This is a genomic window from Silanimonas sp. (assembly GCF_027530345.1).
In the GTDB taxonomy this organism is placed as follows: domain Bacteria; phylum Pseudomonadota; class Gammaproteobacteria; order Xanthomonadales; family Xanthomonadaceae; genus Silanimonas.
In genome coordinates, this window is sequence record NZ_JAPZQK010000012.1 from 52,493 (window position 1) to 110,163 (window position 57,671).

At 65.4% G+C, this 57,671-nt stretch carries 46 protein-coding genes (2 of these 46 running past the window's edge); 25 read left to right on the forward strand and 21 right to left on the reverse strand.

Translation table 11 applies throughout. The annotated features are described in order from the left end of the window. Positions 1-104, forward strand: partial view of a DUF5916 domain-containing protein gene (locus O9255_RS07110; protein WP_297866162.1) — the 3' portion only. The gene continues 2,173 nt to the left of window position 1, outside the view; the window shows 104 of its 2,277 coding nt (coding positions 2,174-2,277); the start codon falls outside the window, past its left edge; it ends in the stop codon at positions 102-104. Positions 105-111: 7 nt separating this feature from the next. Here the strand turns inward: O9255_RS07110 and O9255_RS07115 are convergent, their stop codons facing one another. Both O9255_RS07115 and O9255_RS07120 read right to left on the reverse strand, forming a co-directional pair. Next, on the reverse strand, positions 112-540 hold the full coding sequence (locus O9255_RS07115) for a DUF2784 family protein (RefSeq protein WP_297866163.1): 429 nt from the start codon (positions 538-540) through the stop codon (positions 112-114). Positions 541-543: 3 nt separating this feature from the next. Then, positions 544-1,917, reverse strand: a complete 1,374-nt coding sequence (locus O9255_RS07120) for an amidohydrolase family protein (protein WP_297866164.1) — start codon at positions 1,915-1,917, stop codon at positions 544-546. A 65-nt stretch (positions 1,918-1,982) separates the two neighbouring features. Between O9255_RS07120 and O9255_RS07125 the strand changes: the two genes are divergently transcribed. After that, complete coding sequence (locus O9255_RS07125) at positions 1,983-3,461, forward strand: rhomboid family intramembrane serine protease (protein ID WP_297866165.1); 1,479 nt, start codon at positions 1,983-1,985, stop codon at positions 3,459-3,461. Positions 3,462-3,471: 10 nt separating this feature from the next. On the opposite strand, the gene O9255_RS07130 is transcribed toward O9255_RS07125, so the two are convergent. Next, entirely contained in the window at positions 3,472-4,710 is a 1,239-nt protein-coding gene (locus tag O9255_RS07130) for a hypothetical protein (protein WP_297866166.1), read from the reverse strand. 110 nt (positions 4,711-4,820) lie between these two features. Continuing rightward, positions 4,821-6,869, reverse strand: coding sequence for an elongation factor G (gene fusA / locus O9255_RS07135; RefSeq protein WP_297866167.1), 2,049 nt, complete (start codon positions 6,867-6,869; stop codon positions 4,821-4,823). Positions 6,870-7,037: 168 nt separating this feature from the next. Here fusA and O9255_RS07140 point away from each other — a divergent pair, with 168 nt between their 5' ends. From O9255_RS07140 to O9255_RS07150, 3 genes are all read left to right on the forward strand, one after another. Continuing rightward, complete coding sequence (locus O9255_RS07140) at positions 7,038-7,475, forward strand: OsmC family protein (RefSeq protein ID WP_297866168.1); 438 nt, start codon at positions 7,038-7,040, stop codon at positions 7,473-7,475. Then, positions 7,472-8,176, forward strand: coding sequence for an alpha/beta fold hydrolase (locus tag O9255_RS07145; protein ID WP_297866169.1), 705 nt, complete (start codon positions 7,472-7,474; stop codon positions 8,174-8,176). The genes O9255_RS07140 and O9255_RS07145 overlap by 4 nt, the downstream gene beginning before the upstream one ends. A 116-nt stretch (positions 8,177-8,292) precedes the next feature. Next, positions 8,293-8,910, forward strand: a complete 618-nt coding sequence (locus O9255_RS07150) for a glycine zipper 2TM domain-containing protein (RefSeq protein WP_297866170.1) — start codon at positions 8,293-8,295, stop codon at positions 8,908-8,910. 1 nt (position 8,911) lies between these two features. Here the strand turns inward: O9255_RS07150 and O9255_RS07155 are convergent, their stop codons facing one another. Next, a complete protein-coding gene (locus tag O9255_RS07155; protein WP_345781364.1) occupies positions 8,912-9,793 on the reverse strand; it encodes a PhzF family phenazine biosynthesis protein in 882 nt (293 codons plus the stop codon). Next, positions 9,790-10,662: a PhzF family phenazine biosynthesis protein gene (locus O9255_RS07160; RefSeq protein ID WP_297866172.1), complete on the reverse strand. Its 873-nt coding sequence runs from the start codon at positions 10,660-10,662 to the stop codon at positions 9,790-9,792. Before O9255_RS07160 ends, O9255_RS07155 begins: the two co-directional genes overlap by 4 nt. A 184-nt stretch (positions 10,663-10,846) precedes the next feature. Between O9255_RS07160 and O9255_RS07165 the strand changes: the two genes are divergently transcribed. From O9255_RS07165 to O9255_RS07180, 4 genes are all read left to right on the forward strand, one after another. Then, on the forward strand, positions 10,847-13,450 hold the full coding sequence (locus tag O9255_RS07165) for a bifunctional aspartate kinase/diaminopimelate decarboxylase (RefSeq protein WP_297866173.1): 2,604 nt from the start codon (positions 10,847-10,849) through the stop codon (positions 13,448-13,450). After that, positions 13,447-14,862, forward strand: a complete 1,416-nt coding sequence (murL, locus tag O9255_RS07170) for a UDP-N-acetyl-alpha-D-muramoyl-L-alanyl-L-glutamate epimerase (protein ID WP_297866174.1) — start codon at positions 13,447-13,449, stop codon at positions 14,860-14,862. The genes O9255_RS07165 and murL overlap by 4 nt, the downstream gene beginning before the upstream one ends. Continuing rightward, positions 14,843-16,231 (forward strand): UDP-N-acetylmuramoyl-L-alanine--D-glutamate ligase, encoded by a 1,389-nt coding sequence (murD, locus tag O9255_RS07175; RefSeq protein ID WP_297866175.1) that lies wholly within the window; start codon positions 14,843-14,845, stop codon positions 16,229-16,231. The genes murL and murD overlap by 20 nt, the downstream gene beginning before the upstream one ends. 96 nt (positions 16,232-16,327) lie before the next feature. Further along, positions 16,328-17,131 carry a dienelactone hydrolase family protein gene (locus tag O9255_RS07180; RefSeq protein ID WP_297866176.1) on the forward strand — a complete coding sequence of 268 codons (804 nt, stop codon included), beginning with the start codon at positions 16,328-16,330 and terminating at the stop codon, positions 17,129-17,131. A gap of 21 nt (positions 17,132-17,152) precedes the next feature. Here the strand turns inward: O9255_RS07180 and O9255_RS07185 are convergent, their stop codons facing one another. Then, positions 17,153-18,082: a polyprenyl synthetase family protein gene (locus tag O9255_RS07185; RefSeq protein WP_345781366.1), complete on the reverse strand. Its 930-nt coding sequence runs from the start codon at positions 18,080-18,082 to the stop codon at positions 17,153-17,155. Between the two features lie 219 nt (positions 18,083-18,301). Here O9255_RS07185 and ssb point away from each other — a divergent pair, with 219 nt between their 5' ends. The 3 genes from ssb (at position 18,302) to O9255_RS07200 (ending at position 23,914) form a co-directional block, all read left to right on the forward strand. Beyond that, the gene (gene ssb, locus O9255_RS07190) at positions 18,302-18,874 is read left to right on the forward strand and encodes a single-stranded DNA-binding protein (RefSeq protein ID WP_297866178.1); all 573 of its coding nucleotides are present in this window, start codon (positions 18,302-18,304) and stop codon (positions 18,872-18,874) included. 1,393 nt (positions 18,875-20,267) lie between these two features. Beyond that, complete coding sequence (locus tag O9255_RS07195; RefSeq protein ID WP_297866179.1) at positions 20,268-21,860, forward strand: tyrosine-type recombinase/integrase; 1,593 nt, start codon at positions 20,268-20,270, stop codon at positions 21,858-21,860. Continuing rightward, the gene (locus tag O9255_RS07200; protein ID WP_297866180.1) at positions 21,857-23,914 is read left to right on the forward strand and encodes a hypothetical protein; all 2,058 of its coding nucleotides are present in this window, start codon (positions 21,857-21,859) and stop codon (positions 23,912-23,914) included. The genes O9255_RS07195 and O9255_RS07200 overlap by 4 nt, the downstream gene beginning before the upstream one ends. A 581-nt stretch (positions 23,915-24,495) precedes the next feature. Here the strand turns inward: O9255_RS07200 and O9255_RS07205 are convergent. From O9255_RS07205 to O9255_RS07235, 7 genes are all read right to left on the reverse strand, one after another. Beyond that, the gene (locus O9255_RS07205; RefSeq protein WP_297866181.1) at positions 24,496-27,603 is read right to left on the reverse strand and encodes a type I restriction endonuclease subunit R; all 3,108 of its coding nucleotides are present in this window, start codon (positions 27,601-27,603) and stop codon (positions 24,496-24,498) included. Further along, complete coding sequence (locus O9255_RS07210; protein ID WP_297866182.1) at positions 27,600-28,547, reverse strand: DUF4268 domain-containing protein; 948 nt, start codon at positions 28,545-28,547, stop codon at positions 27,600-27,602. The genes O9255_RS07205 and O9255_RS07210 overlap by 4 nt, the downstream gene beginning before the upstream one ends. Next, a complete protein-coding gene (locus O9255_RS07215) occupies positions 28,544-29,845 on the reverse strand; it encodes a restriction endonuclease subunit S (protein ID WP_297866183.1) in 1,302 nt (433 codons plus the stop codon). The genes O9255_RS07210 and O9255_RS07215 overlap by 4 nt, the downstream gene beginning before the upstream one ends. Then, positions 29,835-31,436, reverse strand: coding sequence for a class I SAM-dependent DNA methyltransferase (locus O9255_RS07220; RefSeq protein WP_297866184.1), 1,602 nt, complete (start codon positions 31,434-31,436; stop codon positions 29,835-29,837). The genes O9255_RS07215 and O9255_RS07220 overlap by 11 nt, the downstream gene beginning before the upstream one ends. A 30-nt stretch (positions 31,437-31,466) precedes the next feature. Next, positions 31,467-32,108, reverse strand: a complete 642-nt coding sequence (locus O9255_RS07225) for an HD domain-containing protein (protein WP_297866185.1) — start codon at positions 32,106-32,108, stop codon at positions 31,467-31,469. A gap of 64 nt (positions 32,109-32,172) precedes the next feature. Beyond that, complete coding sequence (locus tag O9255_RS07230; protein ID WP_297866186.1) at positions 32,173-32,514, reverse strand: hypothetical protein; 342 nt, start codon at positions 32,512-32,514, stop codon at positions 32,173-32,175. Between the two features lie 100 nt (positions 32,515-32,614). Then, positions 32,615-32,839, reverse strand: a complete 225-nt coding sequence (locus O9255_RS07235) for a helix-turn-helix transcriptional regulator (protein ID WP_297866187.1) — start codon at positions 32,837-32,839, stop codon at positions 32,615-32,617. Positions 32,840-33,107: 268 nt separating this feature from the next. Here O9255_RS07235 and O9255_RS07240 point away from each other — a divergent pair, with 268 nt between their 5' ends. Continuing rightward, positions 33,108-33,452: a hypothetical protein gene (locus tag O9255_RS07240; RefSeq protein ID WP_297866188.1), complete on the forward strand. Its 345-nt coding sequence runs from the start codon at positions 33,108-33,110 to the stop codon at positions 33,450-33,452. 99 nt (positions 33,453-33,551) lie between these two features. After that, entirely contained in the window at positions 33,552-34,328 is a 777-nt protein-coding gene (locus tag O9255_RS07245; protein WP_297866189.1) for an SseB family protein, read from the forward strand. A gap of 305 nt (positions 34,329-34,633) precedes the next feature. On the opposite strand, the gene O9255_RS07250 is transcribed toward O9255_RS07245, so the two are convergent. Then, positions 34,634-35,068, reverse strand: a complete 435-nt coding sequence (locus tag O9255_RS07250) for a helix-turn-helix domain-containing protein (RefSeq protein ID WP_297866190.1) — start codon at positions 35,066-35,068, stop codon at positions 34,634-34,636. 59 nt (positions 35,069-35,127) lie between these two features. On the opposite strand from O9255_RS07250, the gene O9255_RS07255 reads away from it, so the two are divergent. The 7 genes from O9255_RS07255 to O9255_RS07285 all read left to right on the forward strand — a co-directional run bounded on the left by O9255_RS07255 (position 35,128) and on the right by O9255_RS07285 (position 42,795). Further along, the gene (locus tag O9255_RS07255) at positions 35,128-35,787 is read left to right on the forward strand and encodes a cation diffusion facilitator family transporter (RefSeq protein ID WP_297866191.1); all 660 of its coding nucleotides are present in this window, start codon (positions 35,128-35,130) and stop codon (positions 35,785-35,787) included. 62 nt (positions 35,788-35,849) lie between these two features. Beyond that, on the forward strand, positions 35,850-36,587 hold the full coding sequence (locus tag O9255_RS07260; RefSeq protein WP_297866192.1) for a transglutaminase family protein: 738 nt from the start codon (positions 35,850-35,852) through the stop codon (positions 36,585-36,587). Further along, a complete protein-coding gene (locus tag O9255_RS07265) occupies positions 36,580-36,918 on the forward strand; it encodes a DUF3703 domain-containing protein (protein WP_297866193.1) in 339 nt (112 codons plus the stop codon). The genes O9255_RS07260 and O9255_RS07265 overlap by 8 nt, the downstream gene beginning before the upstream one ends. Before the next feature lie 17 nt (positions 36,919-36,935). Beyond that, positions 36,936-37,313: a hypothetical protein gene (locus O9255_RS07270; protein ID WP_297866194.1), complete on the forward strand. Its 378-nt coding sequence runs from the start codon at positions 36,936-36,938 to the stop codon at positions 37,311-37,313. 57 nt (positions 37,314-37,370) lie between these two features. Beyond that, positions 37,371-38,642, forward strand: coding sequence for a TolC family protein (locus O9255_RS07275; protein WP_297866195.1), 1,272 nt, complete (start codon positions 37,371-37,373; stop codon positions 38,640-38,642). Beyond that, positions 38,639-39,640: an efflux RND transporter periplasmic adaptor subunit gene (locus tag O9255_RS07280; protein ID WP_297866196.1), complete on the forward strand. Its 1,002-nt coding sequence runs from the start codon at positions 38,639-38,641 to the stop codon at positions 39,638-39,640. Before O9255_RS07275 ends, O9255_RS07280 begins: the two co-directional genes overlap by 4 nt. A gap of 8 nt (positions 39,641-39,648) precedes the next feature. After that, positions 39,649-42,795 (forward strand): CusA/CzcA family heavy metal efflux RND transporter, encoded by a 3,147-nt coding sequence (locus tag O9255_RS07285; RefSeq protein WP_297866197.1) that lies wholly within the window; start codon positions 39,649-39,651, stop codon positions 42,793-42,795. A gap of 214 nt (positions 42,796-43,009) precedes the next feature. Here the strand turns inward: O9255_RS07285 and O9255_RS07290 are convergent, their stop codons facing one another. The 3 genes from O9255_RS07290 to O9255_RS07300 are packed head-to-tail and all read right to left on the reverse strand — an operon-like array spanning position 43,010 to position 47,470. Continuing rightward, positions 43,010-44,071 carry a patatin-like phospholipase family protein gene (locus O9255_RS07290; protein WP_297866198.1) on the reverse strand — a complete coding sequence of 354 codons (1,062 nt, stop codon included), beginning with the start codon at positions 44,069-44,071 and terminating at the stop codon, positions 43,010-43,012. Next, a complete protein-coding gene (locus O9255_RS07295) occupies positions 44,071-46,362 on the reverse strand; it encodes a ThiF family adenylyltransferase (RefSeq protein WP_297866199.1) in 2,292 nt (763 codons plus the stop codon). The genes O9255_RS07290 and O9255_RS07295 overlap by 1 nt, the downstream gene beginning before the upstream one ends. Further along, entirely contained in the window at positions 46,310-47,470 is a 1,161-nt protein-coding gene (locus tag O9255_RS07300; RefSeq protein WP_297866200.1) for a hypothetical protein, read from the reverse strand. The genes O9255_RS07295 and O9255_RS07300 overlap by 53 nt, the downstream gene beginning before the upstream one ends. Before the next feature lie 625 nt (positions 47,471-48,095). Here O9255_RS07300 and O9255_RS07305 point away from each other — a divergent pair. After that, positions 48,096-50,114: a S9 family peptidase gene (locus O9255_RS07305; protein ID WP_297866201.1), complete on the forward strand. Its 2,019-nt coding sequence runs from the start codon at positions 48,096-48,098 to the stop codon at positions 50,112-50,114. A 199-nt stretch (positions 50,115-50,313) separates the two neighbouring features. Next, positions 50,314-52,296 (forward strand): S9 family peptidase, encoded by a 1,983-nt coding sequence (locus O9255_RS07310; protein ID WP_297866202.1) that lies wholly within the window; start codon positions 50,314-50,316, stop codon positions 52,294-52,296. 97 nt (positions 52,297-52,393) lie between these two features. Here the strand turns inward: O9255_RS07310 and O9255_RS07315 are convergent, their stop codons facing one another. Beyond that, the gene (locus O9255_RS07315) at positions 52,394-53,959 is read right to left on the reverse strand and encodes a peptide MFS transporter (protein WP_297866203.1); all 1,566 of its coding nucleotides are present in this window, start codon (positions 53,957-53,959) and stop codon (positions 52,394-52,396) included. Between the two features lie 107 nt (positions 53,960-54,066). On the opposite strand from O9255_RS07315, the gene O9255_RS07320 reads away from it, so the two are divergent. Together O9255_RS07320 and O9255_RS07325 are read left to right on the forward strand one after the other, a co-directional pair. Then, positions 54,067-56,136 carry a S9 family peptidase gene (locus O9255_RS07320; protein ID WP_297866204.1) on the forward strand — a complete coding sequence of 690 codons (2,070 nt, stop codon included), beginning with the start codon at positions 54,067-54,069 and terminating at the stop codon, positions 56,134-56,136. Between the two features lie 2 nt (positions 56,137-56,138). Continuing rightward, the gene (locus O9255_RS07325; RefSeq protein ID WP_297866205.1) at positions 56,139-56,897 is read left to right on the forward strand and encodes a helix-turn-helix domain-containing protein; all 759 of its coding nucleotides are present in this window, start codon (positions 56,139-56,141) and stop codon (positions 56,895-56,897) included. A gap of 8 nt (positions 56,898-56,905) precedes the next feature. On the opposite strand, the gene O9255_RS07330 is transcribed toward O9255_RS07325, so the two are convergent. Together O9255_RS07330 and ccoS are read right to left on the reverse strand one after the other, a co-directional pair. Then, positions 56,906-57,616 (reverse strand): sulfite exporter TauE/SafE family protein, encoded by a 711-nt coding sequence (locus O9255_RS07330; protein ID WP_297866206.1) that lies wholly within the window; start codon positions 57,614-57,616, stop codon positions 56,906-56,908. Beyond that, positions 57,606-57,671 carry the final stretch of a cbb3-type cytochrome oxidase assembly protein CcoS gene (ccoS, locus tag O9255_RS07335; protein WP_297866207.1) on the reverse strand. The gene runs 129 nt beyond the window's last position, so only the last 66 of its 195 coding nucleotides appear in the window; its start codon lies beyond the right edge, outside the window; the stop codon is at positions 57,606-57,608. The genes O9255_RS07330 and ccoS overlap by 11 nt, the downstream gene beginning before the upstream one ends.

A 57,671-nucleotide genomic window follows, 5' to 3' on the forward strand; every position in this document is an offset into this window, starting at 1 on the left:
AATCGCAGGACGGTTTCAGCCTCGGCGACGAGTTCGGCAACGCCTTCAACCTGTGCGACTCGGAACAGCTACTCGTCAAGCTGAGTTATCGCTTCACGATCTGAGGCGGCGTCAGCGCCGGCCTTGCCGATTCGGTGGCACGAGCCACCACAGCGCCAGCGACAACGCGGCCCAGCCGAGGTAGACCGGGATCAGCACCGCCAGCGGCACGTCGACATAGAGTGCCTCGGCGAGCAGGGTTTCGATGAAGCCCCCACCGCTGCCGTGCTGGCCGGCGCCGCGGCGCAGCTCGGCCTCCCAGACGGTGAGGAAACACAGGTCGCCGAGCGCGGCCTGCAGGGCGACCACCGCCATGCCGCCAAGGTGCAGCAGGCGCAGCCCGCGATGCCGCACCCAGCGCCAGTCGCGCCACGCGCCGGCGAGGATCGCCGGCGGCATCACGACATTGAAGGCGACGATCGCCAGGTGCAGCGCAAGGATCGCGTCGGCCAGCGCGAGCGCCGTGGTCGGCGGCAGGGTGGCGATTCCGAGCCCGCCCACCGTTCAATCCTTGACGACCCGGCCCGCGGCCATGACGAAGCGGATGCGGTCGCGCTGAAGCGCGCCAAGATCCTCCATCGGGTTGCCCCCGACGCCGATGATGTCCGCGGCAAATCCCGGCGCAAGGCGCCCCACCTCGTTTTCGAGGCCCAGCAGCTCGGCCGCGGTGCGCGTGGCCGAGACGACGACCTCCTTCGAGCTCATGCCGCCGTACTGCACCATGAGGGGCATCTCCTCGGCATTGCGGCCGTGCTCGGAGACGCCGGAATCCGTGCCGTAGGCGATGGGCAGGCCGGCCTGGCGAGCAGCGGCGATGTTCTTGCCGGTGGCTTCGAGGCGAACGCGGATCTTCGCCGCGACGACGGCCGTGTAGAGGCCCTTCGGCAGGTTCTCGCGATAGGCGATGGTCGGCGACAAAGTCGGCACAAGGTAGGTGCCGCTGGCCTTCATCGCGCGGATGCCAGCCTCGTCCACGTAGGTGCCGTGCTCGATGGAATCGACGCCCGCGCGCGCCGCGGCAGCCACGCCCTCGGCGCCATGCGCGTGCGAGGCCACCTTCAGGCCCAGCTGGTGCGCGGTATCGACGATCGCCTTCATCTCGGTATCGGTGAAGTGCTGGCCGAGCCCGCGGTTCTGCTGCGAGAGCACGCCACCGGTGGCCGCGAACTTGATGACGTCGGCCCCGGCGCGCGACAGGGTGCGCACCACTTCGGCGCACTGCTCGGGGCCGGTGCAGGTGTTGCCGCCGTCCATCGCCCGCGTCACTTCGGGGCGGAAGCCCGTGAGGTCGCCGTGGCCGCCGATGATCGAGACCATGCGGCCGGCGGAAAGAACGCGCGGGCCCGGCACGTCACCGTCGCGGATGGCGTCGCGCAGGGCGTAACCGGCGCCGCCAGGCGCGCCGAGGTCGCGCACCGTGGTGAAGCCGGCCTGCACGGTGCGCAGCGCATTGCGCACGCCCGTGATCGCCGCGCGTTCGTCGGTTTCGACGACGGCTTGCCAGAAGGGCTCGGCCGGGTTGCCGGTGAGGTGCACGTGGCTGTCGATCAAGCCGGGCATCAGCAGGGTGTTGGCATCGAACGACTGTTTGTGGGCCACGCGTGCATCCAGACCGTCCGGCAGCGTCGTGGGCAGGCCCTCGATCACGCGGACGATCCGATCGCCCTCGATCACGATCGTCGCCGGCGCGATCCGGCCGTCGACCGGGTCCAGCAGGACGCGCTGGCTCTGGAGCACCCGCAGCGTGGGCGCGTTCGGCCCGGATTCCGTTGGAGTGGCCGGCGTCTGTGCAGCGATGCCGTTCGATAGAACCATCGCCAGGGCCGCAGCGATCGGCAGGACGTTGCGGGCGCGAGGGCGCAGCGGGACGGTTCGCATCGGGTCGGTTCCAGTCGGAGGTCGACGCCGAGCATACTGGCGTCTCCACCTCATGGATGAAGGCGATGCTGATCCTGCCGATGCACCATCGCGTCGAGGCCCGCCACCTCCCGTGGATGAGCCTGCTGATCGCCCTGGTCTGCGTGTTCATCCACCTCGGTCCCCAGCAGCGCGACGCAGAGCGGCTCGCCCGCGCGCAGGCGCAGTACGCGGACGCCGGGCTCGCGGCCCTCGAGGCGCCGCTCTACGACGCCTATGCCGATGCGCATCCGGAGGCTCTGGTGAATGCCGTCGACGGGGACGGCGACCGGGAAGCGGAGGGGTGGTTGATGCAGGCCGACCGTGGCTTCCGTGCGGCCCTGCTGGCGGGCGAGGGTTTCGACGATGTGGCGGCGCATGCCGAGTGGATGCAGCGTTCGGCCCCCTTCCGCCAGACCATGGCGACCCTGTTCGATGCGCGTTTCGCGATTCCCTCCGACGCCCCCACCACGTGGCAGGCGCTCACCAGCAGCTTCTTGCATGGCGATCTGGGTCACCTGTTCGGCAACCTGCTGTTCCTGCTGGTCCTCGGCCTGCTGGTTGAGCGTGCGCTGGGCCCCGGTCTTTACCTCGGCCTTTACCTGCTGTCCAGCATCGGTGCCGCCTGGACATGGGCGCTGGCCTACGTTGGCCCGCCGACCTACTCGCTGGGTGCGTCGGGCGGCATCGCCGGCCTGATGGGGGCGCTGTGCGTGCTCTGGGGCATGCGGCGGATCCGGTTCTTCTACTGGTTCTTCGTTGTCTTCGACTATGTGCGTGCACCGGCTCTTTGGCTGCTACCGGCATGGTTGGGCTGGGAGCTGTTCCAGTGGGCCACCGACGAAGGCGGCAACGTCGCCTACCAGGCTCATGCAGGGGGCATCGTGGCCGGTGCCCTGCTGGCGCTCGGCATCAAGGCGCTGCGCTGGGACCGCCCGGACTCCTACGACGACCCGGTCGACGATCGTTTCGACCCTGCCGTGGCACTGGGCGACGCCCAGGCGGCGCTTGGCCGTCTCGATTTCGCCGGTGTCGAACGTGCGTTGGCGCCTCTCTTCGCCCAGATGCCAGTGCCCGTTGACGCCCGAGTGCTTGCCCTGCGCGCGGCGCAAATGCGCTCTGCCCCCGACGGTGCCGCGCGGGGCGGCCGCGTCGCCGCCGCCGAACAGGCTTCCGCCCTTCTGCGGGAATCGCGGGCGGCGGATCGAACGAAGGCGCTCGATGCGCTGGCCGCGTGGCGTCACGCCGGCGGGCGATGGCGCCCGCAGGACGCCCTCGCGCATGCCCGCCTGCTGATCGGGGCAGGTCGCGTCGGCGAGGCAGCCGCGGTGCTGGCCGACGCCGCGGCAAGCGAAGAGGGCCGCGGGCCCCTGCCGGAGGGCTGGGCGGCGGACTGGTTGCGGCTCGGGTTCGACCTTCGACGCGACGGCGACGAGGCCGCCGCCCGGGTGATGTTCGCCGCGCTGTCGGCGGCCCTGCCCGGGACGCCGGAAGCCGCGAAGGCCAGCGCGCAACCGACGCCCTGAGGGGGGGGGGCTAGAGCCCGAGCGCCGCCCGCTGCGCCCCCAGCCGACGGCGCAGTTCGTCGTCGGCGGTCAGCGATTCAGCGTCGGACAGCCACTGTTTCGCCCGGCCAGGGTCTTCGCCGCGGCGCAGCGTCAGGTCGCTGGCCTGCAGTGCCCAATGCGGCAGCCGCACGTGGCGCGGGTGCGCGTCGATCAGTCCCTTCAGCATGGCCAGCGCGAGATCGGTTTGGCCGCCGTGCAGGGCCGTCTGCGCCAAGCGCTCGGCGTCCTCCAGTTCGAACGGGGAGAAGGTTGGGTCGAGCTGCAGGCTTTCCCGGATCAGTGCGAGTGCCTTGCGATCCTGTTTGGCGACAATCAGGGCCTGCAGCATCAGCTTGGCGTGGTCGAGCAGTGCCTTGCGGTCGCCCTTCAGCTTCAGCGCGCGCCGGTACAGCTCGTGCACAGGCAGGTCGACGGCACGGTCGCGGATCTCGTCGCGCAGGTGCGACAGCGCCACGTCGACTTCGCCCGATGCGATCAGGGCCTCCACACGGGCCAACAGCTCGCTGTCACGGGTCTTCGGCAGCTCGCCCGGGGTCAGCGGCCCTTCCGGCGTGAAGTTGAGCGTCTCGTGGTACTGCCAAACCAGGTAGCCCATCAGGTGGAACGTGGCGAAGAGCGCCCAGAGCGAGAACAGGGTGCCGGTGGCGTTGGCGAGAAGGCCGGGAAGCGCGCGGGCCAACAGTGCATCGGCGTTCGCCGCACTGTATTGGATGACCAGCGAAAGGCCGACGACAGCGAGGTAGGGCCAGCCGATGCGCGAGGCGATTCGCCACAGGTAATCGGGGTTCAGCGCGACGCGCAGGCTTTCGCTGATGGCGAGGCCGATTGTTGCGGCGGGCAGGAGGACGCCCATCATCAACAGGGCGAGCAGCCCCACGAGCGGGCCGAGGAGAAGGCCGAGCAGGAGCGGAACAAGCAGCGCCGTCAGCTGGAGCAACACGTAGCGGATGACCGTGCCATTGCCAATGTCGAAGTTGACGACGGGGGCGTCCATCCGGCCGTTGGCTGTCGCCAGCAGCATCTCGAAGGCCTGTTTCAGCGCGCCCAGCCAAAGCAGGCCGGCGAGCAGCCAGCCGATGAACGGCGCGAGGGAAGCGAACGTGATGAGGAATGTGAAGACGAGCAGAGAGGCGAGCGTCACACCTTTCAGCGGGTAGAGCGCGAAGGCAGGCAGACGGTTCCAGAACGGAACGATGCGATCAGACATGGGGGGCTTCAGGGGGGGGGCGAAACGGCAAGTCTAGGCAGCCCGCGCCATGGCCCCTCCGGTCGGGACGGTCAATGTGTGTGAATCGTGAATTCAGCTGCGTGCCCGATTCAGTCCTCCTCGGCCCGCGGCTTCCAGCAGGCGGCCAGCTTCGCCTGCAGTGGCGCCGGCGCAGGCTCGTAATGGCTGAACTCGATGTCGTAGCGCCCACGGCCGGCCGTCAGCGACTTCAATTCCGCGGGAAAGCCGTCGAGCTCGGCCATCGGAAGATGCGCGCGGATCATCATTTCGCCGCCGCGTCCGCCGTCGCTGCCGTGGATGCGCGCGCGCTTCGAGGAGAGCGCACCGGTGAGGTCGCCCATGGCCTGTTCCGGGGCGGTCACGGTGAGTTCGACGATGGGCTCCAGTAACTGCGGTCCGGCCTGTGCGACGGCATGAAGGAAGGCCTTGCGCCCCGCACTGACGAAGGCGACCTCCTTGCTGTCGACGCTGTGGTGCTTGCCGTCGTGGACCACCACACGCAGGTCCTGCAGCGGGAAGCCGGCCACCACGCCCTGCGCCAGCGCCTGCCGCACGCCTTTCTCGACGGCGGGAATGAATTGGCCCGGGATCGTGCCGCCCTTCACCGCGTTGACGAACTCGAAGCCCATCCCGCGCTCCAGCGGCTCGACGCGCAGCGCCACCTCGCCGAACTGGCCGGCACCGCCGGTCTGCTTCTTGTGCCGGTGGTGGCCTTCGGCGCTGCGGCTGATGGTCTCGCGGAAGGCGACCCGCGGCGGCCGCGTCACCACGTCGACCTGGAAGCGCTCCTTCAACCGCTGCAGCTCGATCTTCAGGTGCAGGTCGGAGAGCCCGCGGATCACCGTCTCGTGGGTGTCATGCGCATGCTCGACGTGGAAGCACGGGTCCTCCTCGGCCAGCTTGGCCAAAGCGATGGCCAGCTTCTGCTCTTGTCCGCGGGTGGCGGCCTCGATGGCGAGGCCGAACATCGGCTTCGGGAAGGGCAGGGCGGCGAGGTGGATCTCGTCCTCGTCGTGTGAATCGTGCAGCACGGCGTCGAAATGCAGCTCGTCTAGCTTGGCGACGGCCGCGATGTCGCCCGGGATCGCCTCATGGACCTCCTGACGCTCCGCCCCGTGCAGCTTGAACAAATGCCCGATGCGCACCGGCTTGCGGCCGTCGTCGACGAAGAGCTGGGCGTCGCGCTTCAGCGTGCCCTGGAATACACGGAACACCGCGAGTTTCCCGGCGAAGGGGTCGTGCAGGATCTGGAACACGTCGGCGATGACATGGGCCGTCGGCTCGGGCGTCGCCAGCAACGGCGCCGCCGCCTCGCCGTGACCGCGCACGAAGGGCGGCGGATTCGCTTCGCCCGGATGCGGGAACAGCTGCTCGGCCAGCGCGAGGAATTCGCCCACGCCCGCACCGCTGCGCGCCGAAGTGAAGCACACCGGGATCAGGTGCCCTTCGCGCAGGCACTGCTCGAAGGCGTCGTGCAGCTCCTGCCCGGAGAGGCCCTCCTCGCCGTCCTCGAGGTAGTGGCCCATCACCGTCTCGTTGATCTCCACCACCTGGTCGACCATCCGCTGGTGCCAATCGGCCACCGGCCCGAAGTCCGAGTCGCCCTCGCGCTGCCGGAAGCAATCGACCACACGCCTGCCGCCGTCGGCCGGCAGGTTGATCGGCAGGCATTCGGTGCCGAAGGCCTCGCGCAACTCGTCGAGCAGCCTTCGTAGGTCGGCGCCTTCCGCATCGATCTTGTTCACCACCAGCACGCGGCAGAGGTTGCGCGACTGCGCGTAATCCATCATGCGCCGCGTGCCGTAGTCCACGCCCTGCGCCGCTGAGACGACGATGCAGGCCGTTTCGACGGCGGCCAGTGCGGTGAGTGCCGGGCCGCGGAAATCCGCCATGCCGGGCGTATCGAGCAGGTTCAGGTGCAGGCCGTCGTGGTCGGCATGGCTGATGGCCAGCCCCATCGAGTGGCCGCGCTGCTTCTCGATCGGATCGAAATCGCTCACCGTCGTGCCGCGTTCGAGGCTGCCTGCCGAGGCGATGCGCCCGGCGCGGGCGAGGACGGCCTCGAAGAGCGTGGTTTTCCCGCTGCCCGGAGGCCCGATGAAGGCGAGGTTGCGGATCTGCGCGGTGCTGTACCCCATGAGCCGGCTCCTGCGAAGGAAAGCGACGGGAAAAGCGAAGCGCGGCGCGGCGGTCGAGCCGTGCGCGGAGACCCACCTTCCGCCCGCCGAAGGGCAGCGTCAAGCAAGGCGTTTGCGGCAGGGCGGGCGTAGACTCCGGGGCTTGTCACCACCCCGAGGAATGCCGCCATGGCCACGCTGCCCCGCACCGCCACCGCCTTCTGGGAAGGCGCCCTCAAGACCGGACGCGGCGGCATCAGCACGCCGCAGAGCGGCGTGTTCGCCGACCAGCGCTTCGGCTTCGGCACGCGCTTCGGCGACGAGAAGGGAACGAATCCCGAAGAGCTCATTGCCGCCGCGCACGCCGGCTGCTACTCGATGGCGCTCGGCTTCATGTTGGAAACCGCCGGGCACGTCGTCACGCGCATCGACACCGAAGCGAAGCTCGCGCTGTCGGTCGGCGAAGCCAGCGGTCCGGCCATCACCGGGATCGCGCTGACGGTGCGCGCCACCGTGCCCGGCCTCGACGCGGCGACCTTCGCCGAGTTCGCCAACAACGCCAAGGCCAACTGCGTGGTGTCGAAGGCGCTATCCGTGCCGATCACCCTGGACGCCGCGCTGCGTTGAGCCCGCGCGCGCTGTTCCTGCACGGCGCCGGTGCCTGGGGCGGCCAATGGGCGATTTGGCGACGCCTGTTCGAAGCCGAGGGCTGGCAAGTTGATGCGCCGGATTTCGAGCCGGCCGCCGGAGGCCTCGCGGCGACGCGACTTGACGATTACGTGGCGCAGGCGGTCGATGCGGTGGAGGCGGCGCCCGTCGATGTCCTGGTGGGTGCCAGCCTCGGTGGACTGTTGGCCGTCGCGGCAATGGCGCGCGTGGCGACGGTATCGCGACCTCGAGCCCTCGTCCTCGTGAATCCCTTGCCGCCCTCGCCCTGGGCTGCCGCCGTTCCGTCCGTCGACGCGTTCGGCGATGTTGTCCCTTGGCGATCGCAGGGCCGGTTCGCCAGCACGCAACGCGCCCTGCCCGAGGCGGGCTTCGCCGAACAGCAGCAGGCGTTCCGGCATTGGCGCGACGAGAGTGCGGCGGTGCTGCGTGAAGCGCACGCCGGCCTGCTGCTGCCTGATGCCGGTGTCCCCACGCTGGTCATCGCCAGCGACACCGATGACGACGTCCCGCCCGCGGCGTCGACCGCTTACGCGAACGCCATCGGCGCCAGCCTGTGCCGCGTGCCCGGCGGGCACGTCGCGCCGGTGATGGGGGCCTCCGCGGTGCGGTCTGCGCAGGCCGCCCTGGCCTGGCTGGCGCCTGTGCTGTCGCTGCCTTGAACGCCGGCTTTCGGCCCGCTGAACGCGCCGTCGCCTTGCCGTCCGATTAAGCCTGCGTTGACCCGCGCGGCCCGAGTCTCTCCTTGCGCCGCACTCCCGCGGCCCGGAGAGACTCGATGATCCGCCGCACCGCCCTCGTAGCCGCCCTTGCCCTCGTCGCCGGCACCGCTTCGGCGCAGTACTACGACAGCCGCTACGACTCGGGTTATCGCGGCGACAACGGCCCGCGCTGGGACACCGCGCGCGTGGTGAACGTCGATCCGATCCTCGCCCCGGGCGAGCCCAGCTACCGCCAGCAGTGCTGGCAGGAGCCGGTGCGCTACGTCAGCCGCGAGCGCGGCTACGGCTACGACGATCGCCGCTACGCGCGCCAGGGCGGCCCGGGCTCGGCCACCAACACCGTGCTGGGCGGCATCGTCGGCGCGGCCATCGGCCGCCAGTTCGGCGACGGCGACGGCCGCCGTGCGGCGACCGTGGCCGGTGCGCTGCTGGGTGGTGCCATCGCCAATGACCGCAGCCGCCAGCGCTACGACGACGGCTACGGCCGCAGCTACGAGCGCGAGACCGTGCGCTACGAGCAGCGCTGCCAGACGGTGTCGGACGGCCGCAGCGAGGACCGCGTGGTCGGCTACCGCGTCGCCTACGACTACAACGGCCACGTCTACACGACGGAAACGCCCTACCACCCCGGCGATTCGATCCGCGTCCGCGTGGACGTGGTGCCGGAGACCTGAGCTACCAGCGCAGCGTTCCGGCGACCACCGTCTGCGTGGCACCACCCACCCAGATGCGTCCGCCCTCGCGGACCAGCGACAAGCGCGCGTCGCGGCCCACTTCGCGGCCTTGGCTGACGACGTAGCGGTCGCCGAGCTCGCGGGCTTGCCCGGTGGCATGCAGGTAGCCGGCTAGCGCGGCGTTCGCCGCGCCCGAGGCCGGATCCTCGTAGTGGCCGTGGAAGGGCATCAGCGCGCGCACCACGAGGCCGTAGTCGGCGCCGTGGCAGCGCGCGAACACCGCGAGGCCCATCGCCTCGTGCGGAGCGGCCAATGCGGCGATGCCCTTGAAGTCCGGCGTCCAGCCGCGCACCGCGGCTTCGTCCACGAGCTCGGCGGCCCACCAGCGCCGGCCGCTGTCGATCAGCGCGGCGCCGGCCGTTGAGAGCCGCTCACCGAGCAGCGCCCGCAGGCCCGCATCCTCGCCGTCGCGGCGCGCCAGCACCTGCGTGGCCGGCGCCTGGACGAACAGGGCCTGCGTCGGCCCATCGCCTTCCACGCGCAGCGGCAAGAGGCCGGCACCGCATTCCTGCACCAGCAGGCGCGTGCCGTCGGCGGCCTCACGCGGCGTGGCGAGGCCTGCGGCCAGCACCGCATGCGCGGTGCCGACGCTGGGGTGGCCGGCGAAGGCCAATTCGCGGCGCGGGGTGAAGATGCGCACCCGGTAGCTGGCCTCAGGCGTCGTCGGCGGCAGCACGAAGGTGGTTTCGATCACGTTCGTCCACGCGGCGATGCGCTGCATGGCTTCGGTGTCGAGGCCCTCGGCGTCGAGGACGACCGCCAGTGGATTGCCGGCGCCGGCGTGCGGCGCGAACACGTCGAGGTGCATGAAGCGGCGCGTCACCACGTCAGCGTGCCCTCGATGACGGTCTGCGTCAGGCCGCCGATCCAAACCTCGCCGGCCGCGTCGACCTCGATCTCGACCACGCCATCGCGGCCCACTTCGCGGCCCTGCGAGCTGCGGAAGCGCGTTGCCGGCAGGGCGTTGTTCGAATGCAGCCAGGCCGCGATCGCGGCGTTGGCGCTGCCGGTGACCGGGTCTTCCGGAATGCCGTCGGCGGGAACGAAGGCGCGAACCACAAGGGCATAGCCCGGGCCCGCGCAGCGCGCGAACACCGCGACACCCACGCTGTCGTCCGCGCGATTGGCCGCTGCCATCGCCTCGAGGTCCGGCGCGAGGCCACGCACGGTCGTTTCGTCGGCCAGTTCGATGCACCACCAGCGCGGGCCGTTGTCGACGAGGGTGGGACGCACCGCGCCCAGCGGCGCGCCGAGGAGGCTGGCCAGCACGGCGCGGGCATCCGCTGCGCGTTCAACACCGTGAGGTGCGCGCACGTGGATCATGCGCGCCGCACCCTCGCCGCTGATGCGCAGCGGCAGCAGGCCGGCCGCGCATTCCTGCACCAGCGCGCCGAGGCCGTTCGTGGACCTCGGTGTCGCGATGCCGCGTTCGAGGACGGCATGTGCCGTGCCCACGCTGGGATGCCCGGCGAAGGGCAGTTCCTGCCGCGGCGTGAAGATGCGCAGGCGGTAGTCGGCACCCGTTTGGGTGGCTGGGAGCACGAAGGTGGTTTCGGAAAGGTTGAGCCACGCGGCGAGGGCCTGCATGGCGGCGGTGTCGAGATCGTCCGCGCCGAAGACCACGCCCAGGGGGTTGCCCTGGCCCGCGGCGGCGGCGAAGACATCGAGCTGCATGAAGTCGCGAGTCGTCATGCGCACAGTGTCCCTGCTGCCCGCGCATCGCCACAAGACGCGCAGCGGATCGACCACCGCCCCTCGGCGTCCGCGGCGGGGCCACGGTATCCTTGCGCTGCCGCCTCTCGAGGCGGCATTCCTTTTTCCCCAAACCCCAGAACCCACGGCCCTGTGAGGTGCCTACCCCGATGAGCGTCCCCCGATGAGCAGCCCTGTCCCCGCGTTCGCCAATGACTGGATCGTCCTGAAGTTCGGGGGCACCAGCGTGTCGAAAAAATCGCGCTGGGACACGATCGGGAAACTCATGCGCCGCCGCGCGGATGAGGACGGCGCGCGCGTGCTGGTGGTGGTTTCCGCCCTCTCGGGCGTGACGAATGCGCTGCAGGCCATGATCGATGGGCATCAGGACATGCCGGGCCTTCATGCCCAGGCCGAGGCCCTCGTCGAGCGTCATGCCGTTCTCGCGGCGGAACTCGGCATCGACGTCGAAGCCGTGCTCGGTGCCCGCTTCGCGGCGCTGCGCGCCTTGGCCGCTGACACGCGGGCCGCTTCGGCCGATCTGGCGTGGCAGGCCGAATTGCTGGCCCAAGGCGAGCTGCTCAGTTCGACGATCGGTGTGGCCTACCTGCGCACGCAGGGCATGGACGTCGAATGGTGGGACGCGCGTGATTCGATGCGCGCCATCGAGCAGCCGAACGCCAGCGCCTGGGCGCAGCGCCTCTCCGTGTCCTGCGATTTCATGGACCCGGTGGCTCGCGAGCGGCTGGTGGCGAAGCCCGAACGCTTCGCGATCACGCAGGGCTTCATTGCCCGCCACCGCGACGGCGGCACGGCGATCCTGGGCCGCGGCGGTTCCGACACGTCTGCCGCCTATTTCGGTGCCCTGCTGAAGGCGCGCCGCGTCGAGATCTGGACCGACGTGCCGGGCATGTTCAGCGCCAACCCGCGCCAGGTGCCCGACGCGCGTCTGCTGTCGCGCCTCGATTTCGCCGAAGCCCAGGAGATCGCCACGACGGGCGCGAAGGTGCTGCACCCGCGCTGCCTCACGCCCTGCCGCGAGGCCGGCGTGCCGATGTGGATCCGCGATACCGAGAACCCCGATCTCGCCGGCACGGTCATTGATTCCAAGGCGCAGACGGTCGCTGGCGTCAAAGCGATCAGCGCGCGGCGCGGCATCGTGCTGGTGTCGATGGAGACCATCGGCATGTGGCAGCAAGTGGGCTTCCTCGCGGAGGTCTTCGGCTGCTTCAAGACGCATGGGCTCTCGGTCGACCTGATCGGCTCGTCGGAGACCAACGTCACCGTCTCGCTCGACCCCAGCGACAACCTCGTCAGCACCAACGTGCTCGAGGCGCTGTGTCGTGACCTCGAGCGCATTTGTCGGGTCAAGGTGATCGCGCCGTGCTCGGCGATCACGCTGGTGGGCCGCGGCATGCGCTCGCGCCTGCACCGCCTCACCGAGGTGCTGGCCACCTTTGGCCGGGAGCGTGTGCACCTGATCTCGCAGAGCTCGAACGACCTCAACCTCACCTTCGTCGTCGATGAAGCGCTGGCCGAGGGCCTGCTGCCCACGCTGCATGGCCTGCTGATCAGCTCGAACGCCATGCCGGTCGACGAGACGGCGGTGTTCGGCCCGAGCTGGCGCGAGCTGGGTGCGCCGCGCACGCCGCGCGCCACCTGGTGGCAGGCCGACCGTGCCCGGTTGATCGCGCTCGCGGAGCGTGCCGCGCCCGTGTACGCCTACCACCTGCCCACCGTGCGCGAGCGCGCCCGGCAACTGAAGGCGCTGGTGGCGGTCGACCGCGCGCACTACGCGCTGAAGGCCAATCCGCACCCGGCGATCCTGCGCGCGCTGGATGCCGAAGGCCTGGGCTTCGAGTGCGTCTCGCTGGCCGAGGTGGAGCACGTGCTGGCGACGCTGCCCGGCCTCGATCCGAAGCGCGTGCTGTTCACGCCGAGCTTCGCGCCGCGCGTCGAGTTCGAGAAGGCGTTCGATCTCGGTGTGCATGTGACGCTCGACAACGCGGCACTTCTGGCCGATTGGCCGGACGTGTTCCGCGGCCGCGAGCTCACGCTGCGCGTCGATCCGGGCTTCGGTTCGGGCCACCACGACAAGGTCAAGACCGGCGGCAAGGAGGCGAAGTTCGGTCTGCCGCTCGACGACGCGACGGCCGCCGCCGCCGCCGCCAAGGCTCTCGGTGCGCGCGTCACTGGGCTGCATTCGCACATCGGCAGCGGCATCTTCGACGCCAACCACTGGCGCGAGGTCTACGCGCGGCTCGCCTCGGTGGCCGACGCCATCGGCACGGTGGAGCGCATCGACGTGGGTGGCGGCATCGGCATTCCCTACCAGCCCGAGAGCGAGCCGTTCGACATGGCGGCGTTCGGCGCGATGCTGGCGGAGATGAAGTCGGTGTATCCGCAATACGCGCTGTGGATCGAGCCGGGCCGCTTCCTTGTCGCCGAGGCCGGCGTGCTGCTGGCGCGCGTCACCTCCACGATGCACAAGCAGGGCATCCGTCGCGTCGGCCTCGATGCCGGCATGAACGCGCTGCTGCGCCCGGCGCTCTACAACGCTTGGCACGGCATCGTGAACCTCACGCGCCTCGACGACCCGCCCGGTGAGCCGGCGGAAGTCGTGGGACCCATCTGCGAAACCGGCGACGTGCTGGGCCGCCGCCGCCGGCTGCCCGATGCCACGGCCGAAGGCGACGTGGTGCTGCTGGCCGACGCCGGCGCCTACGGCATGGTGATGGCCAGCCGCTACAACCTGCGTGCGCTGCCCGCCGAGGAGATCCTGGAATGAGCTGGACCTTCGATCGCGCGGCCATCCGCGCCTTCCGCTTCACCTCGAAACGCTTCGACGCGGCCACCGGCGAGGTCGCGCTGGGCTACGCCTTCGTCAACCACGACGGCACGACGAGCCCCGAGCTGGTCGAGCGCATCACCGTCCCCGGCGCCCCGTTCACCGCGGTGCAGCCGGGTTCGCTGGATTTCGACGCAGCGAAAGCTGCGGCCATCGATGCCGCGCTCCGCCTGCTGCACCTCGTCGCCGGTGTGAGCTACTACAAGGCCGCCGCGCCGTCGGTGATCGAGTGCGCCGACGGCCCGCTGGATGAGGCCACGGCCGACTTCGTTGCCAGCGTCTACGAGAACGGCCTCGGCGAGTTCGCCTACCGCAACGGTCTCGACCTGCGCGGGCACCTCGCGTGGCCGCGGGGCGGTGCGGCACGGCCCGTCGCGGCAACGCTGGGCCTCGAAGCCCCCGGCGCTTTCGGTCGCCGCGCCCTCGTGGCCATCGGCGGCGGCAAGGACTCGCTGGTCTCGATCGAGGCCCTGCGAGCCCTCGGGGCCTCACCGACGGTGACGTGGATCGGCAGTTCGCCGCTGATCCGCGCCTGCGCCGAACGCACCGGCCTGCCCACGCTCAACATCACCCGCGCGCTGGCCCCCGAGCTGTTCGCCTTCAACCGCGAAGGCGCGTTGAACGGCCACATTCCGGTCACGGCGGTGAACTCCGCAATCCTCGTGTTCGCCGCGCTCCTCACCGGCCACGGCAGCGTGGTGTTTTCGAACGAGCACTCGGCGAGCTACGGCAGCCTGATCCCGGGCACCGGCGAGGTGAACCACCAATGGTCGAAGGGCTGGGCCTTCGAGCGTGATTTCGCCGCGCTCGTCCGCGCGCAGGTCGCGGCGGATTTCGACTACGTGTCGCTGTTGCGGCCGTTCTCGGAGCTGGCCGTGGCGCGGCAGTTCGCGCGCCTCGAGCACTACGACGCACATTTTTCCAGCTGCAACCGCAACTTCCACCTGCTCGGCGAGAAGCCCACGCAGCGCTGGTGCGGCGCCTGCCCGAAGTGCCATTTCGTCTTCCTCGCGCTGGCTCCCTTCATGCCCAAGCCGCGCCTGCTCGGCATCTTCGGCCGCAACCTGCTCGACGACGCATCGCTGACGGCCGAGTACGACGCGCTGCTGGAGATCGAAGGCCACAAGCCCTTCGAATGCGTGGGCGAGGGGCGCGAATCGCGCGCCGCGATGGCCGCGCTCGCCGCCAGCCCGGCCTGGCGCGAGGACGCCCTCGTCGCCCGCTTCGCCGCATCGCAGCAGCCGGCCCTCGATCCGGCTACCCTGCGCCTCGAACCGCTGCTCGGCCCCCAGGGCGAGCACGGGCTGGGGACGGCACGGATGGAGGCGCTGGGTGCGCATTTCGGAGCTTGACGGCAAGAAGGTCGCGATCTGGGGCTACGGCCGCGAAGGCCGCGCCGCGCTGGCGGCACTGCGCTGGCGTCTGCCGGGGCGGCCGCTGACGGTCTTCTGCAAGGACGACGAGGTCGCCGACCTCCAGGCGCAGGAAGACCCGACCCTCGTCATCCGCACCGAGGTCGATGCCGCCGCGCTCTCGGCCTTCGACGTGGTCATCAAGTCGCCCGGCATCAGCGCGTATTCGTCGCCGAAGATCGATGCCGAACTCAACGGCGCACACTTCACCAGCGGCACGGCGATCTGGTTCGCTGAGAACGCCGGTGCCCACACCGTCTGCGTCACTGGCACCAAGGGCAAGAGCACGGTCACCGCGCTGATCGCCTTCCTGCTGCGCGCGGCCGGGGAGCGCACCGCGCTGGCGGGGAACATTGGTCTTCCCCTCCTTGAATTGCTCGACGTGCAGCCGCCGCCGGACGCTTGGGCGATCGAGTTGTCGAGCTACCAGACCGGCGATGCCCTCCGCCCCGCCGTCGCCGTGGTGCTCAACCTGTTCCCCGAACACCTGGACTGGCACGGTTCCGAGGCGCGCTATTTCGCCGACAAGCTCAAGCTGGTCACCGAGGCGCAGCCCGGCGTCGCCCTGCTCAACGCGGCCGATGCCCGATTGCGCGAGGTCGGCACAGCGCTCGCTGCCCGTGGACAACGGGTGCAGTGGTTCAACGCTGACGACGGCTGGCATGTGCGTGATCGCTGGATCATGCGCGGTGGCCGGGCCGTGATCGACGTGAAGTTCCTTCCGCTGCCGGGCCGCCACAACTGGGTGAACCTCTGTGCGGCCATGGCCGCGGTTGAGGCGCTGGGCATCGACCCGGTGCCGCTCGCCGAGCGCGTTGCCGATTTCCAGCCGCTGCCGCACCGTCTTCAGCGCATCGCCGAGAAGGACGGGCTGCTCTACGTCAACGATTCGATCAGCACGACGCCGATGGCCTCGATCGCGGCCCTCGACTGGTACCCCGGCAAGAGCGCGGCCATCCTCGTCGGGGGCTATGACCGCGGCCTGGATTGGGGCGTGTTCGCGGAGCGCGTGGCCGCCGATGCGCCGGGCGCCATCATCACCATGGGACAGAACGGCCCAGCGATCTTCGAGCGCCTGAAGGCCATCGCCACCGCGACGAAGTTCGTACTGCGCGAATCGACCTCGATGGAGGAGGCGGTGCGCTACGCGCAGGAGGCGCTGGGGACCAAGGGCACGGTGCTGCTCTCGCCCGGCGCGCCGAGCTTCCCGCGCTACCGCGACTACGCCGAACGCGGCAAGCACTTCGCACAGGCCGCGGGCTTCGACGGCACCCAGATCAGCGCGATCCCCGGCCTCGGCGTGCGCTGAGGCCCGAACCCCGCGGCGCAAGCGGCGCGACGCTGCGGTCACGACGCGGGCCAGTCATCGGCCTACACTCGCGCGGTCTTCCCCTGGAGCCCCGCCATGCGCCTTGCCCCGCGTCTTGCCGCCCTTGCCGTCGCTACGGCCGCCGCTTTCGCATCGATCGCCTCCGCCGCGCCGACCACCAAGCCGGTGAGCTGGACCGTGGGCGAGACGACCTTCGACGGCGTGCTCGTCTACGACGATGCCAACGCCACGCCGCGCCCGGGCCTGCTGATGGTGCCCAACTGGTACGGCGTCACCGATGCGGCGGTCGAAAAAGCGAAGACCGTCGCCGGCGACGACTACGTGGTGCTGCTGGTCGACATGTACGGCCGCGGCGTGCGCCCTGCGAACCCGCAGGAGGCTGGCCAGGCCGCCGGCGCCGTGTACGCGGACCGCGCGCAGATGCGCGAACGCATCAACACCGCGCTGGCCACGCTGCGCGCCACCGAGGGCGCACCGCTGGCAACGGACGACATCGGCGCGATCGGCTTCTGCTTCGGCGGGGCGACGGTGATCGAGCTCGCGCGCAGCGGTGCGGAATTGGCCGGCGTGGCCAGCTTCCATGGCTCGCTCGGCACGAGCGCCCCGGCGACGGCCGGGGCGGTGAAGACGCCGCTGCTGGTCATGAACGGCGCCGACGACGCGTTCGTGAAGCCGGAGGAAATCGACGGCTTCGAAAAGGAGATGCGCGAGGCCGGAGCCGACTGGCAGTTCGTCAATTTCGGCGGTGCCGTGCACTGCTTCGCCGAGCCCGACGAAGACGGCAGCGTGATCCCGGGCTGCAAGTACCACGAGCCGAGCTACCGCCGCTCGATGGCGATGATGCGCGGTTTCTTCGACGAGCGTTTCGCCGCGGAGTAAGGCCTTGCGCTCCGGCGCGCCTCAGTGGGCGCGCTGGAGGGCGTACTGCGCCAGGCCGGCGAGGGCCGACTTCGCTTCGGAATCCGGCAGCGCGGCGAGAGCGTCGATCGCCGCATCGGCGTACTGCTGCGCGACGGCGCGGCTGTAGTCGAGGCTTCCGCAGTCTTCGATCGCTGCCAGCACTTCCGGGAATCCGTCGGCGTCGCCGTCGAGGACGATCTGCTTCAGTCGGGCCTGGATCTCGGGCGCGCTGTGCGCCATGGCGTGGATCAGCGGCAGCGTGGCCTTGCCTTCGGCGAGGTCGTCGCCGAGGTTCTTGCCCAGCGTCGCGGCGTCGCCGGCGTAGTCGAGCACGTCGTCGGCGATCTGGAAGGCGTAGCCCAGCGCCATGCCGTAGTCGAAGAGCGCCTTCTCGCCCGCGGCGCCGAGGCCGGCGAGGTGCCCGCCGAGCTGGGTGGCGGCGGCGAAGAGCACGGCCGTTTTGCGCTCGATGACGCGCAGGTAGGCGGCCTCGTCGGTGTCCGGGTTGCGCACGTGCAGCAGTTGCAGGACCTCGCCTTCAGCGATGCGGTTGGTGGTGTCGGCCAGCACTTTCTGGATCGTCATCGATTCCAGCTCGACCATCAGCTGGAAGGCGCGCGAGTAGAGGAAATCACCGACCAGCACGCTGGCGGCGTTGCCGAAGGCGGCATTGGCCGTGGCCCGGCCGCGGCGCAGGTCGGATTCATCGACCACGTCGTCGTGCAGCAGGGTGGCGGTGTGGATGAACTCGACCACCGCCGCGAGCTGGTGGTGGGCGTCGCCGCGGTAGCCGGCCGCACGGGCCGCCAGCACCGTGAGCATCGGGCGGAGGCGCTTGCCGCCGGCGCCGATGATGTATTCGGCCACCTGGTTGACCAGCACCACGTCGGAGGCGAGCCGCCGGCGAATCAGGGCGTCGACGGCGGCCATGTCGCTCGCGGCCAGGGCCTGGACGGCGGGGAAGGGCAGGGCGGGCGCGGGTGCGGGTGCGGGTGCGGAGTCGACGGCGGCGTGCATGCCTGAATTATAGGCCGCCGCCCCATCGTGAAGACGTGTTCCGACCCTCGGTCGAGGGGTCGGCCGACCCCGGGCGGGTGGGGGCTGTCATACTCTGTGGCCTGTTTCGACATTCAGCGGCCGGAGGACCCCATGGCGCGCGGTATCAACAAAGTCATTCTCGTTGGCAACCTCGGCAACGACCCGGAAGTGCGCTACAGCCAGAGCGGCTCGGCACTGACGACCATCAGCGTGGCCACGTCCGAGAGCTGGAAGGACAAGGACGGCAACATGCAGGAACGCACCGAGTGGCATCGGGTGAAGTTCTTCGGCCGTCTGGCGGAAATCGCCGGCGAGTACCTGAAGAAGGGCCGTCAGGTGTACATCGAGGGCCGCCTGCGCACCGAGAAGTACACGGACAAGGCCGGCGTCGAGAAGTACAGCACCGACATCATCGCCGATGAAATGCAGATGCTCGGCGGCAATCCGGGCATGGGCGGCGAAGGCGGCGGCGAGCGCGCCGAGCGTCCGGCCCGTTCGGCCGGCGGTGGCGGCTACGGTGGCGGTCGTGGCGCCGGCGGTTCGGGCGGCGGTGGCTATGGCAACCGTGGCGGCGGCGGCAGCGGCGGAGGCTCGGGTGGCGGCGGCTACGGCAACCGCGGTGGCGGCAGCGCGCCGCCGGCCCATAGCAACGACCCGTTCCCGGACGACGACATCCCCTTCTAAAAAGAAGTGGCTACTCTTTTGTAAAGTTTTTGAAGTTTTGCCCCTTTTTCAATAACTTACCGCTCGAAGGGTGAGCGAGAGGCGCCAGTGGCGTAACGAATTTCCCGCAGTTGATTTGGTGTCAAATCTTCTGCGGGAAATCAGCGAGCACGACCTTGGTGCAAAAGGCGCCCAACGGAAGATCGATACGAATCGCACTCCTGGCCTCCGGGGAGCGCTTCCCACTTCTTGTTAACGGGTCATTTGGGTTGCCTGACCCGTTTGCGACGGAGTTCGTTCTCACTTCACTTCGAACAGAAAAGCGAGCTGTCAGCACTATCTGCGCCTACTTGGCGGCCATCGGTGCTGGGCTGGATTATCTGGATGGGAAGGGCATCTGCCTCGAAGAGAGGCTTGCGAACAGTTCGTACTTGACGACGCAAGAACTAACGGCGTTCGCGTCCGTCTGTAGTCAAGGGCTGGCCAAGTCGGGCAGTTTGTCTAAGCAAGCCCCAAGAAGGTACTGGTACTTCTTGGCCTTTGTTCAGTGGCGTTCGAGGTCCTTCCTTAGCCGTTCGTCGAGCGACGTAGCGCTGGCGCGAGCAGAACAAGCGCTCAAACAATTCGAGCGACGTGCCAATGCTGTTGCCCCTCCTGAGGATCGATCCCTTCCGAGTCCGGATGCACGCGGTGGTCTCACTAGCGAACAGCGCGAGTTGTTCCTCGCCGTCATCAGCCCTGACGATGATCGGAATCCATGGGAAAGTCTTGCGCTTAGGTATCGCAACTTTGCGATGCTTTCCTTGGCTTATGAGTTGGGGCCACGTGCAGGTGATGTTCTGTCACTGAAGGTTCGTGACTTGAATCTGCGGCAGAGGCCTGGGACCGTTACTTTCCATCGCCGCCACGACGATCCTGAGGACACTCGTACCTATCAGCCCGTGCTTAAGACTAAGCCACGGGTGCTGATGATCAGTGACTCCCTGGCAAAGACACTCGAGACTTGGATCGACACGCATCGATCAAATCGAAGTGTGTTTCCTGATGCCCGAAAACATCCATTCCTTTTCGTGAATTCCAGTGGCGCTCCCTTGGGACAGCGCGGGTATCAGCTGATATACCAAGTTTTGCGTCAAGAGATCTCGGGGCTCGGCCGACTGACCTCGCATGTTCTGCGATACGACTGGAATGAGCGATGGGTCGAGCTAGGTGCTGATGAGAGTTCCAGCTCTGAAAGCATAAAGCGAGAGCAATGCTATGCGATGGGATGGTCGGAGCGATCCGAAATGCCCGCAAAGTATGCGCGAAAAGCAATCGCTGCCGCCGCAAATAAGAGGATCGCACGTATGCATGCGAATGCGGAGCGGCGCGCAGCGACGCGAAGCGGAGAATCCCCGGCGCGGAGTTCTAAGGAGTGAGTAAAAATCGTCGGAAAAAAGCAGCGCGGCCACTGGAGGAGGACTACCCAATCCCTGAGGTCATCGTGACGCGGGAGGGGCTTTCTTTGCGCACAAACGACACGGTTTGGATAGCAGGAGTGGATACGTCGATCAACTGGAAGCTCTTATCGTCACTTCCGGATGAACTCTTTCTATCAATCCGTGCCTACATCTGTCGCGTTCTCGTAAAGGACAGTGCCGGTACTGCTCAGAAATGCTTTGGGGACTTGACTCGTCTTCGCTTGATTGGGTCTAGCGAAAAACTGGCTGCGGAGATTTCCAGCGGTATCGGAATGAGACTTTTCCACGCTTTCCGATCCGCTCTTGAGGAGGCTCCGGAGATCGGAAGGAGCTCGATGCTGGATTCACTCTCCGTCTTCCGACGGTGGTACATCTGGTGCGCAGACTGCGAGTTTCCCGGTTTTGATGGGGAGTCAGCACTCGAGCTCTCGGACCTGCGTATCGGTGGCAGTCCTCAAGGAATCGCAGTCCTACGGAGAGATCCTGATTCTGGTCCGCTGAGCTTCGCAGAGGATGCCTGCCTGGAATCCGAGATATCGCGGGCGTGCGAAGGGCTTCCCAATCTTCCTGTGAAGGATTTGCAGCGTCTTGCGGCACTGATGCTCAGCAAAGCCTTTGGGCTCTACGCTAGACACCTGCAGCTGATTAATGAGCACGACTACTCGGTTGAGCAACTTAGTGATGGAAGCGAAATACACTGGCTGAATGTTCCTCGAGTCAAAAAGCGCGGGCGTGGCGAGGCGGTTGGCTTTCGGAGACGAAGACTTCCCGCCCGATTGGCACTTGTCGTTTCCTTTTTGGTAAAGCGAAACGCAGAGAATGAGATCCGATCGAAAGAGGTGGGCAAAGCTTCGAAGGATCGCCCGCTGTTTGTCCGAGACGTGGGGCGCAAGGAACTGTTCGGCACAAAATTGCACTCCGATGCGTTTCGCTGGAAGAGATCGAGGCTAGCGATGGCTGTCAGTGATTTCTGCTATGAGCGTGGAATGAGTTTCCACGTGACACCACGGCGGCTTCGCTACAGCTTCGCGACGCGTCTAGTGGAAGAAGGATGTAGTCCCCTTGAGCTCGCCGATGCGCTAGATCACACGGATCTTCAGCACGTTATGGTCTATTTCAACTCGCGAGGCCAAGTCGTTAGGCAGCTTGATGAAGCAGTGGCGCTGCGCTTGGCGCCGTTGGCCTCTGCGTTTCTTGGTCGTCTCATTCCCGATAAGTCATCTGCCACTCGGCCTGATGATCCGGCAAGTTCAATTCGATTTGGTGCGGCCGACCAAGAGCAGCCTGAAATTGGAAGCTGCGGACAAGTTTCATCTTGTGGGAAGAACGCTCCGTTAGCGTGCTATACCTGCGCGCGATTTGAGCCTTGGAAGAATGCGCCGCACGAAGAAGTTCTTGGCGTCCTCTTGCAGGAGAGGCGCCGTCGCCACGCTGCCGGCATGGACGAGAAGATTGTTCAAATTCACGACGCCACGATCGTTGCTGTAGCGGAGGTGGTTCGACGTTGCAATGACGCGGTGATGATGGATATCGACAGCCGAGAATGACGACAGATTTTACGAGCAGGCCTCAGCGAAGGGCCGAAAAGGCTTTCGTTTCCTTTTGCGCACTGATGCGGTCTCGCAGTCCCTACCGCGCAAGTGATTGGGACAAGTCCGTTTGGGTGGTGGGGAAGGGTCGCAGAGCCAGTGCACGATCTCTGGAGCGAATTCATTTCACTCGCCATGCATTTGCTTCCGCCGCAGAACTACGTACTGGAGAGGCCTTCGATGAGCCGTTTGCTTCGTTCGTGAAGGCGGCAATTGTTTGGCGTGCAGTTAATGCAAGCAAGACTCCGACGGCGATTTCCCAGATGGTCCTTGTTCGTGCCTTTCGCTACCTTTACGAAGTTCTGGTATCCGATCGCGGGATTGAGGGTGCTTTTTCTTCGACGGTTGTACTAAAGGCTCGGCATTTCAACTCGGCCGCAGCCGACGCGTGCAAACGGGAATCTCCTCATTCGGCTTACCGTATTGCCAGCCATCTCAAGTCCATTGCGGATCTTGTTGATCGTTTCGCAATGACGCACGTTCCGCTTAGGTGGAGTCATGGCGTCGACAGGCCGGAAAATGCCGGAGGGATGAAGCAGGATCGGGTCGGAAGCGATTTTCATCGGCGGCGAAACAAGCTTCTGCCGACTGACGAGATTCTGTATGCAATCTCGGATATCTCGAATCGAGGGGATCTTGATCCCGCGGATAAGATCAGGCAGCGAGGAGTCGATGTTCTTTTCTGTTGCGGATTTAGAATCAATGAAATGCTCACACTGGAGCGCGACGCGTTAGTCGAAGAACCTGTTCTGGATGATCTCGGTCAACTTGCAACGGACGCAAACGGCAGCCCGCTTCCTCCTTATCTCGGAATTCGATTTTCCCCTGAAAAGGAAGGCGAGAGCGTTACAGGGGTTAAGTGGATTCCATCTGATCTTGCACCGGTAGCGAGGAGGGCATTCTCGGATGTCCTTGAGATGACCGATGAGTATGCGCGGGATGCCGAATTCGCTCATCTCAATCCAGGGCGAGTTCGCCTTGGCGAGCCGTGGGATAGTCTCGATGCGACGGCTCTGCTTTCGTCAAAGGACTGCGCAGCTCTCCTTGGGCTGAAGAAGCAATATGCGACTACGTGGTTGAAAGACAATGGGGTTCCTCGCGTAACCATTGACGGGTCAAGGCTCTATGCAAAAGGTGATGTGGAAGAGGCATTGCGCCGCCGGATGGTTAAATCGGAGGTGTCTGTTGGCGGCTCCAAAGTACCCTTGCACAAGATGCTATTTGTAGTGCCAGTCAACTTCTTCCACTCTGATAAGGCGTCGCTTAAGGGGACGGTAACCCTGGTCACCGACCAGAACATCAGTGACTATTTGGTTGGACGAGGGGTTGATCGGGATGGCAGAACGAAGTCGATATTTGAGCGGCTAGGTGTCGTGCTGGCGAATGGAAAAACGCCTCAGATTCGGTCGCATCAATTCAGGCACTTTCTCGATACAGCAGCCGCCCCTGGAGGGCTACCTGAGCTTGTTCGTGCACGCTGGATGGGCAGGAAAGACATCTCCCAAAACAGCGCTTATGACCATGAGTCAGGGATTTCTCTCGCGAACAAGATACGTATTCGGCTGATTGAGGGAGGGGTCATCGGCCCGATTTCAGAGATAACAGACAGCGTCTCCGACCCCGTAGCTAGACAAGTGGTTGCCGGAGACTTGCTCCGCGCGGTGCATAAGACGATGCTTGGCAGATGCTTTCATGATTGGTCGTCATCGCCCTGCCCCGAACACGAAGCGTGCTGGAGTTGTGATGAGCACTTCATCGTCAAGGGCGATGTCAAGGGGGCTGCTGAAGCAGAGCGTCAGTTTGAAGAGGCGGTGCAGGCCATAGCGATTGCCGAAGCAGCGAAGGCCGATGGTGCTTATGGGGCGAACAATTGGCTGTCGTCACATGTCCGAAAGCGCGACCGATTGCTAAAGATTCTTGATGTGCACCGAGATCCAAGCATTGCGGATGGATCAATTGTCCACCTGGGACGCAGTGGATCCACAGCCCAATCATCGGACTCTTCGGTTTAGGTTTCGGGATGGACAGACCAAAGAAGCGTCAACGCCTTTCAGCAGAGGGTATAACGCGAATTGTTCGAGCTGTGGAAGCAGCTGACCCGCTAATGGTGCTGACTTGGCAGAGCATCCAAGTGCTAGCGAGTGAGCACGTCGGCTCGGGCTATGTCTGGACTCGGCAGGCCCTCGAGCGGCATCCCCAGATCAAGTCTGCCTACACCGCTCACGAGACAAGAAGGAAAAAGCTCGCTAAATCAGGAGCCCGCGCTGGGAGGAGACTTTCCGAGCCTCAGAAAATCTCCCGACTCGAGGAGGAGAACGAATCTCTCCGCAGGCAATTGAGTCGTTACGATGAGCTTTTTGCAACCTATATAGGTAACGCTGTGTCTAACGGCCTGACCGTGGAGCAGCTGTCTAAGCCTCTGGAGCGTCCTTCTAGAGGCATGGGCAACTCGGACAAGACGTAGCGCTCCATGTAAAGCTGATTTTAGGATGTGCAAATACTCTGGGCTCGAGTTGCTCAAATCCGCGCCCTCTGCTCGCCAGCTCAGGAATATGGGGCACTTTTCAGCTAACTCGTTAGCATGCCGATTCGTCTAGGCTGACCAGTTATCTGCCAGCAACTCAGCTTGGGCGATGACTTTTTCAGTCGCGTCTGGCTGCGCATCAGGTGGGTACCTGTAGATCACCAGTAGAACCTTGACGGCGGCGATCATCTTTGCGCGTGACGAGGCGCGGTTCTGCCAATTGATGGTGGCTGAGCGGCGCAGCTTCTCTGTGAGTTCATGCGCCAGCTTCTGGAGCGTCGGGTGCCCCATCTCCCTGACCGCTGACTCGTTCTCACAGAGCGCCTGATAGAAGGCGTACTCCTCTTCGGTCATTCCGTCCGGCGGCTTGGCCGCGTTGATTTCCTTGGCCAGCTTGATCAGCTCTTCAATCACCTCGGCCGTCGTCAACGCCCGATTCTGGTAGCGGGTGATCGCGTCCTCGAGCTTCTCGGTGAACTCCTTGGCCTGCACCTTGTTCTTCGCACCGCGGGCCTTCACCTGATCGGCGATGAGCCTTTCGAGCAGTTCGGCGGCTAGGTTCTTGGTCGGCATCTGCTGGATCTGCGCGAGGAAGTTCTCGTCGAGCAGGGAGATGTCCGGTTTGCCAAGGCCGAGGGTGCCGAACACGTCCTTCACGCCCTCGACCAGAACGCCTTTGGCCACCAACTGGCGAAGGGCCGCCTCCTTCTCGAGGCGAGTTCTGATTTCCGCGGAGCGGGTCAGCTTGATCAGACAGACCCGAACGGCCTGGAAAAAGGCGATCTCTTCGCGGACGGCCATGGCCGCCTCTCGGGTCCCGGCCAAGCTCTGGGCTTTGGTGAGCTTTAGTACCTGATCGAGGTAGGCGCGAACGCCACGGTTACGCCCCTTCTCGTCGGGCTCGGGGTCGACGGCGAGTACGTGCTCCATGGCCGGCCCCAAGAGGGCGAGCGCCTTCTTCGGATCAGCGAAGCCCTGATAATCGAAGCCGTGGAAAAACTCCTTGCGGATCACGTCCAACGTGTCGAGGAGAATGCGCAGCGCTTCACCGGAGGTGTCGACGGGTTCCCGCTCGGCACCGGCGTCGCGGGTGTACTGGCGGATCGCCTTCTTCAACTCCTCGCCGATACCAATGTAGTCGACGATCAGTCCGCCGGACTTGTCCTTCCAAATGCGGTTCGTGCGGGCGATGGCCTGCATGAGGCCGTGGCCCTGCATGGGCTTGTCGACGTAGAGCGTGTGCACTGGCGGGGCGTCAAACCCCGTCAGCCACATGTCGCGAACGATCACGAGGTCGAGCGGGTCGTCCGGGTCCTTGAAGCGCTTCTCCAGTGTCTTGGCGCCGGCCTTGTCGGTACGGTGCGGCTGGAAGTGAGCGGGATCGGACGAACTCGAGGTCATCACGATCTTGATCCGGCCCTTGGCAATGTCGGTATCACCCCATTCGGGGCGCAGCTTCACGATGGCGTCGTACAGGCGGACCGCCGCTTCGCGGGAGACGGCGACAATCATCGCCTTGCCGTCCATCTGCTCCTTGCGGGCTTCCCAATGGGCGACCAAATCAGCGGCGAGGATTTCCAACCGGCCGTCGGCCATGGCGAGTCCTTCGAGGCGGGTGAGCCGGCTGGCGGTCATCGCCTGCTCGTCCTCATCCTCGTCTTCGGTCGCCTCGAGGAACTCGTCTAGAAGGGCCTGCTTCTCGGCCTCATTGAAGCGCAACTCGATGATCCGGCTCTCGTAGGACACCGGCACGACAGCCTCATCCTCCTGCGCCGCGATCATGTCGTAAACGTCGACGTAGGTGCCGAAGACCGCCTCGGTATCGCGGTCGTCCAGACTCACCGGGGTGCCGGTCATGCCGAGGTAGACGGCGTTCGGCAGGGCATCGCGCATGTACTTGGCCAGGCCGTACTTCGTCTGGCCCGTCTGGGTATCCAAGTCGGCGCGGAAGCCGTACTGCGTGCGGTGGGCCTCGTCGGCGATCACCACGACATTGGATCGCTCGCACAGCACCGGGACGCTGGTCTTTCCCGCCTCCGGGGCGAACTTGTTGATCGTCGTGAAGAACACCCCCCCGGCGACGACGCTCGCGAGCTTCTGGCGGAGGTCATCCCGACTGTCGGCCTGCAAAGGCGAGGCCCGGAGTGACCAACTGGCGTCAGCGAAGGTCTCGAACAGTTGCCCGTCGAGGTCCTTACGGTCGGTCACCAGCACGATGGTCGGATTGGCGAAGGCGGGGTGGTCCCGCAAGGCCATCACATAGAACAGCGCCAGCAGGGACTTGCCCGAGCCCTGGGTGAACCAGATGACGCCGCCCTTGCCGTCCTTGCGCTGAGTAAGGGCCTCGACGGCGCGCTCCAGCGCCTTGCGGACGCCGTGGTACTGGTGCCACTGGGCGATGATCTTGAAGCTCGCCCCGCCGTTCGCGCCGCCATAGGCGACGAAGCCGCGGAAGAAGTCGAACAGGGTGACCGGATTCAGGAGGCCACGAACGAGGGTTTCCAGCTCCAAAGCGCCCTTGCCGGCCTTCTTCCCGTCTAGCAACCGCCACCGCGAGTGCCGCGACAGGTCGGCCGATACCGAGCCGTACCGGGCCACGGTGCCGTCGGAGATCACGTTGAGCAGGTTGAAGGCGAACAACTGGGGGATGTCGGCCTTGTAGGTCTGGATCTGGTGGTAGGCCTTTTCGACGTCCGCGTTGAGATCGGCCGGGTTCTTGAGCTCGATAACGACCAGGGGCAGACCGTTGACGAAGAGGACGATGTCCGGTCGCCGGACCTTCTGGCCATGGACGGTGAACTGCTGGACGGCGAGCAAGTCGTTAGGACCCGTCGTGTCGAGGACAGGCACACGGATGGCGGCGCGACTCCCGTCCGGGCGGACCTGCTCGAACGGCACCCCGTTCCGGAGCCAGTCGTACATATGACGGTTGCCGTCGACCAAGGACTGGGAAGCGAATCGGGCGACGGTGTCGACCACCGCTTCGACCTCAGACGGACTCAGGGCCGGGTTGAGGCGGGCAACGGCCGGGGACAACCGCGTACGGAGCACGACGTCTGAGAACGCTGCGCGGGCTGGCTCCCCTCCGCCAGGCGAGACAACGTCACCCTGAAGTGGTGTCCAGCCCAGCGAGGCAAGCCATTCGAGGGTGACAATCTCGAGATGGTTCTCGTTCACGGCAGCCCCTTGATCACAGGGCGAAAGGCCGCGTCAAACTTCACGATGTGCGTGATCATCCAATCGATGTAGTCCGACCAGCGGGATTCGTCCTCAAGCGGGCAGTCGGCGCGATAGCGAACAATGCGGCAGGCCAGTGCATCGGGCAGCTCCTGCCACTCCAGAGCAAAGCCCAGCTGGGATTCGATCTCGGCTCGCTTAGTTTCGAGCTGCCGAAAGTGATGCTTCGCGGCGTCGCCCATCAGGTACACCTCGACCCCGAGGCGGCTCTCCCGCTGACTGGCGGTGCCGCTCAGTAGGAAGCCGGAGCGTCCAAGGCTGATCTGCTGCCAGTGCTGAGGGCGGGGCTTCTGGGGGCTGATGTTGGGAGCCCTCTGGGCCATCGCATCAACAAGGGCCGTCCAGAACTTCAGCTGCAGCTGCTTGGTCGGCGTGGCGGACGAGGCGGCACGTGCTTGCTCGCGGCCCGCCCGAGCCCATTGGTTCGGACGAACGACCACTTCAAACTTCGGCGCCAGCGGCGAGTCCCCAATCCGCCACAGCTCGACCTCGACGGCGAAGAAGCTCAGGTCCTCCGTCGTGTTCTGATTGAGGAACTCCAGTGCGGCGACGTGCTCAGGCCGGAACGACTCCGCGACCCAGACCACCTTCTTTGCACCGATGCCCGCAGCGTAGGTGATGATCTGGCCGAGATGGGAGTGGTTCGTCTTCTCCAGCTGGTTCTCAATGATTACCTGATCGGTGCCATCGGTGCAGAGGATGTCGAGTTTGAAGTCGCCGACCCAGTGTTCGGTAGCGACCAACTCAAGGTCGCCAATGCCCAGTGCGTCCGAGAGGGTGTTGAGGTTTGGCGTCTCGGCCAGCCAGGGCGTGAAGTCGCTGGCTTCATGCCTCCAAGCTTCGCGAAGAGGTACGCGGACCAAATGACTGAGCCTAGGCTTCATGCCAACGAATCCTCGACCTTGGTCTTGGCCTCCGAAATCCGGAATTGCCCAGATGTGAGACAGGTGAGAAGCGCATCGCGAACCTTAGCCAGATTCTGCGCTTGTAAGGAGTTCACGATCATTCTCTCGAAAACCGAATCGAAAAAAGGCGATAGCTTCTCCAGACACTTCGACGGCGGCACGGCAACCTGTGCTTCTGTGAGGTGTCTCCGCTGGATGTGGCCCATGGTCGTAGCCTTGTCAGCCGCAATCTCCCGAAACTTCGGCAAATGCAGCTTGGTTGCAAAGAAGTAAAACCACTTCGGGACTTCGCTCGATGTGACTTTGAACAGGTGTTGATTCAGTGCGCCACGGCCACCGCACCAGACTTCTACTTCGAGCGATCCAGACCAGGAAAAGAGGACATCGCCGTCTTCAACAACGTATTCGGCCTTTAGCAATGCGCTGGCCCGATCCGCTGCGTTTGTGTGTCCCGCCCGAAGCTGAGCAATCTTGATAATTGGGAGATACTCCGAATCACTTTCGGGCGGGAACTTCTGAAGAGCAAGGCCATTCAAGAACTGCGCGATACTGTCGAGCGGACGGCAACTCCATCCCTTCGGAATCAGTCCAAGCTCTGAGTCCTCAAACTCCCTCGGGAAAAGCGCTGCCGTCACCGCATCCATACCCTCCGGCTCGCGGCCTTCGAACTTGGTGCGTACAGGCTCAAAGTCGACAAACCAAGACCTGAACAGCGCTTTCGCGATGGCTTCGAGAGTGGCGCTTGTTTGGCGCAGGAGCTCGATGCGTGTCTCCAGCGCTTCCAAAAGCTCTATCAGCGATAGCAATTCCTGGTCCGGCGAGGGTAGCTCGAAGGCGAGGAAGTCCTCTCGTGCGAGGCCAAGGTTCGTCGTGCCAGTCGCGTGCGCTCGGCAGTAAGCCCTGAACTCGGGCGAGCGAAGGGCCCAGTAGACAAGACCTCGCGGATAGCTTGGGTCAATGAAGTCGAGCTTGACCGTATCCTGAGTCAATCGACCTAGAGGAATAGACTCAGGAACACGCGCAACTGCCCCGAGTAGGTCGGCAGACTGTGTCACGTCCTTGAGTGACACATAGATTTCGCCGGGGCGAAGGAGGAGCTTCTCTTTCGACTCGCCACCATAAGTCTTCAGCGAGTCGGCACGGAATCCGCCGTTTCTCTGGATGCTTCCCAGCCCTAGCAGAACCGGTCCCGGCTGCCCGAGTTGGGCACTCTTGTAGGTCGTGCCCCGTACGAGACTGACGATATCGCCAAGCGTTCGAGCAGCACTAGACGCCATAGCCCAGCGCCCCCAGCTTCTCCCGGATCACTTCATCCAGTTCAGAGCCCTTCGCCATCTGCTCGGCCAGCTGTGCGGTCAAACGCTCCATTTTTTCGCCGAAGATTTCGTCGTCGTTTTCTGCAGCAATCGCGCCAACATAGCGACCAGGCGTCAGCACGAAGCCGTGCTTCTCCACATCAGCAAGCGATGCCGAATAGGACCGACCGGGCTCGTCCGCATATTCGATCCCATCGCTGAACTCGGTGCCGCGCCAACGATGGTAAAGCTGACTGATCGTTTCAGTTTCTTCATCAGTGAATTCGATCTGAGTGCGCGAGATGCGCTGTGCCCCCAACTTCCGGGCGTCGATGAATAGGACCTGCTTACGCCGATCGCTCCGACCATTGATGCCGGGCGACTTGTCCTTCGACAGAAACCACAGGCAAACCGGAATCTGGGTGTTGGAGAAGAGCTGGCCGGGAAGCGCAACCATGCACTCCACTACGTCGCCCATGACCATAGCGCGGCGGATATCGCCTTCGCCGGACTGCTGCGAGCTCATGGAGCCGTTCGCAAGGACGATGCCGGCACGGCCGCGGGTCGAGAGCCTGGCTAACATGTGTTGCAGCCAGGCGAAGTTGGCGTTGCCCTTGGGAGGGATGCCATAGACCCAGCGCGGATCGTCCGTCAGTCGCTCGCCGCCCCAGTCGCTGATATTGAAAGGCGGATTGGCCAGGACGTAGTCGGCGCGCAGCGTCTTGTGCTGGTCATTGCCGAAGGTGTCGCCGTAGCTCTCACCCAGATTGCCATCGAGTCCATGCACGGCGAGGTTCATCAGGCACAGTCGCCGAGTGGCCGCCATCAGCTCTTGGCCGCAGATGGCGAGATCGCCACGGCGGCCGAGCTTGGCTTGGTGCGCATCCTTGAACTTGGACGACTGCACGAACATGCCGCCAGAGCCGCAGGCAGGGTCGTAAATCGTCCCCTTGAAGGGGGCAAGGATCGCAACGAGCAGGTTGACGACGTTCTTGGGCGTGTAGAACTCGCCGGCCCTTGCGCCTTCCTTGAGAGCGAACTTGCCGAGGAAGTACTCGTAGACCTCACCGAAGACGTCGCGGCTGCCGTGATCTTCCGGGCGGAACTGGACGCGGGCAATCAGGCCCATCAGTTCGCCGAGCTTGCCGGGCTCGAGCTCAAGACGTCCGAACTCACGGTAGAGCACGCCCTTCAGGCGCGGGTTTTCCGCCTCGATGTCTCCCATGGCACGGTCGAGGCGCTGAGCGAGGTCTGGGGCCGAGGCTTGGTTGAGCAGGACGGAAAACCGCGCCGTCGCCGGGACCCAGAACACATTGTCCGCGTCGTAGAAGGTCTTGTCGGCGGCGAAGGCCTCCGCAGCTGCGCCGCGGGCGGATTCGTCGGCGATGTACAGGTCGGACGCCGGATCCGCGCAGCGCGCACGGATGACGTCGGCCTGCGCATCGAACAAGTCAGAAATGTACTTGAGGAAGACCAGCCCGAGGACCGGATACTTGTACTGGGCGGCCGAGACGGAGCCACGGAGCTTGTCCGCAGCGTCCCAAAGGGTGGATTTGAAATCGTCGTTGGTCATGTGCGCGTTCCCTGCGGAGTGCGGCAAGGATCAGGAAAGAGGGTGGCGGGAGGCAGCTCCGGCAAGCGCATGCATTGTCGCGACAGTCCGGTCGAACTCCCGTGCGAGCTCGTGAATGCGGGGAGCGTAGGCGCCGTCGTGCTTGAGGAAGATGCGCGCAAGGCTCTCGTAGTACTGAAGCGTCCCGTCCTTGCGGGCAGTGAACCGGTCAAAGACCGTGATGCCGGCGTCACCTTGAAGGTCAGAGACGATGGCGCGTGCGTTGTGCAGCTTGTCGCAAGCTGACACCAGCAGCGAGGTCGCTGCGGTCTCCGAAAGGTGGGTGAGATAGGCCTGCTTACGGCGCTGCCAGTCGGCGAATTTGGCCTCCTGGGTTGTCGCGGCGCTCTTGCTGCCGGCAGTGCCGTCCGTGCAGTCGAGGACGATGGTGGCCACAGCGTCACCAAACTGGGCACGGATAGAGGTCTCGTGCTCGGCGCCGCAGTCCTCGAGGACATCATGGAGAAGGCCGGCGATTGCCTGGTCCTCGTTGCCGCCGTACTCCAACACGAGGCTGGAAACGCCGAGCAGGTGGTAGAGATACGGGATCGAGGTGCCCTTGCGGAAATGTCCGCTATGGGCGGAGCGGGCGTACTCGACGCCAGCTGAGTAGCGGGAGGTGAGGATGGTCATGGAAGCACTCCTTGCTCGGTCAACCAGCACCGTAACGGGCCATGGTCTCATTCCCTAAGACGCTTTAGTCGGTCGATGACGGCTGGGTGCGCCATTGGGACACGAGGTTCCGAAGGCGCTCCCCACGCCCTCCCGGAAGGCTGGTGGGGTAGTAGTGCCAGCGGGCGATGAGGCAAAAGACCGACACCGCTGCATCGCGGAGCTCAAGATCCAGCCCCCAAAGGTCTGTGGGGTCCAAGCCACCATTGCGCCCCGCGTTCCACCACGCCAAGAGGAAGTCGGCGCACTTCCGACTCTGACCCGTGTCGGATTCTGCCACGGCAAGGAGGCGGTCGAAGGCATCGAGCTCTGCCCTGGTTGGCGGCGAGCCGATCGGATAAATCGAGAGGGATTCTTCCAGCATCATCGGGGCCCTCGGTCAGGGGGCGGTGAACAAGCTCGGCGTCGCCGGAGTCCGCTGACGTCTCTGCATGACACCAGTAAGAGCGCTCATGAGGGGCGATCCCTCATTGCTCGGCTTCCTTGAAGATCTCCCACGCCTTAGCTCCAAGTGCCTCACACAGTCTCTGGATGGTTGAGAGCGAAATGTTCTTCTCCCCTCGCTCGATTGCGCTGTAGTAGGTGCGGTGCATCCCGATGTGGGCTGCGAAGGCTTCCTGACTCATTCCAAGCGACTCTCGTCGACGCCTGATACTGGCGCCCACGCGGCGCTGGAGGGTGTCTGCATTCATGCCGACACCCTAGAAAGACGCCTCTTTGAGCTCTACAGCACTATAGGTAGACTACCTAAAGGTATCATCGCAGCTCTGAAAGGACACCCGCCACGGGTCGACTGGCCTGCAGTTTGGAGCCGCGACGAACGCGCACGGTGCGCCTCCCCTTCTCCTGAAGGCTGGGCGGGTCCCGGTGCGCCAGCGCCTACACCATGAGCCGAGCTTTTGAGGGCAATCCAGGATGTCTCTCGTAGTACACGACACAGAATCCGGCGTAACGCTCCACTTGAACGTTCCGGACGATCGACTGATTGCCCTGGCACGCCAGTTATCTCGCTCCGAACTGGCGGGCCATCGAGATGGGTTCAGGGAGCACGTCAGCACTGCCCTGACACAGGCGCTCAACGCTCGACTCGACTGGGACCTGCTTCCGCCGACGGAGCCCCAGAAGTCCTATGCGATCTCAATCAGCGAGGGACTTGGCGTGGAGATCCCGGCGGATGCCATGCGGTTCCGCGGGCCGATGTCGGAGTTCCTATCCGAACACGCGGATCGCCTTAAGGCACTGCAGTTGCTGAGATCCTCCGTGAAGCCGAGCGGCTTCACCGCGGACGATCTCGGGAAGATCTAGTGCGCCCCCTCTCTTGGGCGCCGAGGCGGCATTACACCGGTATCCCAGGACTTCCAAGCGAAAGATTACATCCGGGAACGACGAGGCAATCGTCTGACAATGCGCAGAAAGAACACCGCGACGGTGGCTGAAGAAAAAGCGACCCTAGAAGAGCTGATGACTGCATGCTTTCATGATCCATCCGCTGAACCAGCATTCTTCGAAGCTCTTCTTGGCGCCATCGTCTACGCCCACAAGCCCTGCAACGACAGCTCGCCCTTCATCAGGTTGGTGCAATTTCCACATCCAAAAACGGGCGCACTTCTACTCCCATTTTTCACGGACCTACGCCAGGCGCAGGCCGCCTCAAGCTCACATGTCGAAATCGTCAAGATGACAGGACGAGAGCTGTTTGAGGCCACATTGGGGGCCGTGCTGATTCTCAATCCTAACGACCGCTACTGTCTGATCTACCCAGAAGAGGTTCAGCTGATCTTAGCGGGCACTGCCATACCGCCAGTGCGACCGCTAAACAAAGATGAAGAGGGCCCTATCGAACTAGAGCCTGCTGCAGGTGAGTGCGGCTGGCTAATCAAACCGCTTCGCGAAGTGTTTGCCCAGATTGCAGGGATCGTATCGGCGGCATTGGGGCAGCGTGTGGGCGTGGAAGTCGGAAAGGCACCCGACCTTGTGATAGTTGCGGTGGTCAGTACTTCTGACGAGGAGCGGGTCGTTCATGCCGCGACAGCAGTACTGGCGGATGCTTGCGAACGCTACGGAGCGAACGTCGACATCGGAACGATTCACCCCGAAGAAGCTAACCCGTGGGCTTCACTCCCAACGTTCTACGCCAGACCAGACGACATGACTGAGGCGAAAAACCAATCGATTCACTGAGTAACGCTTCTCTTCTTCACACTATCATTCTCGTTGACGTGACTGCACCCTGCGCCGCGTTAAACAGAAGTGCTGCTGAGGGCCAGATCCGAGTGCGAAGGGCCGATACCAGGCAGCTTGTGAGGTGGCGCTTTTCGGCCAAAAGCGGCCGTTGGTCCGAGCGGCGCAAGCTCAAACCGCAGCACTACCCAAAGCGGGGGGGCGCATCGTCGCAGTCACAGCCCCCAGGGCTTCGGAGCCCCCGATCTTGGCAAGTGCCGTAAGCGTGAGAAGAATTGTGGTCGTGGCTAGTAACAATCGTTCTCTCAGAAAACGGGCGAGTGGACGGTAGAGGGTTTGCCAGCAATGGGGCTCTCCTGGGCGAGGCTTTCCAGAACCGAGCAGGTCGCACGCTGACCGCCGCGGCACCGCTCGATGGTGGCGACCAGTTCGGCTTCCATCCGCTGCAGCTGCGCGAGCTTTTCGCGAACCTCGACGAGGTGCTGTCGCGCCAACGCATCGACCTCGCCACAGGCGAGGTTCGGGCTCTCCGACAGATGCAGCAGGCTGCGGATCTCATCAAGGCTGAATCCCAACGCCCGGCCTCGGGTGATGAAGCGGACGCGGGCGATATCTCCGGGTCGATAGGCCCGATACCCGGACGCGGTGCGCTGCGGCTTGGGCAAGAGACCAACCTTCTCGTAGTACCGGATGGTCTCGAAGTGGCAGCCCGTGGCTGCCGCCAGCTCTCCGATCTTCATGGGGCTTGACCCTGTAGCGACTCCGGGGTTTACGGTAGCGCCATTAGGAGCCCAAGACCATGACCGACTGTTCCTGCCAAACCACGGCAACTGCCTGTGCAACTTCCAGCAACCGCACCCTGCGCCGGGTTCTGTGGATCGTGATGGCTTTGAACGCCGCGCTGTTCGCGGCGGAGTTCAGCGTCGGCCTATGGGCGCACAGCAGTGCTCTGATGGCTGACTCGCTGGACGCTCTGGGCGACGCAGGCATCTACTTGCTGACCCTCGTCGTCATGACCGGCTCCGTCCGTGCGCGAGCCGGCGCTTCCCTTCTCAAGGGTGCCCTGCAGGGCGGCTTTGGCCTGTTCGTCATCGTCGAAGTGATCCGCCGGGCGTTGTCCGGTGAGACCCCAGATGCTGGCCTCATGACCGTCATGTCCCTCGTGGCCTTGAGCGTCAACGTGACGGCCTTTGCGCTGCTGACCCGTTTCAAGAACGAGGATCTCAATCTCCGCTCGGTCTGGCTGTGCTCGCGCAATGACCTCGCGAACAACCTCGGTGTGCTGGCCGCGGCGGGCCTGGTCGCATGGACGGGCACGCGCTGGCCGGACCTGATCGTGGGCCTGCTGGTGGCCACCCTGTTCCTGCAAACGTCCTTCACCGTCCTCCGCGCCGCGTGGCGGGAGTGGACTACCGGGGTTCCAACGGCTCTTGGAGCATGTGATGAGCACGCGCATTAGCCGCGCGAACGAAGTCTCCTCCGCCACCAATACCCCATCCGAGGGTCGCTACGGAGTCACCCATGAGCAAGACAGGTCTCAAGCCCACCCGCCTCTTGGACTTTGATTCTCCAGAAATCGCCACCCTGATCGAGTCGAAGGGATGGAAGAAAATGGGAGAGGAAGATCAACTCAAGGCGATCTATGAGTACGTTCGCGACGAGATTGGTCTGGGCTACAACGAACGCGATGATCTTCCTGCCTCTCGCGTACTCGCCGATGGATACGGCCAGTGCAACACCAAAGCTATCCTGCTGATGGCCCTGTACCGCGCTGTTGGACAAGCCACGCGCCTTCATGCGGCATGGGTCGACAAACGACTTCAGGCCGGGGTCGTCCCGCCGGCCGTTTTCGCACTTGCTCCTCCGAAGATCCTGCACACGTGGGTGGAAGTCTTTTTCCGATCGCGCTGGGTGGGGTTGGAGGGCGTCATTGTGGACAAGGCGTTCCTGGGATCGGTTCAGGCCGCAAATCCTAGGTGTAGCGGGCCGTTCTGCGGCTTCGCGATCGCGACGCCTCGTTTCGGCTCACCGCCGATCGAATGGACAGGCGAGGACACCAACATACAGAGCATGGCGGTCATTGCTGATCTCGGCGTTTTCGAGGAACCCGAGCTTCTGTATGCCGCGCACTCCCAATACCTTGGCGTGGTGCGGCGGATGCTCTATGAGATGGTGGTTCGACATTGGATGAACCGGCGTGTCGCGGCAATTCGCCGTCGCAAGTTCCTTTCCTTAGCCAAGGAGCCCCAACATGACTGAGCGAATCCATAGAGCCATCGAGGTTGAGCTTCTATGCGCACGTCAAGCCGAGACAGACGGGCGCACTGCCGAAGCCTTTCGACACCTTGAGCGGGCCCACATCCTTTCGCAGCGCTTCACTTGGGCTCATGTTCGCTGCCATGTGCGGATGTGGGCTTGGGCATGGCGGCAGCGGCAGCCGCGGGAACTGCTTGGGCAGACCACTCGCATCCTTGCCGCGGCGCTGTTCAGCCGGATCTGGGTGCCGGAGGGCAACACGGGCGGCGCGAACGTGAGTCCCTTCCAGCCGATGCCCATTCCCGCCGACCTTCGCGACCTGCTGTCGCGCTGATCCGTTACCCTTAAGACATGTCGCGCCTTCGACTCCGTGCCCGAACGATCCACGCCGCCCTGATCGGGTTGCTGGCGTTGCTCGTGCTTGCGTCGTCGATGGCCGGAGCGCTGGCCATCAGCCACCCGTCCGCGCATGACCTCGACGCCGCGGTTTCGGTCGGCGTGGCCGCCGAGCCCTCCGACTGCGAAGGCGAAGCCCCGCACCCGCCCGGCCTTGCGAGCCTATCGCATGACCTCGCGCACGCCTGGCACCACTGCGGCGTGGTGATGGCGGTGCTCCCGATGCCGATAGTGAAGCTTCTGGCCATGAAGCCCACGCAGCCGCCCAGCGTCGATGTGCGGGGCGGCCCCGCGCCGCTGCTCCAAAGCCTCTTCCGTCCTCCCATCCGCTGATCCGTCGACGCGGCCGCCTCGAGCGGCGTCTTTTTCCACGGATCAACGGAGTTCCCTATGTCTGTTCGTCTGGCCGCACTCGCGGCCGGGCTGACGTTGCTGGCCGTCGCCTCGGGCGCGGCCGCCCAGCCCTTCACCCTGGCCGACGCGCAGGAGCGCGTCGCCCAGTCCCATCCTGATCTTCGGCTGTTCGTCCCGCGTCGCGAGGGCCTCGAAGCGGAGGCGCGCAGCGCGGCACTGTCGCCCGCGCTCGAGATCCAAGCCGATCTCGAGAACGTGCTCGGCAGCGGAGCGCTCCAAGGCAGCCGCTCGTCCGAGCTGACGCTCAGCCTTGCCGGCGTTCTGGAGCGAGGCGGAAAACGAGAAGCTCGCCGCGCATTGGCGGCGGCACGCATCGATGCTCTAGGCGTCCAGCGTGCCGCCACGCAGCTCGACCTGTTGGCGGAGACCACCCGTCGCTACCTCGATCTGGCGGCCCTGCAAGCACAGCGCCCGCTGCTCGAGGAAGACCTAGCCCAGCGCCAGCGCATCGCTCGTGCGGCGCGTCAGCGCTTCGCCGCCGGCGCAGCGCCGGAAGCCTCCGCGTTGGCGGCGGAGGCCGGCATTGCCCAAGCCGAAGCCCGTCTTGCGGCACTCGATGCCGAGCAGGCTGCGGCTTGGCGCCGTCTGTCCCTGCTGTGGGGCGAGCCTGCCGACGGTGCCGTGCCGACGGTCGACATGGTTCCCGACAACGTGCCCTCGCTGCCCGCGCTCACCGAGTTGACGGCGCGGATCGCCGAGTCGCCGGAGCTTGCGGCGTTTGCCGACGAAGCCCGCATCCGCGAGGCGCGGCTGCGCCTTGCGGAAACCGAAGCCAGTCCCGATGCGCGGTGGAGTATTGGCGCACGCCGACTGCAGGACGGCCGCGACGTGGGGCTCGTGGCGGGCTTCAGCCTGCCCTTGGGGGCGCGTCGACGCGCCGAACCGGCCATCGCCGCGGCACGTGCGGAGCAGGAGGCCTTGGCGATGTCCCGGGAGTCGGCGGCACTGCAGCTCGAGGCGGTGGCCGTGGATGCCTGGTCGCAAATCGAGACCGGTGCGCTCCAGGTCGATCGCCTGCGGACCGATGTCCTGCCGCGCATTCAGCGTGCGGCCGCCCAATCCGAGCGCGCCTACCGCGCCGGTGCCCTGAGCTACGTCGAGTGGGCCGCGGTCCAGACCGAAATCACCACCTCGAACCTTGCGCTGTTGGAGGCCCGCGTGGCCACCCAGCGCGCCCTGATTGAACTGCAGCGCCTCACCGCCGACAGCTGGTCGGCCAACGATGTGCGCAATGGAGTGTCCGAATGAACAGTCACCGTGTTCCTTCCCTGCTGCTTGTCTCCGCCCTCGCTCTCGCCATCACGGCGTGCGATGACGGTGCCCATGAGGCCGACGATGGGCATGCCCACGAGATCGCCGCCGAAACAACTGACGATGACCACGGCGAAGGCCACGGCGACGACGACGGCCATGGTCACGACGAGTCCGAAGCCGACGCGACGACGATCCCCGCGGAAACCGCTGCACGCTCGGGTATCGTCGTTGCCGCCGTCAGCGCCGGGGACATCCAGCAGACCGTTCGCCTGCCGGGCGTGATCGAAGCGCGTCAGGGCGCGATGGCGCGGGTTGCTGCGCGTTTCCCGGGTGCGATCCGTGACGTTGCGGTGCAGGTGGGCGACCGTGTTCGCGCCGGACAGCGACTGGCCACGGTGGAGAGCAACGCCAGCCTCTCGACCTATGCGATCACCACACCGTTGGCCGGCGTGGTGATGACGCGCGATGCCGAGATTGGAGGATTGGCCGGCGAATCGCCCCTGTTCGAGGTCGCCGACCTCTCGAAAGTCTGGATCGACCTCCACGTCTTTGGACGAGACGCCCAGCGCGTGCGCGTTGGTGCCGAAGTCCGCGTTGAACGCCTCGCTGATGGCGTCGTGGCGACCGCCAACATCGGCCAAGTGCTCCCGGCGACCGATGTGGAGAGCCAGAGCTTGACGGCCCGCGCGGTGCTCGACAACGCCGATGGTCTGTGGCGACCGGGAATGGCCGTGCATGCCGATGTCACGATTGGCACGACGGAGGCCGCCCTTCGGGTCCCGCTCGACGCTCTGCAGCGCATGGAAGGGCGCGATGTCGTGTTCGTCCGCGAGGGGGACACCTACACCGCCACACCGGTGAGGCTCGGTGTGCGCGATGCCACCTTCGTGCAGATCAGCGACGGGGTTAACCCCGGCGATGAGGTCGTTGTCGAGCAGAGCTTTTTGGTCAAGGCGGACATCGCCAAGGCCGGCGCGGCTCACGAGCACTGAGGCCCGCCATGATCGACTCCTTCATCCGATACGCCATCCGGCATCGCTGGCTGGTGCTGATCCTCGTCCTGGCCCTTGGGGCTTGGGGCGCCCTCAATCTGTTCCGGCTTCCTATTGACGCGGTGCCGGACATCACCAACGTCCAAGTGCAGGTCAACACTGAAGCACCGGGCTACTCGCCGCTCGAGGCCGAGCAGCGGGTGACCTTCCCGGTGGAAACCGCACTGGCCGGCATTCCCAACCTCGACTACACGCGCTCGTTGTCGCGCTATGGACTGTCGCAGGTGACCGTGGTGTTCGAGGACGGCACCGACATCTTCTGGGCAAGGCAGCAGATCGCCGAGCGCCTCCAGCAGGTGCGTGGACAGCTACCCACCGGCCTTGAGCCTGCCATGGGGCCCATCTCTACGGGCTTGGGCGAGATCTACATGTACACCGTCGAGGCCGAACCAGGCACGACGCGTGAGGATGGCCAGCCGTGGACGCCGACCGATCTGCGCACCCTTCAGGACTGGGTCGTAAAGCCGCAGCTGCGCACCGTGAAGGGCGTCGTCGAGGTCAACACCATCGGCGGCTATGCCCGCGAGGTGCAGGTCGCTCCAGACCTCGCTCGTTTGGTCGCGCTGAACCTCAGCCTCGACGATCTGGTCGACGCCTTGGAGCGCAACAACGCGAACGTCGGTGCCGGCTACATCGAGAAGCGGGGCGAGCAGGTGCTCGTTCGGGTTCCCGGCCAGTTGGGCGACGCATCGGCGATCGGCTCGGTGGTGGTGGCCAGCCGCGGGACGCGGGTGATCCGCGTTGGCGATGTCGCGACCATTGAAGAGGGCATGGAGCTGCGTACCGGTGCGGCCACGGAGAACGGCGAAGAGGTGGTGCTGGGCACGGTGTTCATGCTGGTCGGCGCGAACAGTCGCGAGGTGGCGCAGGCGGTGGACGCCCGCGTCGCTTCGATCCGGGGCACCCTACCCGAGGGGGTGATCCTGCGGACGGTGTACGACCGCACGGCGCTGGTGAACCGCACCATCAGCACCGTCGCCAAGTCACTCGCGGAAGGCGCGCTGCTTGTCGTGGTGGTGTTGTTCCTGTTGCTCGGCAACCTGCGCGCAGCCCTGATCACGGCTGCCGTAATTCCACTCACCATGATGATGACGGCCACCGGCATGCTGAAGGGCGGCGTCTCCGGCAACCTGATGAGCCTCGGCGCGCTTGACTTCGGTCTGATCGTCGATGGTGCAGTGATCATCATGGAGAACTGCATTCGCCGGTTTGGCGAGCTGCAGCATCGCTTGGGGCGCTTGCTAACGCGTGAGGAACGCTACGAACTGGCCGCGTCCGCCACCGCGGAAGTGATCCGACCCAGCCTATTCGGCGTCGGGATCATCACAGCGGTGTACCTGCCCATCTTCGCGCTCGATGGCGTCGAAGGAAAAATGTTCCACCCGATGGCTTTTACGGTGGTTTTCGCCCTGACGGCGGCCATGCTGCTCTCGCTGACCTTCGTGCCTGCGATGGTCGCGGTGGGGCTGGGCGGCCGAGTCGAGGAGAAGGAAAACCGCATCGTCCTGTTGCTGAAGCGCGGCTACGCCCCGGCGCTGAATCGTGTACTGGGGTGGCGCTGGCGCGTGGTGTTGGCGGCGTTTGTCCTCGTAGCCGGCGCGGGGTTTGCCGCGACGCGGATGGGCACGGAGTTCATCCCGAGCCTGGATGAGGGCGACGTGGCGCTCCACGCCATGCGCATCCCGGGCACGTCGATCACGCAATCCGTCCTCATGCAGAAGGTTCTGGAGCAGGAGATCCTGACGCTTCCGGAGGTCGAGCGAGTGTTCAGCAAGATCGGTACCGCGGAGGTCGCCACCGATCCGATGCCGCCTTCCGTGGCGGACACGTTCGTCATCCTAAAGCCGCGGTCCGACTGGCCCGATCCGGGCAAGACCAAGACCGAGTTGGTGGCGGAGCTGGAGGCCCTGGTGGCAAAAGTGCCCGGCAACAACTACGAGTTCACCCAGCCGATCCAGATGCGCTTCAACGAGCTGATCTCCGGCGTTCGCTCCGACGTGGCGGTGAAGGTGTACGGCGACGACCTCGACGTGTTGATGACCACCGCGCAAGGTATTGAATCGGCAATGACGGGCATCGACGGTGCAGCGGATGTCAGGGTCGAGCAGACGACCGGTCTGCCGATGCTGGTCGTTGATCCCGATCGCGAGGCCATCGCCCGCTTTGGGCTGTCCGTAGATGACGTGCAGCAGGTCGTCGCCACTGCCATCGGAGGCACCGAAGCCGGGATGCTCTACGAGGGCGATCGTCGGGCACCGATCGTGGTGCGCCTCGCGGATGGCCTGCGCAACAACGCTGACCGGCTCGGTGACCTGCCTGTTCCGCTACCCGTAGAACGTGCGGACACCGTTCGAACGGTGCCGCTGCGCGAACTCGCTCGGATCGGCATCGAGGAAGGCCCCAACCAGATCAACCGTGAGAACGGCAAGCGTCGCGTGGTGGTGACGGCCAATGTCCGCGGACGGGACCTTGGCTCGTTCGTAACGGAAGTGCAGCAGCGCGTTGCCGTCGAAGTCCAGGTGCCGCCGGGTTACTGGGTGGAGTACGGCGGCACCTTCGAGCAGCTGATCTCAGCCACGCAGCGGCTCTCAATCGTCGTGCCCATGACGCTGCTGCTGATCCTTGGTCTCCTGTTCTTGGCCTTCGGCTCCGGACGCGATGCGCTGGTGGTGTTCTCCGGCGTGCCACTCGCCCTCACGGGTGGCGTCGCCGCCCTGCTGGTGCGTGACCTTCCACTGTCGATCTCCGCGGGCGTGGGCTTCATCGCTCTCAGCGGTATCGCAGTGCTCAATGGCATCGTTATGCTCAGCTTTATCCGCCAGCTTCGACTGGACGGCATGGGGATAGACGAGGCGGTCCGGGAGGGCGCGATGACGCGCTTCCGCCCGGTGCTGATGACTGCGCTGGTGGCGAGCCTCGGGTTCGTGCCCATGGCCTTGGCCGTCGGTGCCGGAGCCGAGGTGCAGCGACCGCTCGCCACAGTGGTGATCGGCGGCGTTTTGTCGTCAACGCTGCTGACGCTGTTCGTGCTGCCGGTTCTTTACCGGCTGGCGCATCGAGCGACCGAATCGAGCGATGTGATCGCCAACGGCTGAACACGTGCACCCTCGGCCTATAGCGCCGAGGGTGTGTTTTTGCGCCGCGCACGGACTTGAGGCCTCAGTTGGAATGTCTGCTTTGGGTCGAAATGCGTCCTAGCCCTCTTCGGTCAGAAGCTGACCTTCAATTGCAAAGGTAGGCGACACAGTGAGTGCGGGGATTGGGTGGGCAGATTGCTAATAGATCCTGTTCGCCCTTCAGAGGCTCACTTCACGCCCCCAGACCGTTGTCGGTAGCTTCTGCGCCGTGGCGCACGAGGTCGTCGAACTCCACCAAAGTGAGGCGACGAAGCGTCGTTGGAAATGTCTTGGCGCGTTCAGCCAAGGCCGTGTCCATTCCGGATGCGTTGCAACCGATGAAGACGAATCCCCCACGGTCTGGCGCTTGAGTGACGTAGTGAACGAACGTCCGGACTCGCAGCGCTCGGGCTTGGTCAGACATGATGTCGGCAACGCGTTTGAGTCGGAATGGACTGATCGGACGGCCAAGGGGATTGCTGCCTAGGGGAAGACCTGCGTCAGAGACTAGGATGAAGGTCTCTGGAAGCTTTGGGGCGTTGCGCCCAGCATCGAAAAACGGCTCAAGCCCGAGATTGTCATAGACACCGCCGTCATAAAGATGGAGCGTTTGGAAGGGAGGTGTCACTGGCACTTCGCTCCCCTTAGGGGCATCCCACCCTCGCTTAAGCCAGGTGAACTTGTTTGTCCGGATGCTCAAGGGACCAAATCCGCCCGGGAAAGCCGCGGACACAGCGATCGCGTCCGCAAGCGGATAGCACTTCGCGTCAGCGTATCCGCTGAGGTAGTCGCCAAGATCATGGCGCTTAAAGCGGAAGCGGCGACCATTCTCGGCGTTGGTCCCGTTGATAGACCACTCTGGTCGTGCGGGAAGGTCGCCTAAAGGCATTGTGGCGCCCCACTCGTTCTTGAGCGCCGCTGCGAGAAGGTTTGCGCGCGAGGCGATGAAGCGCAAGTTCCTTGGTCGGACCAATTGCCTAAGCGCGCCCCACTGCAGACTCCGCTGGGAAAGACTGACTCGTAATCTGGGTAGAACCTCATGGAGAAACGCCTGCGAGCTCGGCCATACGAGATTGTTCTCCAAGAGCACGAGGCCGACAATTAGGCTGCCTCCAGACACGCTCGAAACATGTGAGACGCGCTCGAGAAGGCCTAGTTCGGCCATGCGACGCATCACCCCGAGGTGAAACGCCATGGCGCGTATCCCTCCACCAGAGAGTACGAGCGCGATATCTTTCTTTGCAGGCCATTGCATTAGCCGACGGCTCCGGATAGCACCTGAATGTCGTTCTCACCAACGATCAGCTGCACTCCAGGCAGACCATCTGCATCCATGCCCAATGCCAGTTGGACCAGTTGGAAAACGTCGTCTGAGCTTGGTGCTGCCGAGTGGCCTCGAGGGTGGCTGTGCCATTCGCCGACATAACCAACCACCCCGGCTGTGCGGCGTGAGGCCTCCCCGACGGCCTCCTTCAGGCCGTCGACGCCACGCTCGAACGATCCTGCAGTACTTGTGCTGTCGGCCGGCGCCGGAAGCGCGGCTACCAGGACCAGCGCCCGGACAGTGAAGTCGTAGTAGCCCAGTAGCACCCCGCCGGTCTCGTTCGGCAGGGCACCAAGGCGCAAAGCGCGAAGGTCCTTCTCCAAGCCGGCATCCAGATAGACCTGCAGATCTCCGAGCTCGAATGATCGCTCTTGGAAAGTTGGGACATCGCGGACGTCCACGCCGCCGTCCGTCCGGCGGTTCCAAACTCGAATTGCCGCGCCTTCTTGCGCCCTGAAGCGGGGTAGATCGTCGGCCAGTAGGCCCGCCATGAGCATCACCCGCGAATAGGGCAGCACCATGGAGATATCACGACACCCCGCGCCGCTCCAGAATGCGCCGAGGTTGCCTTCGAGATGTTCGCGACCCCAGTCGCTTCGGATGATTGCGCGGTAGTACTGCGCCTCAAGGGTTCGCAAGCGGATCGATCGCGCCGCATCTTCGACCAAGGCAATCGCGCTGCTAGCACTGGGCGCAAAGAAGGCAGACACATGTCGCGCCACATTTTCCAGAGTGCTAGCGTATCGGGGATAGTCCAGAGACGCGGATGCATCGATGACCCAGTTGGCTGACCTTAGGGCCTCCAGGACGTCCGAGCGCTGCGGATCGGTGGCGCTCGCCACCAGTGGCTTTATCGGATTAGCGTCATGGTCGGCCCACGCCTGCAACAGGGCGACGGCCTCGGCCTTAGGTTGGCCGATCTGATCCGCTTCCGCGGTATGGCGCGACAAGTTGTGAGGACGAAGGTGATCTTTGTCTATGACCGTCCACCGGCCATATCCTTCGCGGCCCCAAAGCATGGCAAGAGCGCTTCCCAGCGATCCTGCTCCGACGAGTACGCCCGAGGGGTCGTCGTCCGAAGCCAAGCCAGACTGGGCGCGAGCACTTTTGGGCGTGTTTTCGTTGAGAACCTCTAGGGGAAGCACGGGTAATTCACGCCACGCCGTTGGCTGCTGTTGGCAGAAAACGCCGATCGCGCTGTAGATTCTGCCTTCGTGGCGCATCAACGCTCCTGTCGCCACGCCGATCTCCAGAGCGTCCTCAGTCAGCAGGAATGCGCGGTGGTCGATCCGCTCTGGAGCGACGCCTTCCTCCCGGCACAACGGGACATGGAGCAAGATGACGGTGAAAGCGTTCCCGGCGCGAGTGGTGGCCCCCTGCGAATGAACCAAGGCTTGGAACTGAGGTTTCATCGCACAAAGCAACGATGAACCGCGCATCAAGACTAAATCCTCGAGTTGACCGAGCGTAGCCGGATTCAACTCGACGGCGCCGCCGATGATTGGCGACAACTTCAGCTCCACTAGCAGTCCGGTTGCGTGCGCTTCGCCAGTCTTGGGCTTCAGGCGAAGGGTCTCCCCGCCATCGGGTCGAGTTGCGGCGCGTACCAGCATGAACTCCGTGCCCTTGTTGACAAGGACTTCGAAGTTCCATGGCAACACCAACTCGTACTTCGAGTTGAAGAACAAGCGGTCGAGTGGCTGGTCGGCTAGGTGCAGCTCGCCGCGCGCGTTCTTTTCCATCCACCACTGGATACGATGGAGGAACTGCTGGGGCGTCCATGTGCGCAGCACGGTCTCGGTGGGCTCGAAGTAGAGACACAGCTGCGCCGGCGATCCCTGCGGTTCCTGGTGCTGGTGTGCCAGACGCGGAAAACCCTTCCGCAAGGCGTACACCATGGGAAGCGTGCCGGGTTCGTCGGTGACCACGATCGCGAGTCGCTCTTGGAACTTTAGGCCGTACGCGTTGTGTTTTGGTACGCCGTGAGTCTGGACGTCGACAAGGACGGCCTCTCGGGCCGCACCGTCCCTCGTCGGGAACCGCAGCCAGCCTGCGGGAACGAAGTCGCGATGCCGCACCATCGCCTCCTGAAGGGCGATTGCGCGTGGCAATGTCAGAGCGTACGGGCTCGCGAGTACCTCACCCGCGTCCAGTGTGTAGAACTCCACCTCAGCCGCGACCTGCGCGCGGTGGCCGCGATGCGATGATCGAAGCGGCGCCAAGCGTTGTAGAGCGTCGCCAAGTGATGCCGCCGCGTTCGATGTCAAAAACAATCGGCTGCGGCTTGTTGGCGTTCGGCTCTTCCATGGTCACCAAGAAGGAACGTCCGCCTACTTCGCGCCGGTAGCGCTCGTACGTCTTGCGTGCCTGGATATGTGGGGGCTGCGTCTGCTGATATGACTCCGTGATGTCAGGTACCGGCTTGCTGCAGCTGACAATGTAGGATTCCGGCCGTCCCTTGAGCAGCAGCTCCCTTACCAGCGGCGTCGGCGTGGTTTCTTGGTCGCCTTTCTCGTCCGCCAGGGCCCGGTAGCTACAATGGTGGGGGATGTTGAAGAGGTCCCATTCAAGCCGGTCTTCGTTGCCGTGGTATCGGGTGATTTCAACGATCTCTTCCAGATCGCTGTATTCGGCGTCGCCCACCTCGAGGTAGTCGTAGTTCTCGCCGTCGACCTCAAAGCGCACGTTGAAAACGAGCGCGGCAGAGTTGCGGATAATGTCGCCGTCGTCGCAATGCTTGATAAAGGGCGAGTGGCAGAAAAACTCAATCTCGTCCACTTCGAGCGAAAAGCCTGGGACCAGCCTGCCGGCATCGACGAAGAGGTGGTCGCGTGCCGAGGGCAATTCGCCCCGGGCCTTGAGCAGCGGCTCCAGCCAGTCCATGAGGGTCTGGGGCTTGGAGAACACCAGAATGTCGCGACCCTCCAGGAGGCGATGGCGCGCTTCCTGTCGAAGGAGCACGAACTCCTCGGATTGTTGGTCCCGGGTCGCTTCCTCCAACAACATCGCCGCTGGCACCCAGAGCTCACGAATTTTGATGCGCCCGTCACCTTGGTAACGAGCGGCGTGTTGCAACTCGAAGAACTCGGTGCTGCCGCTGATGTGATCGGCATCGGCATGGGTGAACGCAACTACGTCGAAGTAGTCGCGATCGACGGCAGCAAGTTCGTCCTTGAGGTGCTTCTTGAGATCGATCTCGGGCGTTGCCTCATCTTCTGCTTTGCTACGGTGGCAGAAGTCGAAGAGGACGCGCCGCCCGCGGGCAAGCACGATCTGGGTGGTGTCGCCGTTGCCGACGGGGTAGAAGACAACTTGATGTTTGCTGCCCACGTGGGCCCTCCTTGGGTCGAATCCGTGAATCCAAGAGTTACCCTAGCCCCCCAACGTCGCACCCCCTGAGACAGCACTGCCCCCTAGGGGTTGGGGTTTACCCACGGGTAACACCCTAGTGCTTGGGGATACCCAATTGTCGTTTCAAGGGTGCGGCGAGCCACGCCTCTTCCCACAGCGGATTCCTCAGCGGTCGACAGAACTACTGGTCGACACCCAGCGATAAGTGATTGACTTGGCTGAAATTAGGTCCAGCAGATCGACCTGAGGCCGCGAGGGGCGGGCCGCGGAATAGGATCGGCACTGGGGCCCAAGCCAGCTGCGCTCCCCCGGACTTGGTCACCGGTCTTCAACTTTGCCGGCACGCACCGTTTGTTCGCCCCAGCGTCAGAGTCTCTGGTGCATAAACGGTTCGGACTCCATATGCCTCAGGAGCTTATGGCTATTTGACGATGGCTCACTTGACGGCGAAAGTTGCAGTGTTGGCCTATCCAGCTGATTCGATTGGCAAAGCGGTCTTCTTTGCAATCTTGCAGTTCGCACACCCATTTTAATCTGGCCGTCCGCGGGGCTTGCGCGCGAGGGGGCGCTGGATAGACTTCGTCTCCCCCCCACGGACGTTGTCATGAATGGACTCCGACGGGCCGCTTTCGCGGCCCTGCTGCTTTTTGCCCCCCTCCACGTCGCGGCGCAGGGCGATTCCGCCCCGGTGGCCCCGGCCCCGCTGCCCGCCGACGTTGCCGGCCTTGTCGCCCATCTCGTCCGCGACGAGAAGTTCATCGACATCGCGCTGTCGCCGACCGGCGAGTTCTTCGCCGCCACGGCCGCGCGTGACAAGCAGACGTTCCTCGTCATCGGCACGCTGGCCGAGCGCAAAGTGCTCGCCCACCTCTCCGGCGGCGAAAACGCCCACGTACTGGGTTTCTGGTGGGTGAGCGACACCAGGATCGTCGCCTCGATGGGCGAGAGCATCGGCTCCCTCGAGGCGCCGCGTGATTACGGCGAGCTCTGGGTGCTGAGCGCGGTCGAGGGGGCGGAGCCGAGGTTGATCGCCGGTTGGCGCGGTGCCGAGAACACGCTGGGTTCGCGTGCGGCGGCGCGCAACACCGACCACAGCCGCTGGGTGTCCATGGCCGACCCGCTGCGCAACGATGATGAAAATGTCCTGGTCTCGGTGGTGAGCATGCAGTCGCGCGGCGAGGGTTTCGCCACCGCGGAACTGATGGACCTCACCTCGGGTCGCCGCCGCGTCGTCGCCCGCGCGCCCGTGCCGCGCGCCGAATTCCTCGCCGACCATTCGGGGGAGGTGCGGTTCGCCACCGGCCAGAACAGCCAGAACGACACGATCACCTACTACCGCAAGGACGCGAAGAGCGACTGGCAACTGGTCAACGACCAGGGCGCGAGTGGTGTCTGGATCGAACCGATCGGGTTCTCGAAGGACAATGCGGTGGCCTATGTGCTGTCCAGTCGCGAGGAGGGGCCGGACGCGATCGAACGCCTCGACCTCGCGACGTTGGCGCGCACCGAGGTGCTGCGGGATCCCCGGGTCGATCCCAGCCGGATCATCTACGACCCCGTCACGGACGAGCCGATCGGCGCCGTGCTCATGGACGGCCGGCCGAAGTCGCTGTTCTTCAACGCGGCGTCGCCGCAGGCCCGCACGCAGCGCAGCCTGGAGGCGGCGTTCCCCGGGCAGTCCGTGCAGCTGCGCAGTGCCAGCGCCGACGGCAACCAGCAGCTGGTGATCGTCACCAGCGACCGCAACCCGGGCGACTTCTACCACTTCGACCGGGCGAAGCGTTCGGCCGACCTCTGGGGCAGCCGCGCCGACTGGGTGATGCCCGACCAGATGGCTGAAGCCAAGCCGATCGAGCTGAAGGCCCGCGACGGCCTGCCGCTGCATGGTTACCTCACCACCCCGATCGGCCGGGACGCCAAGGGCCTGCCGCTGGTCGTGCTGCCGCATGGCGGGCCGCACCAGGTGCGCGACACCTGGTCGTTCGACCTCGAGCGCCAGTTGCTCGCCGCGCGAGGCTACGCCGTGCTGCAGGTGAACTTCCGTGGCTCCGGTGGCTACGGCGGTGCGTTCGAGTCGGCGGGCTACCGCGAGTGGGGTGGTGCGATCCAGGATGACATCACCGACGCCACCCGATGGGCGATCGAGCAGGGCATCGCCGATCCCAAGCGCATCTGCCTTTACGGCGCGAGCTTCGGCGGCTACGCCGCGTTGATGGGCGTCGCACGCGAACCGTCGCTGTACGCCTGCGCTGCGGGCAACGTGGGCGTGTACGACCTCGACATGATGTACGGCCGAGGCGACCTCCAGGCGCGCCGTTGGGGCGAGAACTACCTGAAGCTCGTGGTCGGCGAGGAGGGGCTCGACGCCCGATCGCCGGCCAAGCTCGCCGCATCGATCAAGGTGCCAGTGTTCCTCGCCGCGGGCGAGGAGGACGAGCGCACCCCGCCGGAACAGACGCGCGCGATGGAGCGCGCGCTGAAGGCCGCGGGTGTGCCGGTCGAGGCGCACTACTACGACGGCGAAGGCCACGGCTACTTCCTGTTGCCGAATCGCCGCGACTACTACACGAAGCTTCTGACCTTCCTCGGCCGCCATCTCGATGGCGACCGAGCGGCCCGCTGAGGGCTTCACGCGGGCCGGGCTTCACGCCGTGCTCCGCGGATCCGCCCGGGTGGGCGGTGGGTGGGCGTGGCAGGGCTGGTCGTCGACACTGCCCTGTCGCGCCTCTGGTAAGGTTTTGCGCGTGCGCCCGCAAGGCGTTCAATCATCATCTGGGGAGATCGTGGCAATGGGTTCTAACCGTCTTCTGTTCCTGGCTTCCATGGCGCTCTCGGGCGTCCTGCAGGCGTCCGATGCGCCGACGACTGTTCCGCTGGAGGACTTCAATCGGCACGCCGAGTACACGGCCGTGCGCATTTCGCCCAACGGCGAGTACCTGGCCGCCACGGCGCCGATCGGCGATCGCGACGTGCTGGTTGTTCTGGACATGAAGGACCTGAAGCCCATCAAGGTCCACCAGTTGCCGGACAACAAGAGCATCGCCGGCTTCTTCTGGGCCGGGCCTGATCGCCTGATGTTCACGGCGACGCGCAAGTTCGGCCAGTTCGCCCAGCCCGGCGGTACGGGCGAGTGGTATGCGGTCGACGCCAACGGGGAGCGTCCGCGCGTGCTCGTCACTTACGAGGGGACGACGACCAGCGGTTCGACGAGCTTCTCGCAGCGAGTCAGCCCGGTCTCGGCCCTGCGTGAGGACGCCTCGCGCGTGCTGGTCCAGGTGACCACGGGCACCGGGAGCGAGGAGGGCGACCGGGCCGAGCTCATGGAGATGGACACCTTCACGGGCCGCATGAAGCGGCTGGCTCGCGCACCCTCGCGCAACTGCGATTTCGTGCTCGATGCCGATGACAAGCCGGCCTTCGCGAACTGCGCCGACAACAAGAACCGCGACAGCTTCACGGAAGGCCATGGCCAGGTCTATCGCCGCGTCGATGGCGATTGGACCCAGATCTTCGACTCCCGCGAGACGGCGGGCCGCCTGCGTGTCTCGCACGTCGACCCCGACGGCACGGTGTATGCCGTGCAGCACGACAACGCCAAGCCCAACGTCATGGGCCGCCTGGACCCGCAGACCGGTGCGTTCACCCCGCTCGATAGCGACCCCCGCGTCGACATGCTGGGAGAAGTGATTGCGGCGGACGGCAAGACCCTGATCGGCGTGACCCGCATGCCCGGGAAGCCGGAAGTGCGTTACATCCGCGAGGAGCATCCGGACGCCCAGCTGCTCGCACAGCTTTCGGCGGCCTTCCCCGGGCAGTACGTCAGCCTCGGCGGCGCGACCCTCGATGGCAACAAGATGGTCGTGTCGGTCCAGAGCGACCGGAATCCCGGCGAGTTCTACCTGTACGACAAGTCCACCAAGCAGGCGCGGTACCTGGTGAGCACGCGCCGCTGGATCGATCCGGAACAGATGTCGGAGATGCGTCCCTTCACGATGACGGCGCGCGATGGCGTGACGCTTTCGGGTTACCTGACGGTCCCGAAGGGCCGTGAGCTCAAGGGCCTGCCGATGATCGTCAACCCGCATGGCGGCCCGCACGGCCCGCGCGACCTGTGGGGCTTCAATCCCGAGGTTCAGCTGTTCGCCAACCGCGGCTATCTCGTGTTGCAGGTCGATTTCCGCGGCTCCGGTGGCTACGGCAAGGCCTTCGAGCAGATGGGCTACGGCGAATGGGGCGGCACGATGCAGGACGACGTCACCGACGCGACGCAGTGGGCCATTGCCCAGGGCTACGCGGATCCGGAGCGGATCTGCATCTATGGCGCGAGCTACGGTGCCTATGCGGCGCTGATGGGCGCGGTGCGCGAGCCCGACCTGTACCGTTGCACGGTCGGCTACGTCGGCGTCTACGACCTGCGCTTGATGTACTCCGAGGGCGACATCCGCGAGTCCGATACCGGCGGCAACTACCTGGAAAGCGTAATCGGCAAGGACCGCAGCAAGCTCGACGAGCGCTCTCCGGCGGCGCGAGCCGATGAGATCAAGATCCCCGTGTTCCTCGCTGCGGGCGGCCGCGACCGCCGTACGCCGCCGGAGCAGACGGACGCGATGGAAGCCGCGCTGATCGCCGCGGGCAACGCACCGCGGGAGAACATCCTCGAGCCGAAGGAAGGCCACGGCTTCTACGAGGTGCCTGCCCGCAACAACATCTACTCGAAGATGCTGGCCTTCTTCGGGGAGCACATCGGCGGCACGGTCCCGGTCGGCGAGTCGCGCACCGAGTCGGCGTCGGGCGGTTCGGACTGATCGGGCTTGTGGCTGCCGGCCACGGCAGCCCCGGGTGATCACGGGAAGGGCGCGACTCCGGTCGCGCCCTTCGCTGTTTCGGGCGGTGGGTTTGGGGTCAGTCCGCGCGCAGCAGGCGGTTCAATAGCGGCGTCGCGATGAACATCGCCAGGCCCGCACCGAGGCCGATCCACATCATCTGGGTGAAGAACGGCGCGTAGACGGCCAGGGCCTCGGCGGCGGAGATCACGCCGTCGGGCCCCGGCGCCACCTCGGCCATCGTGCCGAGGCGGCCGGCGATCATTTCGCCGAAGGCCGAGAACAGGAACCACGCGCCCATCATCGTGCTGACCACGCGCGGAATCGACAGCGAGGTGACCGCCGCGAGACCGATCGGGCTCAGCGCCATTTCGCCGAGCACCAGCACCGCGTAGGCGAGGATCAGCCACCACAGGCTGACGAGGCCGTCGTTGCCGGGGTTCGCCGCCGCGAAGGCCAACACGCCGAAGGAGCCGCCGCAGAACACCAGCGCCCAGGCGAACTTGGCCGCGTAGCCCGGATTCATGCCGGCGCGGTCGAGGCACGGCCACAGCCAGACGAAGAACGGCGTCATCAGGATCACGAAAGCGGCGCCGATCGCGGTGGTCTGGCTCGCGTCCCAAACGAATCCGAAGGTGCTGCGGTCCATCGCGCGGTCCGCCAGCGTCACCCAAGGACCATAGCTCTGCTCGTAGAGGCCCCAGAACAAGGCGCTGACGGTCGTGAGCACCATCAGCAGGATCATCTTGCCGCGTGCCACGCGGTCGATCCCCGAGAACATCAGCCACGTGAACCAACCGTACAGCACGGTGCCGGCGACGACGGCGACGAGTTCCGTCAGCGTGACCTGATGGCCGCCGAGCAGGGCATTCAGCGGCGCGAAGTCGATGCGCGTCTGCAGGATCTGCCAGACCGCCACGACGCCGGCCAGCGCGCCCAGGTAGATCAACCATTCGCGGCTGAGGCCGGCCAGCGCCCGCTCGCGCAGCCGGGCCGGTTCGGCCGGTTCGGCCTGTCCGAGCAGGTGCGGTTGGCCGAGCACGAAGATCACCAGCCCCACGGCCATCATCAGGCCGCCCAGCGCGAAGCCGTAGCTCCAGCTGATGTTCTCGCCGACGTAGCCGACGATGAAGGAGGACAGCACGGCCCCGACGTTGATGCCCATGTAGAAGATCGAGAAGCCGGAGTCGCGGCGCGGATCGTTCGCCGCGTACAGCCGGCCCACGATCGTCGAGATGTTCGGCTTCAGGAAGCCCACGCCCATCGCGATCAGGGCCAGCGAGGCGTACATCACCTGCACGGCAGTCTCGTCGCGCGCGCCGCCGTCGATGGGGGTGCCGATCCAGGCCATGCCGAATTGCCCGAGCACGAGAAGCACGCCGCCGAAGACGACCGCCTTTCGCATGCCGAGGTAGCGGTCGGCCAACATGCCGCCCAGCAAGGGCAGGGCGTAGGCGAGCCCGGCGTAGGTGCCCATCAGCAGGTAGCCGTCGGCGTCGGAGAAGCCGTGGTGCTTGATGAGGTACAGCACGAGGATGGCCTTCATGCCGTAGAACGCGAAGCGTTCCCACATCTCGGTCAGGAAGCAGACGTAGAGGCCTTTGGGGTGGCCAAGGAACTCGGCCGGCGCGGCGGTGGTGGACAAGCGGCGTTCCTGCAGTTGTGGTCAATTCGTGAAGCCCAAGTGTACGGGGCGTGATGCCTCGAGGGGCGCGTTATCCTTGGCCTCTCGTCCCGGAGACCGAACCGACCATGCGCCTGTCCGTCCTTGCCCTGTCGCTGGCCCTCGCAGGGCCGGCACTCGCCGCCGAGCCCGCCGCCACCGCCAATCCGCGTGGCTTCACCGCGAAAGACCTCGTGATGCTCGACCGCGTGTCGGCGCCGCAGTTCTCGCCGGACGGTGAGCGAATCCTGTACGCGCTTCGCGAGACGAACTGGGACGCCGACCGCGGCGTCGGTTCGTTGTGGGTGACGGACGCCTCGGGCGGCCAAGGCGCGCGACTGACGCCGGCGGAAATCCCTGCTTCGGCGGGTGCGTGGTCGCCGGATGGCGCCTTCGTCTACTTCCTGAGCGCGAAGTCGGGATCGATGCAGGTCTGGCGTGTGCCGGCCGGTGGCGGTGATGCGACGCAGGTGACGGCCTACTCGCTGGACGTCGGAAGCTTCCGCCTGGCGCCGGATGGCAAGGCCATCGCCCTGTCGTTCGAGGTGTTCGCCGATTGCGGAACGCTCGCCTGCACGGCGGAACGCCACGCCGCCAATGCCAACGACAAGCGCACCGGCGTGCAGTACGACCGCATCTTCGTGCGCCATTGGGACACGTGGAAGGACGGCACCCGCTCGCAGGTGTTCCTGAGCCCGATCGGTGCCGACGGCAAGGCCGCGGGCGAGCCGCGCTTGCTGACGAAGGGCATCGATGGCGACGTGCCGGGCAAGCCCTTCGGCGACCAGTCTGATTACGTCTTCTCGCCGGACGGTTCGACGCTGGTGTTCAGCGTGCGCATCGCCGGCAAGAGCGAGCCGTGGTCGACCAACTTCGACCTGTTCGAGGTGCCGGTGGACGGCAGCGCCGCGCCGAAGAACCTCACCGACGCCAACGACGCGATGGACACCAATCCGGTGTTCTCGGCCGACGGCAAGACCCTGTTCTGGCGCGCGATGAAGCGCCCGGGCTTCGAGGCCGACCGCTTCGGCCTGATGGCCCTGGACCGCGCCACGGGCGCCACCCGCGAGATCGCTGCCGACTGGGACCGCAGCTTCGACACGCTCGTGCCCGGCGACGACGGCCGCACGATGTACACGGCCACGCTCGACACCGGCACGCATCCGGTGTTCGAGGTGAACCTCGCCAGCGGCGCGGTGCGCAAGGTGGTGCAGGGCGGCAACATCGGCGCCTTCGACATCGACGGCGACCGCATCGTCTTCACCCGCGACTCCATCGCCGCACCGGCGGACCTCTACCTCGGCGCGATCCGCGCGCGCATCGCCGAGCGTCGCCTGACGAACTACAACGCCGAAGCACTCAGCGGCATCCGCATGGGCGAGTACGAGCAGTTCAGCTTCAAGGGCTGGAACGACGCGACGGTGCACGGCTACGTGATCAAGCCCTGGAACGCCGAGCCGGGCAAGAAGGCGCCGGTGGCTTTCCTGATCCACGGCGGCCCGCAGGGCAGCTTCCACAACCAGTGGCATTACCGCTGGAACGCGCAGACCTATGCCGGCATGGGCTTCGCAGTGGTGATGATCGATTTCCACGGCAGCACCGGCTACGGCCAGGCCTTCACCGATTCGATCTCCGAGGACTGGGGCGGTAAGCCGCTGGTCGACCTGCAGAAGGGTTGGGCGGCCGCGCTCGAGAAGTACGATTTCCTTGACGGCGAGCGCGCCTGCGCGCTGGGCGGCAGCTACGGCGGCTACATGGTCAACTGGATCGCGGGCAACTGGAACGAGCCGTGGGACTGCTTCGTCAACCACGCCGGCGTCTTCGACCTGCGCTCGATGGCCTATTCGACGGAAGAGCTGTGGTTCACCGAGTGGGAGAACGGCGGCGTGCCGTGGGAGAACGCGGCCGCCATGGAGAAGCACAACCCGGTGAACTTCGTGCAGAACTGGCGCGTGCCGATGCTCGTCATCCACGGCCAGAAGGACTATCGCGTGCTGGTCGAGCAAGGGCTGGCGACCTTTGGTGCGTTGCAGCGTCGCGGGATCGAGTCGGAACTGCTCTACTTCCCGGACGAGAACCACTGGATCCTGCGGCCGCACAACAGCGTGCAGTGGCATGAGTCGGTGAATGCCTGGCTGCAGGAGCACACGGGGCGCTAATCATGAGCCTGATCGAACTCAAGGCCCTCGCCGGCCAGCGAAGCTGCGACGAGTGCGTTCTGCACCCGATGTGCAAGCCCGCATTGGTCGGCATCGAGGACATCGAGCGGCTGTCCGGCGCCGTGCTGGCGCGCCGGCCGATGGGCAAGGACGCCGTGCTGTTCCGTGCGGGCGAGCCGATGCGCTCGGTCTTCGTCGCCCAGAGCGGTGGCTTCAAGACCGTGGCCATCAACGAGGCCGGCGACGAGCAGGTGATCGGCTTCTATTTCCCCGGCGAGCTGATCGGCCTCGAAGGGCTCCGCGACGGCCGCTTCAGCACCGACGCCGTGGCCCTCGAATCCGCCCAGGTCTGCGAGGTGCCGCTGCCGGCGCTGGAGCGCGTGGCCACGCAGCGTCTCGAGTTCCAGCGGCAGATGATGAAGGCCTTGGGCGAGGGCATGGCCCGCCACCAGGACCATCTGGAACTGCTCGGCCGGAAGCAGGCGCAGGAGCGCCTGGCGATGTTCCTGCATGGCCTGTGCGAGCGGCAGCAGCGGCTCGGCCGCGATCCCTCGCGCCTGCACCTGCCGATGAGCCGCTCCGACATCGGCAGTTACTTGAGTCTGGTGATCGAAACCGTGAGCCGCGGCCTGTCGAAGCTTCAGGACGAGGGCGTGATCTCGGTGAAGGGCCGGCAGCTGGAAGTGCTCGAGCCCGAGCGCCTCGCGAGTATTGCGCACGGCGAGGAAGGCGACGGCGAGCGCTGCGCCGGTCGGCGCTGAGCGCGCGATCAGCCGGCGAGGCTGCGGCAGCCCAGTGCCGCCAGCGCCGAGTGCAGCATCGGTAGCGAGACCAGCCAGGGCGCGGCGAGCGTCAACACGCCGCTGCTGCCGATGGCGATCGCGCCGATCGTCCGCCAGCGGGGCGTGTCGAGCCCGAGCCGCGCGCCGCTCCAGCCGAGGCTGGTCATCAGCGGCAGCGTGCCGAGGCCGAAGGCGCCCATCAGCAGGGCGCCGTGCAGCGCATCGGCTTCCAGCCACGCGGCGGTGAGCACGGTTGCCGAGAAGCCGCAGGGCAGCCAGCCCCAGAGCAGGCCCAGCAACCAGGGCCGCAGCGGGCCGTCGCCGGGCAGGCGCGCGCGCAGCGGCGCCAGCCAGCGCCAGATCGGCAGGGCCGGCAAGGCCGCGGCGAAACGCGGGCGCGCGATGCGCACCGCCGCCCACAGCAGCACCAGGCCGACGCCGGTGCGCAGGGCCGTGGCGAGGCCTTCGATGGCGAGCACGCCGAGCAGTCCACCGCCGATGCCGCCGACGAGCGCACCGGCCGCGGCATAACCGAGGACGCGCCCGACGTTCGTCGCGACGGCGCGATAGGCGGCGCCGGACGCCGGGCCGGCGCTGCCGAGACCGACGGCGATGCCACCGCACATCGCGCCACAGTGCGCGCTACCGAGCAGGCCGGTCAGCAAGGCGGCGCCGAGCACCAGCAGGTCAATCGGCATCGCGAGACGCGTCCGCTGGGGGAGCCGCGGGATAGGGCGGCGGGGCGCGCTCGTC

Excerpts from the sequence above, each read along its gene's own strand:
- O9255_RS07120 (WP_297866164.1), bottom strand. The coding sequence starts at position 1,917 with ATGCGAACCGTCCCGCTGCGCCCTCGCGCCCGCAACGTCCTGCCGATC.
- O9255_RS07125 (WP_297866165.1), top strand. The coding sequence starts at position 1,983 with ATGCTGATCCTGCCGATGCACCATCGCGTCGAGGCCCGCCACCTCCCG.
- O9255_RS07130 (WP_297866166.1), bottom strand. The coding sequence starts at position 4,710 with ATGTCTGATCGCATCGTTCCGTTCTGGAACCGTCTGCCTGCCTTCGCG.
- fusA (WP_297866167.1), bottom strand. The coding sequence starts at position 6,869 with ATGGGGTACAGCACCGCGCAGATCCGCAACCTCGCCTTCATCGGGCCT.
- O9255_RS07140 (WP_297866168.1), top strand. The coding sequence starts at position 7,038 with ATGGCCACGCTGCCCCGCACCGCCACCGCCTTCTGGGAAGGCGCCCTC.
- O9255_RS07150 (WP_297866170.1), top strand. The coding sequence starts at position 8,293 with ATGATCCGCCGCACCGCCCTCGTAGCCGCCCTTGCCCTCGTCGCCGGC.
- O9255_RS07160 (WP_297866172.1), bottom strand. The coding sequence starts at position 10,662 with ATGACGACTCGCGACTTCATGCAGCTCGATGTCTTCGCCGCCGCCGCG.
- O9255_RS07165 (WP_297866173.1), top strand. The coding sequence starts at position 10,847 with ATGAGCAGCCCTGTCCCCGCGTTCGCCAATGACTGGATCGTCCTGAAG.
- murL (WP_297866174.1), top strand. The coding sequence starts at position 13,447 with ATGAGCTGGACCTTCGATCGCGCGGCCATCCGCGCCTTCCGCTTCACC.
- O9255_RS07180 (WP_297866176.1), top strand. The coding sequence starts at position 16,328 with ATGCGCCTTGCCCCGCGTCTTGCCGCCCTTGCCGTCGCTACGGCCGCC.
- O9255_RS07185 (WP_345781366.1), bottom strand. The coding sequence starts at position 18,082 with ATGGCCGCCGTCGACGCCCTGATTCGCCGGCGGCTCGCCTCCGACGTG.
- ssb (WP_297866178.1), top strand. The coding sequence starts at position 18,302 with ATGGCGCGCGGTATCAACAAAGTCATTCTCGTTGGCAACCTCGGCAAC.
- O9255_RS07200 (WP_297866180.1), top strand. The coding sequence starts at position 21,857 with ATGACGACAGATTTTACGAGCAGGCCTCAGCGAAGGGCCGAAAAGGCT.
- O9255_RS07210 (WP_297866182.1), bottom strand. The coding sequence starts at position 28,547 with ATGAAGCCTAGGCTCAGTCATTTGGTCCGCGTACCTCTTCGCGAAGCT.
- O9255_RS07215 (WP_297866183.1), bottom strand. The coding sequence starts at position 29,845 with ATGGCGTCTAGTGCTGCTCGAACGCTTGGCGATATCGTCAGTCTCGTA.
- O9255_RS07220 (WP_297866184.1), bottom strand. The coding sequence starts at position 31,436 with ATGACCAACGACGATTTCAAATCCACCCTTTGGGACGCTGCGGACAAG.
- O9255_RS07225 (WP_297866185.1), bottom strand. The coding sequence starts at position 32,108 with ATGACCATCCTCACCTCCCGCTACTCAGCTGGCGTCGAGTACGCCCGC.
- O9255_RS07230 (WP_297866186.1), bottom strand. The coding sequence starts at position 32,514 with ATGATGCTGGAAGAATCCCTCTCGATTTATCCGATCGGCTCGCCGCCA.
- O9255_RS07235 (WP_297866187.1), bottom strand. The coding sequence starts at position 32,839 with ATGAATGCAGACACCCTCCAGCGCCGCGTGGGCGCCAGTATCAGGCGT.
- O9255_RS07245 (WP_297866189.1), top strand. The coding sequence starts at position 33,552 with ATGCGCAGAAAGAACACCGCGACGGTGGCTGAAGAAAAAGCGACCCTA.
- O9255_RS07250 (WP_297866190.1), bottom strand. The coding sequence starts at position 35,068 with ATGAAGATCGGAGAGCTGGCGGCAGCCACGGGCTGCCACTTCGAGACC.
- O9255_RS07255 (WP_297866191.1), top strand. The coding sequence starts at position 35,128 with ATGACCGACTGTTCCTGCCAAACCACGGCAACTGCCTGTGCAACTTCC.
- O9255_RS07260 (WP_297866192.1), top strand. The coding sequence starts at position 35,850 with ATGAGCAAGACAGGTCTCAAGCCCACCCGCCTCTTGGACTTTGATTCT.
- O9255_RS07265 (WP_297866193.1), top strand. The coding sequence starts at position 36,580 with ATGACTGAGCGAATCCATAGAGCCATCGAGGTTGAGCTTCTATGCGCA.
- O9255_RS07270 (WP_297866194.1), top strand. The coding sequence starts at position 36,936 with ATGTCGCGCCTTCGACTCCGTGCCCGAACGATCCACGCCGCCCTGATC.
- O9255_RS07275 (WP_297866195.1), top strand. The coding sequence starts at position 37,371 with ATGTCTGTTCGTCTGGCCGCACTCGCGGCCGGGCTGACGTTGCTGGCC.
- O9255_RS07280 (WP_297866196.1), top strand. The coding sequence starts at position 38,639 with ATGAACAGTCACCGTGTTCCTTCCCTGCTGCTTGTCTCCGCCCTCGCT.
- O9255_RS07285 (WP_297866197.1), top strand. The coding sequence starts at position 39,649 with ATGATCGACTCCTTCATCCGATACGCCATCCGGCATCGCTGGCTGGTG.
- O9255_RS07290 (WP_297866198.1), bottom strand. The coding sequence starts at position 44,071 with ATGCAATGGCCTGCAAAGAAAGATATCGCGCTCGTACTCTCTGGTGGA.
- O9255_RS07305 (WP_297866201.1), top strand. The coding sequence starts at position 48,096 with ATGAATGGACTCCGACGGGCCGCTTTCGCGGCCCTGCTGCTTTTTGCC.
- O9255_RS07310 (WP_297866202.1), top strand. The coding sequence starts at position 50,314 with ATGGCGCTCTCGGGCGTCCTGCAGGCGTCCGATGCGCCGACGACTGTT.
- O9255_RS07320 (WP_297866204.1), top strand. The coding sequence starts at position 54,067 with ATGCGCCTGTCCGTCCTTGCCCTGTCGCTGGCCCTCGCAGGGCCGGCA.
- O9255_RS07325 (WP_297866205.1), top strand. The coding sequence starts at position 56,139 with ATGAGCCTGATCGAACTCAAGGCCCTCGCCGGCCAGCGAAGCTGCGAC.
- O9255_RS07330 (WP_297866206.1), bottom strand. The coding sequence starts at position 57,616 with ATGCCGATTGACCTGCTGGTGCTCGGCGCCGCCTTGCTGACCGGCCTG.